This is a genomic window from Phocaeicola plebeius DSM 17135 (assembly GCF_000187895.1).
Classification (GTDB): Bacteria; Bacteroidota; Bacteroidia; order Bacteroidales; family Bacteroidaceae; genus Phocaeicola; species Phocaeicola plebeius.
Genome location: NZ_DS990129.1, coordinates 1 through 57,671, shown reverse-complemented (window position 1 = coordinate 57,671; position 57,671 = coordinate 1). Strand labels below are relative to the sequence as shown.

Annotated in this window: 45 protein-coding genes, 2 tRNA genes and 2 pseudogenes (1 of these 49 running past the window's edge); 23 read left to right on the top strand and 26 right to left on the bottom strand. The window is 44.2% G+C overall.

The annotated features are described in order from the left end of the window. The 3 genes in view from BACPLE_RS08110 to BACPLE_RS08100 are tightly spaced (at most 12 nt apart) and all read left to right on the top strand, a layout consistent with a single transcriptional unit that may run on beyond the window. Positions 1–594 carry the 3' portion of a glycosyltransferase family protein gene (locus tag BACPLE_RS08110; RefSeq protein ID WP_007560719.1) on the top strand. It extends 123 nt beyond the left edge of the window, so the window shows 594 of its 717 coding nt (coding positions 124–717); its start codon lies off the left edge, out of view; the stop codon is at positions 592–594. Between the two features lie 12 nt (positions 595–606). Beyond that, positions 607–1,347, top strand: a complete 741-nt coding sequence (locus tag BACPLE_RS08105) for a lipopolysaccharide kinase InaA family protein (protein WP_007560716.1) — start codon at positions 607–609, stop codon at positions 1,345–1,347. A 9-nt stretch (positions 1,348–1,356) separates the two neighbouring features. After that, positions 1,357–2,253 (top strand): glycosyltransferase family 2 protein, encoded by an 897-nt coding sequence (locus BACPLE_RS08100; protein WP_007560714.1) that lies wholly within the window; start codon positions 1,357–1,359, stop codon positions 2,251–2,253. Between the two features lie 69 nt (positions 2,254–2,322). On the opposite strand, the gene BACPLE_RS08095 is transcribed toward BACPLE_RS08100, so the two are convergent. Together BACPLE_RS08095 and BACPLE_RS19435 are read right to left on the bottom strand one after the other, a co-directional pair. Next, positions 2,323–4,164, bottom strand: a complete 1,842-nt coding sequence (locus BACPLE_RS08095) for an ABC transporter ATP-binding protein (RefSeq protein ID WP_007560713.1) — start codon at positions 4,162–4,164, stop codon at positions 2,323–2,325. A 14-nt stretch (positions 4,165–4,178) separates the two neighbouring features. Next, the gene (locus BACPLE_RS19435) at positions 4,179–4,409 is read right to left on the bottom strand and encodes a hypothetical protein (protein WP_007560711.1); all 231 of its coding nucleotides are present in this window, start codon (positions 4,407–4,409) and stop codon (positions 4,179–4,181) included. On the opposite strand from BACPLE_RS19435, the gene BACPLE_RS08090 reads away from it, so the two are divergent. Both BACPLE_RS08090 and BACPLE_RS08085 read left to right on the top strand, forming a co-directional pair. Beyond that, positions 4,310–5,218, top strand: a complete 909-nt coding sequence (locus BACPLE_RS08090) for a lysophospholipid acyltransferase family protein (RefSeq protein ID WP_040312705.1) — start codon at positions 4,310–4,312, stop codon at positions 5,216–5,218. The genes BACPLE_RS19435 and BACPLE_RS08090 overlap by 100 nt on opposite strands. A 54-nt stretch (positions 5,219–5,272) precedes the next feature. Further along, entirely contained in the window at positions 5,273–6,253 is a 981-nt protein-coding gene (locus BACPLE_RS08085) for a glycosyltransferase family 2 protein (protein WP_007560706.1), read from the top strand. A 128-nt stretch (positions 6,254–6,381) separates the two neighbouring features. Here BACPLE_RS08085 and BACPLE_RS08080 read toward each other — a convergent pair. From BACPLE_RS08080 to BACPLE_RS08075, 3 genes and pseudogenes are all read right to left on the bottom strand, one after another. Beyond that, positions 6,382–7,080: pseudogene (locus BACPLE_RS08080) on the bottom strand (capsular polysaccharide synthesis protein); the annotation flags it as partial. A gap of 12 nt (positions 7,081–7,092) precedes the next feature. Then, entirely contained in the window at positions 7,093–7,284 is a 192-nt protein-coding gene (locus BACPLE_RS19695; protein WP_007560700.1) for a hypothetical protein, read from the bottom strand. A 3-nt stretch (positions 7,285–7,287) separates the two neighbouring features. Continuing rightward, the gene (locus BACPLE_RS08075; protein ID WP_007560698.1) at positions 7,288–8,214 is read right to left on the bottom strand and encodes a glycosyltransferase family 8 protein; all 927 of its coding nucleotides are present in this window, start codon (positions 8,212–8,214) and stop codon (positions 7,288–7,290) included. 107 nt (positions 8,215–8,321) lie between these two features. On the opposite strand from BACPLE_RS08075, the gene BACPLE_RS08070 reads away from it, so the two are divergent. After that, positions 8,322–9,332, top strand: coding sequence for a glycosyl transferase family 90 (locus BACPLE_RS08070; RefSeq protein ID WP_007560696.1), 1,011 nt, complete (start codon positions 8,322–8,324; stop codon positions 9,330–9,332). A gap of 18 nt (positions 9,333–9,350) precedes the next feature. Here the strand turns inward: BACPLE_RS08070 and BACPLE_RS08065 are convergent, their stop codons facing one another. Next, the gene (locus BACPLE_RS08065) at positions 9,351–10,709 is read right to left on the bottom strand and encodes a purple acid phosphatase family protein (RefSeq protein WP_007560694.1); all 1,359 of its coding nucleotides are present in this window, start codon (positions 10,707–10,709) and stop codon (positions 9,351–9,353) included. A gap of 100 nt (positions 10,710–10,809) precedes the next feature. Between BACPLE_RS08065 and BACPLE_RS08060 the strand changes: the two genes are divergently transcribed. Further along, positions 10,810–12,783 (top strand): LTA synthase family protein, encoded by a 1,974-nt coding sequence (locus BACPLE_RS08060; RefSeq protein WP_007560692.1) that lies wholly within the window; start codon positions 10,810–10,812, stop codon positions 12,781–12,783. Between the two features lie 85 nt (positions 12,784–12,868). On the opposite strand, the gene typA is transcribed toward BACPLE_RS08060, so the two are convergent. Then, on the bottom strand, positions 12,869–14,671 hold the full coding sequence (gene typA, locus BACPLE_RS08055; protein WP_007560689.1) for a translational GTPase TypA: 1,803 nt from the start codon (positions 14,669–14,671) through the stop codon (positions 12,869–12,871). A 258-nt stretch (positions 14,672–14,929) separates the two neighbouring features. Between typA and rpsO the strand changes: the two genes are divergently transcribed. Continuing rightward, on the top strand, positions 14,930–15,199 hold the full coding sequence (gene rpsO, locus BACPLE_RS08050; RefSeq protein WP_007560687.1) for a 30S ribosomal protein S15: 270 nt from the start codon (positions 14,930–14,932) through the stop codon (positions 15,197–15,199). A 66-nt stretch (positions 15,200–15,265) separates the two neighbouring features. Here the strand turns inward: rpsO and BACPLE_RS08045 are convergent. After that, positions 15,266–15,337, bottom strand: a tRNA-Arg gene (locus BACPLE_RS08045). Between the two features lie 366 nt (positions 15,338–15,703). Between BACPLE_RS08045 and bglX the strand changes: the two genes are divergently transcribed. After that, positions 15,704–17,941, top strand: a complete 2,238-nt coding sequence (gene bglX, locus BACPLE_RS08040) for a beta-glucosidase BglX (protein ID WP_303240317.1) — start codon at positions 15,704–15,706, stop codon at positions 17,939–17,941. A 69-nt stretch (positions 17,942–18,010) separates the two neighbouring features. Here the strand turns inward: bglX and murI are convergent, their stop codons facing one another. From murI to BACPLE_RS08010, 6 genes are all read right to left on the bottom strand, one after another. Continuing rightward, entirely contained in the window at positions 18,011–18,856 is an 846-nt protein-coding gene (gene murI / locus BACPLE_RS08035) for a glutamate racemase (protein WP_007560683.1), read from the bottom strand. 103 nt (positions 18,857–18,959) lie between these two features. Continuing rightward, positions 18,960–19,514 carry an OmpH/Skp family outer membrane protein gene (locus BACPLE_RS08030; protein ID WP_007560681.1) on the bottom strand — a complete coding sequence of 185 codons (555 nt, stop codon included), beginning with the start codon at positions 19,512–19,514 and terminating at the stop codon, positions 18,960–18,962. A gap of 80 nt (positions 19,515–19,594) precedes the next feature. Then, positions 19,595–20,110, bottom strand: coding sequence for an OmpH/Skp family outer membrane protein (locus BACPLE_RS08025; protein WP_040312713.1), 516 nt, complete (start codon positions 20,108–20,110; stop codon positions 19,595–19,597). A 19-nt stretch (positions 20,111–20,129) separates the two neighbouring features. Next, positions 20,130–22,781 carry an outer membrane protein assembly factor BamA gene (gene bamA / locus BACPLE_RS08020; protein ID WP_040312703.1) on the bottom strand — a complete coding sequence of 884 codons (2,652 nt, stop codon included), beginning with the start codon at positions 22,779–22,781 and terminating at the stop codon, positions 20,130–20,132. Positions 22,782–22,790: 9 nt separating this feature from the next. Next, on the bottom strand, positions 22,791–23,540 hold the full coding sequence (locus BACPLE_RS08015) for an isoprenyl transferase (protein WP_081458111.1): 750 nt from the start codon (positions 23,538–23,540) through the stop codon (positions 22,791–22,793). 9 nt (positions 23,541–23,549) lie between these two features. After that, a complete protein-coding gene (locus tag BACPLE_RS08010; protein ID WP_007560672.1) occupies positions 23,550–24,992 on the bottom strand; it encodes a DUF6242 domain-containing protein in 1,443 nt (480 codons plus the stop codon). A gap of 319 nt (positions 24,993–25,311) precedes the next feature. Here BACPLE_RS08010 and BACPLE_RS08000 point away from each other — a divergent pair, with 319 nt between their 5' ends. After that, a complete protein-coding gene (locus BACPLE_RS08000) occupies positions 25,312–27,207 on the top strand; it encodes a glycoside hydrolase family 97 protein (protein ID WP_007560670.1) in 1,896 nt (631 codons plus the stop codon). A 231-nt stretch (positions 27,208–27,438) separates the two neighbouring features. Here the strand turns inward: BACPLE_RS08000 and BACPLE_RS07995 are convergent, their stop codons facing one another. Beyond that, a complete protein-coding gene (locus BACPLE_RS07995; protein ID WP_007560666.1) occupies positions 27,439–28,299 on the bottom strand; it encodes an AraC family transcriptional regulator in 861 nt (286 codons plus the stop codon). Between the two features lie 225 nt (positions 28,300–28,524). Here BACPLE_RS07995 and BACPLE_RS07990 point away from each other — a divergent pair, with 225 nt between their 5' ends. The 7 genes from BACPLE_RS07990 (at position 28,525) to BACPLE_RS07960 (ending at position 37,164) form a co-directional block, all read left to right on the top strand. Beyond that, positions 28,525–30,165, top strand: coding sequence for an alpha-L-fucosidase (locus tag BACPLE_RS07990; RefSeq protein WP_040312696.1), 1,641 nt, complete (start codon positions 28,525–28,527; stop codon positions 30,163–30,165). A 14-nt stretch (positions 30,166–30,179) separates the two neighbouring features. Beyond that, positions 30,180–30,560 carry an L-rhamnose mutarotase gene (locus BACPLE_RS07985; RefSeq protein WP_007560660.1) on the top strand — a complete coding sequence of 127 codons (381 nt, stop codon included), beginning with the start codon at positions 30,180–30,182 and terminating at the stop codon, positions 30,558–30,560. Positions 30,561–30,572: 12 nt separating this feature from the next. Continuing rightward, on the top strand, positions 30,573–31,505 hold the full coding sequence (locus BACPLE_RS07980; protein ID WP_007560657.1) for an aldo/keto reductase: 933 nt from the start codon (positions 30,573–30,575) through the stop codon (positions 31,503–31,505). Positions 31,506–31,520: 15 nt separating this feature from the next. Beyond that, positions 31,521–32,444 (top strand): amidohydrolase family protein, encoded by a 924-nt coding sequence (locus BACPLE_RS07975; RefSeq protein WP_007560655.1) that lies wholly within the window; start codon positions 31,521–31,523, stop codon positions 32,442–32,444. 15 nt (positions 32,445–32,459) lie between these two features. Next, positions 32,460–33,713, top strand: coding sequence for an L-fucose:H+ symporter permease (gene fucP / locus BACPLE_RS07970; protein ID WP_040312711.1), 1,254 nt, complete (start codon positions 32,460–32,462; stop codon positions 33,711–33,713). A gap of 33 nt (positions 33,714–33,746) precedes the next feature. Then, on the top strand, positions 33,747–34,763 hold the full coding sequence (locus BACPLE_RS07965; RefSeq protein WP_007560651.1) for a zinc-binding alcohol dehydrogenase family protein: 1,017 nt from the start codon (positions 33,747–33,749) through the stop codon (positions 34,761–34,763). Between the two features lie 175 nt (positions 34,764–34,938). Continuing rightward, positions 34,939–37,164, top strand: a complete 2,226-nt coding sequence (locus tag BACPLE_RS07960) for a S9 family peptidase (RefSeq protein WP_007560649.1) — start codon at positions 34,939–34,941, stop codon at positions 37,162–37,164. 172 nt (positions 37,165–37,336) lie between these two features. Here the strand turns inward: BACPLE_RS07960 and BACPLE_RS07955 are convergent. The 5 genes from BACPLE_RS07955 to sppA form a co-directional block, all read right to left on the bottom strand. Then, positions 37,337–37,409: transfer RNA gene (locus BACPLE_RS07955), tRNA-Phe, on the bottom strand. Positions 37,410–37,633: 224 nt separating this feature from the next. Then, positions 37,634–38,671 carry a thiamine-phosphate kinase gene (gene thiL, locus BACPLE_RS07950; RefSeq protein ID WP_007560647.1) on the bottom strand — a complete coding sequence of 346 codons (1,038 nt, stop codon included), beginning with the start codon at positions 38,669–38,671 and terminating at the stop codon, positions 37,634–37,636. A 7-nt stretch (positions 38,672–38,678) separates the two neighbouring features. Then, positions 38,679–39,488, bottom strand: coding sequence for a purine-nucleoside phosphorylase (locus BACPLE_RS07945; protein ID WP_007560645.1), 810 nt, complete (start codon positions 39,486–39,488; stop codon positions 38,679–38,681). Beyond that, positions 39,445–40,545: a tetraacyldisaccharide 4'-kinase gene (lpxK, locus tag BACPLE_RS07940; RefSeq protein ID WP_007560643.1), complete on the bottom strand. Its 1,101-nt coding sequence runs from the start codon at positions 40,543–40,545 to the stop codon at positions 39,445–39,447. The genes BACPLE_RS07945 and lpxK overlap by 44 nt, the downstream gene beginning before the upstream one ends. A gap of 15 nt (positions 40,546–40,560) precedes the next feature. After that, on the bottom strand, positions 40,561–42,321 hold the full coding sequence (gene sppA / locus BACPLE_RS07935) for a signal peptide peptidase SppA (protein ID WP_007560641.1): 1,761 nt from the start codon (positions 42,319–42,321) through the stop codon (positions 40,561–40,563). 508 nt (positions 42,322–42,829) lie between these two features. Here sppA and BACPLE_RS07930 point away from each other — a divergent pair. Together BACPLE_RS07930 and BACPLE_RS07925 are read left to right on the top strand one after the other, a co-directional pair. Then, positions 42,830–44,677, top strand: coding sequence for a 2-oxoacid:acceptor oxidoreductase subunit alpha (locus BACPLE_RS07930; protein ID WP_007560639.1), 1,848 nt, complete (start codon positions 42,830–42,832; stop codon positions 44,675–44,677). 33 nt (positions 44,678–44,710) lie between these two features. Continuing rightward, positions 44,711–45,721: a 2-oxoacid:ferredoxin oxidoreductase subunit beta gene (locus tag BACPLE_RS07925; protein WP_007560636.1), complete on the top strand. Its 1,011-nt coding sequence runs from the start codon at positions 44,711–44,713 to the stop codon at positions 45,719–45,721. 60 nt (positions 45,722–45,781) lie between these two features. On the opposite strand, the gene upp is transcribed toward BACPLE_RS07925, so the two are convergent. Next, entirely contained in the window at positions 45,782–46,435 is a 654-nt protein-coding gene (upp, locus tag BACPLE_RS07920) for a uracil phosphoribosyltransferase (RefSeq protein ID WP_040312692.1), read from the bottom strand. A gap of 280 nt (positions 46,436–46,715) precedes the next feature. On the opposite strand from upp, the gene pckA reads away from it, so the two are divergent. From pckA to BACPLE_RS07905, 3 genes are all read left to right on the top strand, one after another. Beyond that, positions 46,716–48,320 carry a phosphoenolpyruvate carboxykinase (ATP) gene (gene pckA / locus BACPLE_RS07915; protein ID WP_007560632.1) on the top strand — a complete coding sequence of 535 codons (1,605 nt, stop codon included), beginning with the start codon at positions 46,716–46,718 and terminating at the stop codon, positions 48,318–48,320. A gap of 99 nt (positions 48,321–48,419) precedes the next feature. Beyond that, entirely contained in the window at positions 48,420–50,303 is a 1,884-nt protein-coding gene (locus tag BACPLE_RS07910; RefSeq protein WP_040312690.1) for an alpha-L-fucosidase, read from the top strand. A 20-nt stretch (positions 50,304–50,323) separates the two neighbouring features. Next, complete coding sequence (locus tag BACPLE_RS07905; RefSeq protein WP_007560628.1) at positions 50,324–50,971, top strand: nitroreductase family protein; 648 nt, start codon at positions 50,324–50,326, stop codon at positions 50,969–50,971. Positions 50,972–50,976: 5 nt separating this feature from the next. On the opposite strand, the gene BACPLE_RS07900 is transcribed toward BACPLE_RS07905, so the two are convergent. The 5 genes from BACPLE_RS07900 to BACPLE_RS07880 all read right to left on the bottom strand — a co-directional run bounded on the left by BACPLE_RS07900 (position 50,977) and on the right by BACPLE_RS07880 (position 57,113). Further along, the gene (locus BACPLE_RS07900) at positions 50,977–52,797 is read right to left on the bottom strand and encodes an LTA synthase family protein (protein ID WP_007560627.1); all 1,821 of its coding nucleotides are present in this window, start codon (positions 52,795–52,797) and stop codon (positions 50,977–50,979) included. A gap of 16 nt (positions 52,798–52,813) precedes the next feature. Further along, a complete protein-coding gene (locus BACPLE_RS07895; RefSeq protein ID WP_007560625.1) occupies positions 52,814–53,440 on the bottom strand; it encodes a ribonuclease H1 domain-containing protein in 627 nt (208 codons plus the stop codon). An 83-nt stretch (positions 53,441–53,523) separates the two neighbouring features. Further along, positions 53,524–55,341 carry an arginine--tRNA ligase gene (gene argS, locus BACPLE_RS07890; RefSeq protein WP_007560623.1) on the bottom strand — a complete coding sequence of 606 codons (1,818 nt, stop codon included), beginning with the start codon at positions 55,339–55,341 and terminating at the stop codon, positions 53,524–53,526. 85 nt (positions 55,342–55,426) lie between these two features. Continuing rightward, positions 55,427–55,762 (bottom strand): helix-turn-helix domain-containing protein, encoded by a 336-nt coding sequence (locus tag BACPLE_RS07885; protein ID WP_148374603.1) that lies wholly within the window; start codon positions 55,760–55,762, stop codon positions 55,427–55,429. Between the two features lie 127 nt (positions 55,763–55,889). Then, positions 55,890–57,113, bottom strand: coding sequence for a M16 family metallopeptidase (locus BACPLE_RS07880; protein ID WP_007560618.1), 1,224 nt, complete (start codon positions 57,111–57,113; stop codon positions 55,890–55,892). A 359-nt stretch (positions 57,114–57,472) separates the two neighbouring features. Here BACPLE_RS07880 and BACPLE_RS19570 point away from each other — a divergent pair. Then, positions 57,473–57,671 (top strand): annotated as a pseudogene (locus tag BACPLE_RS19570) (Arm DNA-binding domain-containing protein); the annotation flags it as partial.

Sequence of the window (57,671 nt, the reverse complement as noted above, 5' to 3'; positions counted from 1 at the left end):
AGTACGGAGGAGAATACAAAAATTCTGGAGGAAAGTTCAAAGCAATTGGGCTTTCGATTAGTTAATCTGTCTGATTTGACAGATCATCCTTCACCTAATTATTTATTGGTGTTGCAGATGGCTCAGAAGGAAGCGATTGAGGCAGAAGCTGGTTTGTTGATTGTAGAATCGGATGTGGTGGTGAAAAAGAATACCTTGCAAGATTTGTTTGATGGAGCTTTGGCGCGCCCTGATTGTGCTATTGCAGCAGCTGTGACTACGGATGAATCTGGAGAAATAAATTACCCTTATCTGCATGCCAAGGGAAATGAGAATAAAATCTATGCGGAAAAGAAACATTGTAGTTTTTGTTGCTCTCTGTTGACATTGAGGTTCTTGAAAGAATTTGATTTTCACCAACTGGATGCTACGAAGAATTGGTATGATGTAACGATTTCTCATGAGGCTTTAAGGAAGGGGTTCCAGAATTATTTGTTTACAGTCTTGCCTGTCTGGCATCGTCCTCATGGAAGTCGTCCATGGAAACAGCTGAAATACAAGAATCCTTTGAAATATTATTGGTTGAAGTTTACAAAGGGATTGGATAAGATTTAGTTAATACGATTTATGAGTTTCTTTAATCATCAGACTTTGGTATTAAGTCCCGAATGTGAATCATTTAGGGATTTCATGCTTTCTATTCCGGATCGTTTTGAGAAGGGAGAGGGTACCATCATACATAAAGGTAGAAATGAATTGAGAAAAATTACCTATAATGGAAACGTACTTGTAGTAAAATCTTTTCGTACTCCGAATATAATCAATCGTTGGGTGTATGGGGTGTTTCGTCCTTCAAAAGCCAAACGTTCTTTTGAACATGCCCAGATGTTATTGGATATTGGTGTGGGTACTCCTCGTCCCGTCGGCTATTTGAATATCCGTAAAGGATTGATGTTCGACCGAAGTTATTATGTAACGTATGCATCCGATTGTCCGTATACTTATGAGGAATTGTTCAAACATAAATTTGAGTATGAGGATGATGTGCTTCGTGCAGTAGGTCATGTAACGGCTCAGTTGCATAATCACGGCTATGCTCATAAAGACTATGGTAGAGGAAATATCTTGTTTGCTCAAACAGCAGAAGGCATAAAAATAGAAATTGTTGATTTGAACCGCATGGACATTGGACCGTTGGATATGAAAGCGGGTTGTAAGAATCTGGAGCGCCTTCCTGCCACTCCTCACATGCATAAGGTGTTGGCTGAAGCATACGCTAAAGAACGTGGCTTTGATGCCGACGAGTGTTACAAGCTGATGGTGGCTTATCGGAGTACTCAGCCTGGAAAGATTGATGGTCTTTATTAACTAGAGGGTATGAATATAATAGCTGTAGTAGTAACCTATAACCGGAGAGAGTTGTTGAAGCGTAACATTGCTTGCTTACGCTTGAATACTCCTGTTTCCTCCATAGTTGTTGTGAATAACGGCAGTACGGATGGAACTGGAGCATGGTTGGACGAACAGGAAGACTTGACCGTTATTCATCAGGAAAATGTTGGTGGGTCAGGAGGTTTTTATCGAGGCATTCAGTACGCTTATCAGGCAGGTGCCGACTGGATCTGGTGCATGGACGATGATGTGTTTCCTCGTCCGGACTGTATGGAGCATCTGTTGCCTTATACCCATGAACCAGGGGTAGGAATTCTTGCTCCTCGTCGTTTGATGGAAGGACAGATTTTTACCAATGACTTTCAAAAGGTAAACCTGAGCAATCCGTTTGCTTCCATGTATCAGCAGAAACTGAAGAAGCAGGTGGTTAATGGCCCGGTGGATATTTGTGGCACAGCTTTTGAAGGACTGTGTATAAGCCGTAAGGCCGTTGCAGAAATAGGGTTGCCTAATAAAGAGCTGTTTATTTTCTGTGACGATACTGATTACTGTCTGCGTGCAGTATTGGCAGGCTTCCGGATTCTATATATTCCCTCAGCCTTGATGGATAAGGAGAAGTTCTTTTCAAATGATAACTGGGAGGAGAGAAGCCAGAAGAAAAAATGGAAACGTTTTTATCAGGTACGTAATTCCACTTATTTGAATCATCATTATGGACGTAACTGGTGGGTGAAATATCTGCGTGGTTTCAATGGAATGCTGGGGTATTTGCTGGTAGCTTTATTCACTTGCCCGTTTAAGAACGTGTATACACTGAATGACGTAGCCAAATTCTGGCAAGCTTACCGTGATGGAATCCACGAGAAGTTAGGAAGATATTAGAATTATAAGAATAAAAACTCAAACGGCTTTAAAGGGTGTTTACAATTCCTTTAAAGCCGTTTGTTTTTATTATAGTGCCTGCATGTCATTCAAACGTTTGTAGTATCCGTTCTGTGCAAGCAGTTCTTCATGTTTTCCGTTTTCTACAATCTTTCCTTCATACAACACATAAATCTGGTTGGCATTTTTGATGGTCGACAGACGGTGTGCAATAGCAATAGTCGTTCTGGTTTTCATCAAGCGTTCCAAAGCTTCTTGTACCAAACGTTCACTTTCCGTATCAAGTGCCGAAGTAGCTTCGTCCAATATTAAGATAGCCGGATTCTTTAGAATAGCCCGTGCGATGGATATACGCTGGCGTTGTCCTCCAGAAAGGCGGCATCCCCGGTCACCGATGTTGGTATCGTATCCTTGTTCCGATTCCATAATAAAATCATGGGCATTGGCAATCTTGGCAGCTTCTATCACTTGCTCTTTAGTGGCATTCTCTACACCGAAAGTGATATTGTTGTAGAAACTATCATTAAATAGGATGGCTTCCTGGTTCACATATCCGATAAGTGAACGAAGGTCGCTGATAGATACATCCTTTATATTTACTCCGTCAATTAGAATCTCTCCTCCTTGTACGTCGTGGAATCGAGGCAGTAAGTCTACCAGAGTTGATTTACCGGAGCCGCTTTGTCCCACCAGCGCAATTGTTTCTCCTTTTTTGATACGGAGATTAATGTCATTCAACACCTGTGTCTGGCCGTTGTAGCTGAATGTGATATGGTTGAACTGAATGTCTTTGTTCAATGAAGAAAGATGTTGCGGTTGCTCTTTTTCTACAATGTTGTTAGGCGCTTTTAGAATCTTGTCCACACGTTCCATAGAAGCTAATCCTCTTGGAATCATATAGCTGGCCTTTGAGAAATCCTTCAGCGGGTTGATGATACTATAAAGTATCACCATATAATAGATAAAAGTAGAAGCATCAATGGAAGAATTGTTTCCTAAAATCAATGAACCTCCAAACCATAGCACAAAAACAATAAGCACTGTACCCAGAAATTCGCTCATCGGGTGTGCCATAGCCTGACGGATGGATACCCGACTGGTTGCATCACGATATTCATTACTGCATTTATTGAAGCGATTAATCATCTTCTCTTCAGCGGTAAAGGCTTTGATGACCCGCAGACCGCCCAGGGTTTCCTCCAGTTGCGACATGGTTTCTCCCCATTTTTCCTGTGCATCAAGCGATTGTCTTTTCAGTTTCCTGCCGATTTTTCCCATTAACCATCCCATGGTAGGCAATACGAGGATAGTAAACAAAGTCAGCTGCCAGCTGATAATCATCAGAGTTGTGAAATAAGAAATGATCAGAATGGGGTTTTTCAACAGCATGTCCAGTGAACTGGTGATGGAGTTTTCAATTTCTGCCACATCTCCACTCATTCGGGCAATAATATCTCCTTTTCTTTCTTCTGAAAAGAAGCCTAAAGGAAGATAAGTGACTTTTGTGTATACCATTGTACGTATATCCCGCACAATGCCTGTTCGCAAAGGAACCATTACAGCCGTGGAGCCAAAGTAACAAGCTGTTTTCAGAAAAGTCATGCCTGCCAAAAACAATCCCAAAAGCAACAATGTGGTCGATGGCCCAAAACTGTCTATCAATTGATTTACATAATAGTAAAAATTATTTATAGCAGTTTCCTTCAATGAATCGACCGACCATTCCCAATCCATGTACTGATACACTTTTTCCTGTGCATTCGTTTTGAAGAGAATGTTCAGAATAGGAATTAAAAGAGAAAAAGAAAATACATTGAAAATCGCCGAAAGGATATTCAGAAGAACAGCCCAGCAGACATATTTCTTGTAGGGCGATACAAACCGCCGCATGAGTTGGAAGAATTCTTTCATAATAGAGAATGTAACTACTTGTATTTTGCAAAGATAGTGCAAAATACCATAGGTACGCCATCCTTTCTGTAAAATTTGAACTTTACGTACTGCGGGGATGATATATTTTTTGTAGCTTTGCCTTGAATTATAACTCCATATCCTGATGAAGCTGGTATATCGTATATTATTTTTCTTTTTATCTCTGTTGTCTTTACTTCCGTTGAGGCTTCTTTACTTTTTCTCCGATTGTTTATTTTTCCCATTATTTTATGTGGTAAAATACCGTCGGAAAGTGGTAGAAAAACAGTTGGACGAGTGTTTCCCGGAGAAAAGTATGAAAGAGAAACGTGATATAGAGCGCCGGTTCTATCATTTCTTTTGTGATTATCTGATGGAGGTGATAAAATTATTTTCTATCTCAAAGAAAGAAATGATGCGGCGGATGGAGTTTGTGGGTCTGGATGAAGTTCGTGCAGATTTAGAACGTGAAAACAAGAAATTCTGCTTTCTATATCTAGGGCATTATTGTAATTGGGAATATATTGCATCTTTGGCATACTGGTTGCCCGAGATACATTGTGGGCAGATTTATCATCGGATATACAATCAGTCGTTCGATGACTTGTTTTTGAAGTTACGAGGGCAGTTTGGTGGAGAATCTATTCTGATGAAAGACACACTTCGGCGTATTTTGACTTTGCGCGGACAGGAAAAGAAAGTGATGATTGGTTTTATTTCCGACCAGTTGCCCAAGTGGGAGAATATGAATCACTGGACTACTTTCCTGAATCATGAGACTTCTTTTTTCATCGGAGCAGAACGTATCGCCAAGCAGGTGGATGCAGCGTTATATTATGTGAGAGTAGAACGAGTTCGTCGTGGCTATTATCGTGCTTCTTTTGAGTGTATGGCATTGCATCCGAAAGAATATTCGGATTATGAATTAACCGACCTGTATGCTCGTCGTTTGGAGGAGCAGATTTGCCAGCAGCCGGGATATTGGCTTTGGACACATAAGCGCTGGAAACGGACGAAAGAGGATTGGTTGAAGTGGAAAGAAAGCGTTTCTTAATGTGTGAGAATTTTATCAGATTTTTATATATTGAACAATTAAATCAAACATCATATGTTGGAAAAGAAAATTCCTTTAGTTAGTGTTGTTGTGCCTAATTATAATTATGCTCGTTATCTTCGGGCAAGAATTGATTCTATCCTAAATCAAACGTTTACTGATTTTGAACTAATTTTATTAGATGATTTGTCTACAGATGAAAGTTTGAGTGTGTTTGAGCAATATAAAACAAATGAACATGTTTCTCATATTGTAGTGAATGAGAAAAATAGTGGAACTCCTTTTAAACAATGGATGAAGGGTATTTCTTTAGCTCGAGGAAAATATGTGTGGATTGCTGAAGCGGATGATTTGGCTGAGCCTGATTTTCTGCTGCGGTGTGTAAATCTTGCAGAACAGCATAAAGATTTTTCTTTCTGTTATGTGGGATCCTTATTGATTGATTCTAAAGGAGATATTACTCGTGGAAGAGACGTAAATAAATGGGGAAGACGTGAAAAGAACCGTGAATCTTATTTTGATGGAAAATCATTTGCTATTCATAATTTATATTGGAGAAATTATGTATTAAATGCAAGTGGTGTTTTGTTTCGTCGGGAATATGCCTTGAATTTGGAAGATTCTGGCTTTATGGACATGCGTTATTGTGGGGATTGGTTGTTTTGGTTTTTGATGTCTATGCAGGGAGGGGTTGGTGAAATCTATTGTAATTTGAATTATTTTCGTCAGCATACTGCGAAAGTGACAGTTTCTTCTGCGGTTTCGGGTGGAGGAATAAAAGAAGGCCTATATGTGGTACATAGAATGGAACAAATCTTGGATTCACTAGGCTCCTACAAAAAACATTTACGTCGTGGCCGATTTTATAGAGGAATTAAGCGTTCATCTGTTTCTTTTGAACGTAAACAAGAATTATTTGAAGAACTCTTTAAAATTTTAGGGGGAACCGTTTCTGATTATCGATTAGAGCGTATGAATCAGATATTACGTATATTTAATCCTATGCTATTGACTCCTAAAAGAGATCGGCTATAATTATATTAAGGTGGAGGAGTGTTAATAAAGTGTATTTACCGACTTTTTTATGCAAGATAACATGCGACATGAAGTGATTGCTACATATTCATGCTGCATGTTATCTTTTTTATGAGATTAATCAAACCCTATTTTGTGGCCCTTGGATTTAGAAATTCTTCCAAAATATGTCCATAAAAAGTTTTCTTCCCTTCAGGAGTTACCTTTTGTAATGGAATCTTATAGGTTAATTTGTGGAAATCATAATTCTTACAGAAATTGTTCCATCCTTCTTCTGAGTATTCGTCATTTAGGCATTTCCCAAGAGGACCCATAACCGTGATGGGCACTGACTCAATCATTTGATGTATGGCAGGTATATATTTTCGTGCAATAGCAAATGTATAGTCAATGAGTAAGTAATCAATCAATTTATTGTGTCTTTTCCAATAACTCAAAAAGAAATCATAAATAAAAGAAGGTAATAAATTGTTTTTCCCACAAGCTAAAAAGAAGCCTGTCCATCCTCCTCTAGAAATATTATGATAGATAGGAAGGTGGTGACAACTCCAAAATTCTTTTGTAGGATTGATAATAGAATCTAAATTTTTAAAAGGAAGCAATACAGTACTATCCAACCAGATTCCTCCATACTTGGATAATAGAGCCATTCGTAAGATATCGGAAAAGTGAGTTAGAGTAATCTCTCCTTGATTCACTTTTGTAATAATATAATCTGGTAACTCAACATAGTTTGTATAATTTTCTTTTGTTATGAGTATCACAGGATGATTGCATGCATGTATTTTAATGGAATTAAAACAAGCTTTAGCAATGTCAGGCATAGCTTTCTCTCCTTGTCACCAGCAAACCCAAATAGGAGATTCCGTATTTATTGGCTCACAGGTTTTATTTGTGTGTTGGCGGTATTGAGCAATAATTTCTTGTCCTCCTGTTTTTAATAAATGATGGACAATGTAACGTTGCTTGATTCTTACAAAGAAACCTTCGATGCGTTTAAAAAACTTTTTAATTTTCGTTTGTTTTTTCATTGTCTAAATATTTTCAATGCATATATATTTGGGCTTTCTTATGTGCAAATAGAAAGGCAATAACCGGAAGAAGCGTTTAATTTGTTCTAAGGGGTTATTCAGTATGCGTTCACCTTTCCAGGGAGTCATGTCAAGATATTGGAAATAAATTTCCCTTAAAGGATGCTGACTGTCATACTCCCAGGGTTTTCGGTTGGTATAATGCAGTATGACAGGGTGCTTCAATACCTCAGAGAATTTCTTTTTCCAAGCTTCATCCATCTGTTTAGGACGGCGATAAAAAGCATCTTGTACATTCCATTTCAAGTCCACTAATATTTTATTCTTGTGCAGGATGCTGTTCAATAAATCCTGATCATTAAATAATATACGTTCAGGATACTTGTGGAAGTAATCTACACATGCATGAGCTACATCATTCTTACGCCAGTAATCGAGGTTGATCAAAAGTACGCCGGCATTGAAGTAAGAATCCTCCATGGGATATTTCAGTATTTCATAGCGGGCTGGTTCATTACATCCCATGTCTTCTACGGCGGCCACTCCTGTTTCATCGTCTAATGGAGTATTCCAGTATTCAGAAATATCCCCTACGATGACGATGTCACAGTCCAAATACAACAGACGATCGATGTCGGCAGGCAACAGTTCAGACAGAATGCAGCGATAATAGGTAGCCATGGAAATACGTTTGCTGAACTTGCGGATGGTGAATCCTTCCAGCAACTTGATGTCCGGTTCGTAGAAACAAACCAGATTTCCGTATGAGGCTGCCAGGTCAATTAATATTTTCTTTTCTGCATCCGACAAGTCACGTGCTATAATATGTGCCGTGATTTGTTCTTTCCGATTGTTCTCAAATAAGGAAACAAGGGTTACCGCACAATGGCGTACGTAATTGCTGTCTATGTTGCAGGCTATGTGTATCATGCTTTGATAAAGAGTTTTACATTCCTTCTTGCAAAGATATAAGATATTCACATAAAAGCACTATCTTTGTCTGGAAACATTTTATTAATTGATAACTGTTTAGAGCTATGGCAGATAATATCCTATATAAGCTACGAAGCGGAAAGCCAATCAAGTTTCTTGACTTTGTAAAAAAATTCTCTGGGTTGCTGATACCCGATGTCTGGTATCGCAGCCGGCGCGAGAGAATGTTGGCCGAAGCACGTCGTCGTCCAGATTATGCGTATATGCAGAAGCGCGTAGACTATTATATCCGTATTCATGCTCCTTGGACTATTTCTGCGGAAGATAAACTGACACGCGACCGAAGCTGGATTCATTATACTGGAGCCATTGGTGATTATCGCCGGAAAATGTTTCATACAGCTTATTATTTTGATCAGCATGACGTGACGCGTTGGTTTCCTCGTTCTTTGCGGTGGAATTTTTGTCCCGGTGATGTATATTTCACTCCGGAAGTACCTACGGTAGTAAAAAGTCGCTTGTTAGCCGCTGATAACCAAAATTCAGTGGTGCTGAAGCTGGATAAGCTGCGTCATTTCATGTTTGTGCATGATATGAAATCTTTCCGAGAGAAAAAAGATTGTGTGATTTTCCGCGGTAAGATTCGCCAAAGCCGTTTACGGACGTGTTTCCTGGAAAAATTCTTTGGTCACCCTTTATGTGATTGTGGAGTAGTAGGACGGAATGAGGGGTGTCCGGAAGAGTGGATGACTTCTAAAAAAACGATACGGGAGCATCTGGATTATAAATTTATTATGGCGATTGAAGGAAATGATGTGGCTTCTAATCTGAAATGGGTGATGTCATCGAACTCTTTGGCGGTAATGCCTCGCCCCACTTGCGAAACATGGTTTATGGAAGGCACCTTGATTCCTGATTATCATTATATAGAGGTAAAGGATGATTTCTCTGACTTGGAAGAAAAACTGAATTATTATATTGCACATCCGGAAAAAGCGGAAGAAATCATAGCCCATGCTCATGAATATGTAGCACAGTTCCGCGATAAGAAACGAGAAGAGTTGTTGCAGATGATGGTGATGGAACAGTATTTCAAGACGAGCGGACAATTATAATTATAAACAAAGAAGAGGTTAATAACCTCTTCTTTGTTTATATTCATTGATACGTTCCATGTATTTCATATCTTTTTTATTGCCAGGAGCAGGACTGAAGTTCAGGTTTTCAGGAATATCTTTTCCGCAATCTAAGATTTCTGTCTGGTCATTTTTCTTGACAATCTTGATGCAGTCATACAAGTTGCCATTAGTTGCATCAAAGGAGTTCATGAGTAATGTATCTCCTTTTACTTGTATCTGTTGGTAGTATTTCCCGTCAATACCGAATTTATCAAAATCTTCTCCGAAGTAAATCCGGTAAGTTTTCGGAGAGCAATGGCTCACTGTATATACTGGGACTGTTGGGTTGTTATTCTCATCATGACCTGTCATTCGGCCATACGAATGTTCGTGACCTTGTAACACCAAATCGACATGATGTTCCTGAATCAGTGAGTTGAACATTGATTTCTGAATCAGGTTGTTGTATTTCCCTTTGATGGAATAAAGCGGATGATGAAGTACTACTACCTTCCAGCGTGCACTGCTCTTTTCCAACTGTTCTTTCAACCATTTCCGTTGTGTCCATAAATAGAAAAATTCGCGGTTACTGTCCAGACAGAACAACTGCATGTCATTGTATTTCAGTGTGTATACCTGGTTTTCGCCTATCATGGAGTCCAGATAATAGGAGAATATCAAAGAAAAGCGTCGTTCCAGTTTCCGGATGGGATATTTCAAGTAATCATGATTGCCTGTTACGGTCAAGACAGGCAGGCATTGTGCAATAGAATCCAGACCACGGAAAGTTTCTCCCCAGTAGGCATCAATAGGGCGTTCGGTAAGGTCGCCTCCGCATACGAGAAATTCGGTATCGGGATGTGCTTGCAGTGCCTTTTTCAGGAAATAATTGGTTTTTCCGTTGATAGAATCTTGCACATCACCCACATATAAGAAACTGTAGCTATCCTGAGTCGGCTGATTATGAGTCTGGAAGTGATACCATGGAGAATATTTCCCATTACTGCATACGCGATATCTGTAAGAATGAGATGGCTTTAAGGAGCGTAGTCTGGCGACGTAGTAAGCGGCCTTTCCACTACGGGATTGGAAGACTTCACCTGTTGCATCAATATGCAAGGTATCTTTAGAGAAGGTATCAGTCAGTTCTACATGAGACGGATATACAATGGAATCATACTGCCAGCTGATGTTGCGCGACAAGGCATTCTCGTCTCCAAACGTCAGCAAGATTCTTCCAGGTTCGTTCAGGGGACTGTAAACTGCTTCTGGGGGATTACCGAACCAGGCATTCCATCGGGAGTTTATCCAACAGCCTAAAGCGATGAGAATAACTGCCGTGATACTTAGTTTGATGATGCTTTTTTTCTTCATGTATCTAAAGATTTATGTAGTGAAGTTGCAAAGATATAAATAAACTGGTATTTCTACGGGTTTGCAAAAATATAACTAACTTTACCGCCCTAAAAACTAAATGGATATGAAGAATAAGACACTTTTTTCGAATGTGCTTTCGTTGGCTTGGAACTTATTGCTTGTCTATGTGTGCTATTTTATCTGCCGCTTGACATTCTTGCTAACAAACTGGAGTTTGTTTAGTGAACAGTTTGAATGGGGGTATATGTGCCGTTTGTTCGGTGCCGGTACCATTTTCGATACGACAGCCATTCTTTACAGTAATGCTTTGTTTATTCTTCTGTTCTTGTTTCCTTTCCATTGGAAGGAACGGGAAGGCTTTTACCGGGTGATACGGTGGATATTTGTGATTGTAAATACTTTTTTCCTGCTTTCCAATCTGGTAGATTGCGTGTATTTCCGTTTCTCCGGACGACGTACCACCACGTCTGTGTTTCAGGAGTTCAGTCATGAAGCAGGGGGTAATCTGACATCCATCATTTTAAAAGAATTTGCGGCAAACTGGTATTTAGTGCTGTTAGCGGCGGCTCTTTGTTATTTTCTTTACCGGATGTATCGTGCTCCGCGTCCGCAGTTGCCTGGGAATAAATGGGGATATTATACGGTACAGACGCTGACACTGGTGGCAGCTATTCCGTTTGTCGTGTTTGGTATGCGAGGAGGAATGACAGCGGCCACTCGTCCGATAACCATCAGTAATGCCAACCAGTATGCCGACAGGCCGGTAGATGCCTGTCTGGTATTGAATACTCCTTTTTCTTTGTTCCGCACATTAGGAAAAACGGCATTTGTGATTCCTCAATATCTGACAGATGCGGAAGCGGAAAAGGTTTATACTCCTCTTCATGTTCCGGCTGATTCCGTACAGTTCCGTCCGATGAATGTGGTGGTGCTGATTGTGGAAAGCTTCAGTAAAGAATTTGTAGGTAGTTTTAATCCACATCTCGATAACGGGACATATAAAGGCTATACTCCTTTTCTGGATTCTTTGTTGACTAAAGGACTGACCTTTGAATATTCTTATAGTAATGGCCGGAAGAGTATTGACGGCATGCCGTCTGTATTGTCCTCCATTCCAAGCTTTGTGGAACCGTTTTTCCTGACTCCTGCTTCACTGAATGATGTGTCCAGCCTGGCACGCGAGTTAAAGCATAAGGGGTATTATTCGGCTTTCTTCCATGGGGCCATGAACGGTTCAATGGGTTTTCAAGCTTTTGCCAATTCTGTGGGTTTTGACAGCTACTGGGGACGTACGGAATATAATGAGGATCTGGCGTTTCATGGAGATGATGATTTTGACGGTACATGGGCTATATGGGACGAAGAGTTTTTGCAGTTCTATTGCAAGCGAATGACGGAGTTTAAAGAGCCTTTTATTACTTCAGTTTTTACGGCTACCTCGCATAATCCGTATGCACTGCCCGAACGCTATAAGAATGTATTTCCTAAAGGAACTCATCCGATACATGAATGCATAGGCTATACAGATAACGCTTTGCGCCAGTTCTTTGCAACGGCTTCTCGTCAGCCTTGGTTTAAGAATACGCTTTTTGTATTGACGGCCGACCATGCCAGTATGAACGAACATCCGGAGTATGTGACAGATTTGGGTGCTTACAAGGTTCCAATCTTGTTTTATGCTCCCGGTTTGCCGGAACTGAAAGGGCGGAACACAGAAATGATTGTGGAGCAAATCGATATTATGCCTACGGTGCTGGGCATACTTGGGTATGACCGTCCTTATATAGGCTTCGGGCAGGATGCACTTCATACGCCACTGAGTGAAAAATTTGCCGTGAACTATATTAATGGCAGCGGCATCTACCAGTTCCTGAAAGGTGATTACCTGATTCAGTTCGACGGAGAAAAAGTGATTCATGCCTATCGTTTCCGTACAGATGTACTGATGAAGGACGATGTGAAAGACAGCATGCCGCAGGAAGTGCGGAAAGAAATGGAAACCCAGCTGAAGTCAATCATCCAGCAGTACATGCAGCGGATGAACAACAATGAGTTGGTTTATAGAGAATAACTTAAAACAGCATATAAAAAGTAAACCGGACTTTCACAAGGCTAGAACCTCTGAAAGTCCGGTTTACTTTTATATAAAGAATGAATTAGTTCTTGTTGGCACGTTTACGTTCCGTTTCGTCCAGAATGACTTTACGCATACGCATGCTCTTCGGAGTTACTTCCACGTATTCATCTTCCTTGATGTATTCCAACGCTTCTTCCAATGAGAAGATAACCGGCGGAATGATACGGGCCTTGTCGTCAGAACCAGAAGCACGCATGTTGGTCAGCTTCTTTGATTTGGTTACGTTAATCACCAGGTCGTTTTCATGAACGTGTTCACCTACCACTTGTCCGGCATATACTTCGTCTTGCGGATAGATAAAGAACTTACCGCGATCCTGCAGCTTGTCGATGGCGTAAGCAAAGGCAGTTCCTGATTCCATGGCAATCATTGAACCGTTGGTACGGCGAGGAATGTCGCCCTTGAACGGCTGGTATTCCTTGAAACGGTGAGCCATGATGGCTTCTCCCTGAGAAGCAGTCAGCACGTTGGTACGCAGACCGATGATACCGCGTGACGGCATGTCAAATTCAATGTTTACACGGTCGCCTTGAGTTTCCATGGATACCATTTCACCTTTACGGCGGGTTACCATATCAATCATCTTGCTGGCAAATTCTTCGGGCACGCTGATGGTCAGTTCTTCAATCGGTTCGCATTTCACACCGTCGATTTCCTTGAAGATAACCTGCGGCTGTCCTACCTGAAGTTCGTAGCCTTCACGACGCATGGTTTCAATTAATACAGATAAGTGGAGCACACCACGTCCGGAAACAATCCATTTTCCGTCTTCGTTTTCCGTCTTGCGTACGCGCAGCGCCAGGTTCTTGTCCAATTCTTTCATCAGACGGTCGTGAATGTGACGTGAAGTCACGTATTTTCCTTCCTTGCCGAAGAACGGAGAGTCGTTGATGGTGAACAGCATGCTCATGGTCGGTTCGTCGATGGCGATAGGTGGCAGCGGTTCCGGATTTTCGAAGTCGCAGATGGTATCACCGATTTCGAAGCCTTCCACACCGATGATGGCACAGATGTCGCCAGAAGATACAGATTCTACTTTTTTGCGGCCCAGGCCTTCGAAGGTATGTACTTCCTTGATTTTAGATTTCACCAATGTACCGTCGCGTTTAGCCAGGGTGATGTTCATGCCTTCTTTCAGCGTACCTCTGTGCACGCGGCCTACGGCGATACGTCCGGTGTAAGAAGAATAGTCAAGTGAAGTAATCAGCATCTGCGGAGTTCCTTCCAGCTGTTTCGGAGCCGGAATGTATTTCACGATGGCATCCAGCAGCGGAGTGATGGTGCCGGTTGGAGTTTTCCAGTCTTCACCCATCCAGTTGTTCTTGGCAGAACCGTAGATTACCGGGAAGTCCAGCTGGTCTTCTGTGGCGTTGAGGCTGAACATCAGGTCGAACACCATTTCATATACTTCTTCCGGACGGCAGTTCGGTTTGTCTACCTTGTTTACCACTACGATAGGTTTCAATCCAATTTGCAGGGCTTTCTGAAGCACGAAGCGGGTCTGCGGCATCGGACCTTCAAAAGCGTCTACCAGCAGAATACATCCGTCGGCCATGTTCAAGACACGTTCCACTTCTCCACCGAAGTCGGCGTGTCCCGGAGTATCGATAATGTTGATTTTTGTACCGTTGTAATTGATGGATACGTTTTTAGAAAGAATGGTTATACCTCTTTCACGCTCCAGGTCGTTGTTATCCAAAACCAGTTCACCGTTGGTCTGGTCGTTGCGGAACAGGTGTCCCGCCAGCATCATCTTGTCCACCAGAGTTGTTTTTCCGTGGTCAACGTGAGCAATAATGGCAATGTTTCTAATGTCTTGCATACTATACCTATATATAATTGTGTGCAAAATTACTGTTTTTCAGCGAAAGACAGGTATTTTATGCAGGGTTTTTATATTTTTTGGCGTAAACGCAGGGGAGAAGGCCGGTCTTTCTGAGGGTGAAAGTCGGAGAGGAGCGATGAAGAAGATTCTGTCTTTTCGTGTGAAAAAAAGATGTAAAACGCTTGTAGTCTGAAAGATTATGCTTACCTTTGCATCCGCAAATCAAATTTATACATTTTAATAAATAGTCAAATTATGTATTTAGACGCAGCTAAAAAACAAGAAATCTTTGGAAAGTACGGAAAGTCTAACACTGATACTGGCTCACCTGAAGCGCAGATAGCATTGTTTTCATACCGTATTTCTCACCTGACTGAGCACATGAAGCTCAACAGAAAAGATTATAGCACTGAAAGAGCTTTGACAACTTTGGTAGGTAAGCGTCGTTCTTTGCTGAACTACCTGAAGAGCCGTGATATCGAAAGATACCGTGCTATTGTTAAAGAACTTGGTCTTCGTAAGTAATCCGTTACTTGCTGCAGGCAAAAAAATAAGCCGCTTTTCCTTCAAGGGAGAGCGGCTTATTTTTTGTACCCTCGTCGGGAATCGAACCCGAATCTAAAGTTTAGGAAACTTCTATTCTATCCGTTGAACTACAAGGGCAATCTTCCGCAAAAGTAAGTCTTTTTATTGAATATCCATGATTTTGGTATGAAAAAAGCGGTTCCCTGTTGATTTTTACGCCTTTTTCAGCTGCTATGGAAAACCTTGAAGCGTTTGGAAGAGAATGCCAAAGGGTTTTGTTTGAAACACAAGTTCATTTGAGGTAAGACGCACTTGTGTTTCCTTTCGAATGCACTTGTGTTTTTTTAAAATGTACTTGCGTTCTGGTAAGTGCGAAAATAAACCTCGTATTTCTGGCTCGTTTTGTTTGAAAAATTGATATTTTTGGAAGAACGAATTCTAAAAAATACGATATCTATGGGAAAAATAAGTCAGTTTGTAAAGGCGGGGGCCTTGCTTTTGTCAATGGCAGGATGTTCTTCGCCGAATTCCGGGGGAAAGGATGCGGAGATGGACCGCTTTATCAGTGACCTGATGGGAAGGATGACCTTGCAGGAAAAGTTAGGACAGTTGAATCTGCCGGCTGGGAATGACCTGGTGTCGGGAGCAGTGAAGAACAGCAAGATGGCAGAAGCTATCCGAGCTGGTGAGGTCGGCGGCTTTTTCAATGTGAAGGGAGTGGATAAGATTTACCAGATGCAGCGTATGGCGGTGGAGGAAACTCGTCTGGGAATTCCTTTGATAGTGGGTGCCGATGTGATTCACGGGTACGAAACAATCTTCCCGATTCCGTTGGCCCTGTCTTGTAGCTGGGATACGGCGGCGGTGACACGTATGGCACGTATTTCTGCCACGGAAGCCAGTGCCGATGGAATCAGCTGGACCTTCAGTCCGATGGTAGACATCTGTCGGGATGCCCGCTGGGGACGTATTGCAGAAGGAAGTGGAGAGGACCCGTACCTCGGGGCGTTGATGGCTGGAGCCTATGTGCGCGGTTATCAGGGTGACGGCATGAAGCAGAACAATGAAATCATGGCCTGTGTGAAGCACTTTGCGCTGTATGGAGCTTCGGAATCGGGACGTGACTACAATTCGGTGGATATGAGTCGAAACCTGATGTATAATGTGTACCTGGCTCCTTATAAAGGGGCGGTGGAAGCCGGAGTGGGTTCGGTGATGAGCTCGTTCAATACCATCAACGGGGTACCTGCTACAGCTGACAAATGGCTGCTGACGGATTTGCTCCGCAATGAGTGGGGGTTCACGGGGTTTGTGGTGACCGACTACAATTCGATTGGTGAGATGAAGACTCATGGGGTGGCCGACTTGAAGGAGGCTTCTGCACGGGCGTTGAATGCAGGAACGGACATGGATATGGTGGCACATGGTTTCTTGCATACGCTGGAAGCTTCATTGAAGGAGAAGGCCGTGACGCAGGAGCGGATTGACGAGGCTTGTCGTCGGGTATTGGAAGCCAAGTATAAGTTAGGATTGTTTGAAAATCCTTATAAGTATTGTGATACGCTTCGGGGACGCAAGGAATTGTTTACGGAGGCGAATCGTAAAGCGGCACGTGAGATTGCGGCTGAAACGTTTGTGCTGTTGAAGAACGAGGGTAAGTTGTTGCCTTTGCAGAAAAAAGGACGCATTGCATTGATTGGGCCGATGGCTGATGCGCAGAACAATATGTGCGGCACGTGGAACATGGATTGTCAGACAGACCGTCATGTGACGATGTACGAAGCTTTCCGTCGTGCGGTAGGTGATAAGGCTACGGTTTCTTATGCCAAGGGAAGTAATGTGTATTATAGTGAGCATATTGAGAAAGGGGCGGTCGAACCTCGTCCGCTGACACGTGGCGATGACCGTCAGTTGCGGGCTGAGGCTTTGCGCGTGGCGGCTTCTGCCGATGTGATTGTGGCCGCATTAGGTGAGAGTGCTGAGATGAGCGGAGAGTCTTCTTCTCGTACAGATATTCAGATTCCGGATGCGCAGAAAGATTTGTTGAAGGCATTGATAGCTACCGGAAAGCCGGTGGTACTGGCTTTGTTTACCGGTCGTCCGCTGGATTTATGCTGGGAGTCTGAGCATGTTCCGGCTATCCTGAACGTGTGGTTTGCCGGCAGTGAAGCGGGTGATGCCATTGCCGATGTGATGTTTGGAGAAGTATCTCCTTCGGGTAAGCTGACTACGAGTTTCCCACGTGCGGTGGGACAGTTGCCGCTTTATTATAATCACCTGAATACGGGTCGTCCGGATACGGATGACACTACTTTCAATCGTTATGGCAGCAATTACATCGACCAGAGTAATGAACCGCTTTATCCTTTTGGCTATGGTTTGAGTTATACCACTTTCCGTTACGGTAATTTGCAGTTGAGTGCGGAGCGTATGGCCAAGGGTGGGCAGTTGAAGGTAACCGTGCCTGTAACCAATTCCGGCGAGTGTGACGGAGTAGAGATTGTGCAGTTGTATCTTCACGATGTGTATGCAGAAATCTCCCGTCCGGTGAAGGAGCTGAAAGCTTTCCGCCGTGTGGCCCTTAAAAAGGGAGAGACACAGAATGTAGAGTTTGTACTCGATGAGGATGATTTGAAGTATTATAATTCTCGTCTGGAATATGGATATGAACCGGGAGAGTTTGAAGTGATGGTGGGTCCGGACAGCCGGAATGTGCAGCACGCGACTTTTGTGGCTGAATAGAAGTCAGTTCATATAAAACAAAAATGGTCCGTCTCTGTGAGAAGATTCAGAGGCGGACCATTTTTTATTTTATTCAAGTTGGACGTTGCGTACATGTACGTCTGTGCAGTGTAAGAATACCGAAGCCGATTCCCGGAATTTCTCGACCGATTCTGTGGTGAGAAACTCCCGTCGCTTGTTCTTGGAACAGCGTGCGTCCATGTCCGGATGACGCGACAGATAGTCCTTCAGGCTTTCGCTTACATACTCGCCTTGCGTTACCAGCCGGATGTGCGAGGGGGTGTACTGCCGTATCTTTTGCAGAAGCAGGGGATAGTGCGTACAGCCTAAAATCAGGGTGTCGATGTCCGGATCTTTCTGCAGGATGGTATCAATGTATTTCTTGACGAAATAGTCGGCTCCGTCACCGTCGTATTCCTTGTTCTCTACCAGTGGTACCCACATGGGGCAGGCCATTCCCGTTACCTGAATATCTGGAAAAATCTTTTTAATCTCCAGCGGATAGGATTCGGAACGTACCGTACCGGCTGTGGCCAGCAGGCCTACGTGTCCGTTGCGGGTGATTTCACCGATACATTCTACAGTGGGGCGGATTACTCCTAATACGCGGCGGGTCGGATCCATGTGAGGAAGGTCGTTCTGCTGGATGCTGCGAAGAGCCTTGGCGGAAGCCGTATTACAGGCCAGGATGACCAGCGGGCAGCCCAACTCAAACAATTTCTTGACAGCCTGTAGGGTGAAGTCATAGACCACTTCGAACGAGCGTGTACCGTATGGGGCACGGGCATTATCTCCCAAGTACAGGTAATCGTACTGTGGTAGTCGTTCGATGAATTTTCCTAGAATGGTAAGACCTCCGTATCCGGAGTCGAAAACTCCGATGGGACCGGTGTGAGGGGCAGATAGAGGGTACATGGGAAAACAGTTGAAAGGTTTGAAAAGAAAAATGTCATTCAGAGAAATCTTTTTCGTGTTTCTCTGAATGACATGTAGTCAGAACGACAAAGAGTTCCTTTAATTACTGAGCAGAAGTTGCTGCAGGAGCTGCTGGAGTAGCAGGTACTGCTGTCAGGCTGATGCCCAATTTAGTCTTGATGTCGTTTGTAATATCTTTTGACTGAGTTTCGTCAATGTAAGGAATGTCAGTACGGTTCAAATCGAATACGTAAGTATAAGCACCAGCTTTACCTACAGCCTTAACGGCATCTTCCAGTTTTTTGTAGATAGGTTCCATCATGTCACCGTATGCTTTCTGCAACTGCTGCTGTGCATCCTGCTGGAACTGCATACCTTTTTCCTGCAAATCCTGCAGCTCTTTCTGGCGGCGTTCCTGAATATTTTGTGGCAGGTTCTTCTGTTCCTGCTGGTATTCTGCAAATTTCTTGTTGAATTCGTCAGAAGCACGTTTGATTTCGTCTTCGTATTGTTTCTGCATAGTCTGGATGTCTGTCTGTGCCTTAGCCCATTCCGGCATTACAGGGATAATATCCATTGATTTAAAGTGCGCAAATTTTTGTGCGAATACACTCATCGGTGCGATGAGCAAAAGTAAAAAAGCAATTTTCTTCAACATAATCTCAAGTTTCTATTTGTTATTAATTAATTCAATGTATAAAACAGGGCTTATTATCACCCGGTTGCAAATGTATAAAATTAATTTGAATATCCTAGTTTTGCAAGAACCTCATTGCTTATATCAATGCGTGGAGAAGCAAAAATCATGCTCTGTGCCGAGGCACGGTCTATCACGGCATCGTATCCGCGCTGGGTAGCAATTTCTTTTACTGCATTGTAGATAGCATCCTGAATCGGAGAAATCAGCTCCTGGCGTTTCTTCATCAGTTCACCTTCCGGTCCGAAATATTGCTTGCGGAGTTCTGCCGCTTCTTTTTCTTTGGCTACGATAGCTTCCTCTTTGCTGGTTTTCTGAGTAGCAGAAAGCGTGTTGGCGCTTTTCTGGTAATCTTCATACAGCTTTTTTGCTTCGTTGGCTTTGGCCTCAATCTGGCTTTGCCATTGCTTTGACAGTGACTCCATCTGTTGGTTGGCCTGTTGATAAGAAGGAATCTGCTTGAGGATATACTCCATATCTACCAGTGCGAATTTCTGTGCTGAGGCCATACCCACGGCGGCCACTAACAGCATAACGGATAAAATGAGTCTCTTCATAATCATTGGTTTTTAAGTGTTAGAATTCTTGTCCGATGATAAAGTGGAACTGACTTCCGCTGTATTGCATTGAACCGTCAATCTTGTCGAAACCGTAAGCCCAGTCAATACCCATCATACCAATCATCGGCAGGAAGATACGTACACCGAATCCGGCAGAACGTTTCAACTGGAAGGGGTTAAAGTCGGTCACATTGTTCCATGCGTTACCTGCTTCCACGAAGCCCAGTGCATAGATACTGGTAGAGTTTTCCAGCATCAGCGGGTAGCGGAGCTCGGCACCCAGACGGATGTAAGCATAACCTTCACTTCCGTACGGAGTCAATGAACCGTTTTCATATCCACGGAGGGCGATGGTTTCTGATGCATAGTTGTAGCTGTAACCAGTCATACCGTCACCTCCCACGTAGAAGGTTTCAAACGGTGAACGTTTGTATTTGTTGAAGTGACCGAGGATACCGAATTCTGTACGGGTCATGATAACCGGACATTTCTGGATATCCATCAAGGCTGTATAAGTTTTGGCTTTGAATTTCCACTTGTGGTATTCAATCCACTTGTACATGCTGGCCGCATCGTGGTAGTTGTCTTTACCGTAAGTAGAGTAGTCCTTCTTGCTGAACAGAGAGTACGGCGGAGTAATCTGCAAAGAAGCCGAGAATTCTGAACCGTAACGCGGGAAAATCGGGTTATCCGTAGAGTTACGTGACAAGGTCAGGTTCAGGCTCAGGTTATTACAGTTACCGGTGTTCATGTACTGTCCGTTGTTCAGTTTGATATAGAGGTAACTCCAGTCTTTCAGCATGAATCGCTGGTAAGACAATTCAGCCGATAAGGTAAAGTAGTCATCCGGCCAGCGCAGACGCTTACCCCATCCTACAGATACACCGAACATCTTGATAGACTTGTCGGGGTCGTAGTAAGATTCGTAGTTGTCATAATAGCTTCCGTAGCCTCCGTAATATCCGTATCCGCTTAACATGTTGTAGTAGTTGTTCATGTAGGCAGAGTTATAATATTGGCTGCTTACGTCGGTCTGGATAGAGTAGAAAGCAGAAACAGAGAACGAGTTCGGACGCTTGCCGCCAAACCATGGGTCGAAGAACGATACGCTGTATGACTGATAGTAGCGTCCGTTGGTTTGTCCACTGATGGTCAGTGTTTGTCCGTCACCTTGTGGCAGGATACCGCGGTAGTTGTCGTTCTTGCGGAACAAGTTCGCAAATGAGAAGTTAGTAAACTTCAAGCTCAACTTACCGATGACACCAGTCTGTCCCCAACCTGCGGAGAATTCCACCTGGTCGTTAGCTTTTGATTCCAGTCCCCAGTTGATGTCTACTGTACCGTCCTGGAAGTTCGGCTGTACATCCGGTTTGATATTCTCAGGGTTGAAGTGTCCCATCTGTGCGATTTCACGGTAAGAACGTTCCAGTGCTTCCTTACTGAAGAGGTCGCCCGGACGTGTACGCAACTCACGGCGTACAATATTTTCATACAGACGGTCATTACCGTTGATACGTACGTGGCTGATGCTAGCCTGCGGACCTTCGGTGATACGCATTTCCAAGTCGATAGAGTCACCGTCAATGTTTACTTCCACCGGATCGAGGCGGTAGAACACATATCCGCGGTTATAGTAGTTGTTACCGATTGCGTCTTCATCGTTAGAGATACGGTCGTTCAGCAACTTCTGGTTATATACATCACCGCGTTTCATGCGGAGCTGTTCGTTCAACAGGTCAGAAGGATATACCGTGTTACCTACCCAGGTGATGTCACGAAGGTAATATTTTTGTCCTTCGTAGATCTTCATGTAGACATCTACCGTCTTTTCATCGTATGAAGATACACTGTCTTCTACGATTTGTGCATCACGATAACCTAATTCGTTGTATTTATCGATGATTTTCTGCTTGTCTTCTTCGTAACGTTCATTGATAAACTTCTTGGCACGGAAAAGGTTGATCAGTTTACCTTTTTCGTTAGTCTTCTTCATGACACGTTTCAGTTTCTTGTCGGCCAAGACCTCATTTCCTTCAATGGTAATTTTGTGGACTTTGACTTTGGCCTTCTTGTCAATGTTCACGTCTACATATACCTGTTCCTTATTTTCCGGGTCTTCACGCTCCACGATGTTAACTTCTGCATTCTTGAAACCTTTTTCATCAAAATGTTTCTTGATCAGAATTTTAGCACGGTCAATCAAGTTCGGTGTAACCTGTGTACCTTTTGCCATACCTAGTTTAGCCTGCAAGTCTTCGCGCTCACTCTTTTTCACACCATGGATTACGATGTCGGTAATACGCGGACGTTGTGTTAGCTGGATAGACAGGTAAATTTTATTGTCTACAATTTTGTCTGCTACGATTTTCACGTCAGAGAACAAACCATGACGCCAGTATCTTTTTACTGCCGAGGTGATGTCATCTCCTGGTACGGTGATAGTCTGTCCGACAGCCAAGCCGGAAATACCTATCAGGACATAATCCTCATAGTTCTTTACTCCGCTGACCTTGATGTCGGCGATTTCATATTTTTTAGGTGTTCCGTTGTAAAGGATAATTGGTTTATCGCTTTGTTCAGTTGTATTATTGTCCTGTGCATATCCCCCCATTGGAGCAGACGAAAGACATGCAGCAATCAATAGGATAAGTGAAAAACGGTTTTGCATTGTTCTTTGTTAAATTTGTTCACTGGTTTTGCCGAATCGGCGTTCTCTTTTTTGAAAGTCACAAATAGCCTTACACAATTCTTCGGCCTTGAAGTCCGGCCAGAAAGTATCACAGAAGTACAGTTCCGCGTAAGCGCACTGCCAGAGCAGATAGTTGCTTAATCGGATTTCACCGCCTGTTCTGATCAACAAGTCCGGGTCGGGCATATAATGAGTGGCCAGACATCGGTTGATGGTCTGGTCTGTAATTTCCTCGGGAGTGAGTATTCCTTCTTTCACTTCACGGGCAATTTTTTTGACAGCCTCCGTGATTTCCCATTTAGAAGAATAGCTTAATGCTAAAGTCAGACACATTCCCGTGTTCTTTGACGTACGTTCGATGCACTTGTTCAGTCGTGCAAGTACGTTTTCCGGCAATTTTTCTGTTTCACCGATGATGCGGAAACTGATGTTGTTCTTCATGAAGGTTTCTTCTTCAATAGAGTCCATAAGCAAACTCATCAGTGCGGCAACCTCGTCTACCGGACGATTCCAGTTTTCGGTAGAGAATGTATAAAGAGTCAGATACTTCACGCCCAGCTGTGCGGCTTCTTCCGCAATGACATGTACGGTTTCGGCGCCAGCCTGGTGTCCGAAAGTGCGGGCATGTCCCTGCTGTTTGGCCCAGCGTCCGTTGCCATCCATGATGATAGCAATATGTGCCGGTATCCGGTTCTTGTCAATTTGGTCTTTATATAGCATAGCTTTGTTGTTTTTCAGTTTTTTAGATTACCATTTAGGGGTGAATCCCAGTCGGTTGATACGTCCTCGGCTGATGCTTCCATCTTCCCACACAATCCAGATAAAGTTACCTCTGGACGTTCCGTTTTCCAGTTTGGGAGTTACGGCGCATGAATAATTGCCGTGGTGTGTAGTATAAAGTGTGCCGAATTCTGCTGGGAAAGCCATACATTCAGTGACAGGTCTCCAGCAAAGTCCGTTATCGGTAGAACAATAGAACTGGCTGAAAGGTTTCACTTCCGGTTTTACACTTTCCCCACCGAAAGCATACAGCTTTCCGTCGTAGTAAATCATGGTGACGTTTTTCAGGTTCGGCAGTGGAAGATTCTGCATTCTTGTTTCCCATTTGCTATCACTTGACATGCGGTTGAATACCAACGCTGTTGTGTCATTGGCTGTAGTGCCCTGATTATAGCAAAGAGCTACAGTAGTAGTGACGTTGCTGTTGTAAGATGCAGTAGTTGTATTGGAGAAGAAAGGCTTACCTGCTGTAAATTGTGTGAACGGGTTTGTATCTTCTGTCCATACATTTTCTTTATATGTACCACTTTTTCCGCCTTTAACAGCGTAAAGTTCCTTTGTGACATCATTTCCACCAATCAGAATTTCGAATACATCTGTACCTGCGGAGGTAATTTCATTGGTGGTTACATCCAGTTTATAGAGCTTCTTATTGTTAACTGTGCCTGCCAGGAAATAAATATTTTCTGTCCATACAGTAGCAGAGTAAGTATCTATATTTGCGGGTACACTTGCAACGGGAGTCCATGAAGTAGGATTGTCATTTGCTACATCCGAGTATTCAATTTGGGTATTGTTGCCATTTTTCCCGAATACATATACTTTCCCGTTAGCATATACAGCTTTCTGTTCACTTAAAATTCCGGCACTGAATGAATTGTCAAACTTCTTCCATGAGATAGTGTCTGGAACCTGCTGGTGTACGTTGATTTTCACTTTATAAGCCTGTCCGATTGCACCGCTGTAAGCATATACCTTAAATTCAATAGGGGTAACAGTAGACATGGTACGAGTGTCTCCTGAAAAATCGATAGAGTCTGTAGAAGTCCACAACGTGTCTTTATCTGTTCCTTTGGGTCTGTAGGCCAGTGCACCGGCGTCGTAAGTCACGCTGGTTATCACTTTGTCAATGTGAGTTCCATAAGGAAGTGAATCTTTATTCTCGATTTCTCTTGTCATTTGATTGATGGTGAATGGATATTCTGAGCAATCTAGTGTATCCACATACGCACTATCTTTCCCATCCTTATCTTTCCCTATTCGGTCAATGTTCAATGTACCCAATGAAAATCCTGTAATACTGGTTTCTGAGGTATAAGTGACCTGTTCCACATCATTATCCAAACACGATGTCATTATAGATGTTGCAGCAAAGAGTACTGCAATCAATGGCAAAAACTTTATTTTCATCTGCAAATGAGTTCTTTTAATTACAAGTTGCAAAAGTAGAAAGTTTTTCCTCGATTCCTCGCTTTTAGGGGAAGTTTTATATAAAATTATATTGTTATCTCCTCTTTATCAAGCTCTGTTGCATATTGTCCTGTTTTGTTAAAGGGCACAATACTGTGCAAAAAGTCACTTTTTTTGTACATCGTAAGAACTTTTTGTGGATAAAATTTGTTTATGTGCTCTTTATATATCGATATTGTCCTGTATAAAACGGTTTTATGCAATTTGTTTCCTGAAAGAACGGATAATTTTGTAATCCAATAAAAACGAATAAACAACTATGTACAGACAATTAATTTCTAATTCATGGAAAGCGTGCCTTCTTTTCGTATGTGTATTCTTTTCCGGTATAACAGTGAAAGCAGATAATAGTTTATACTCTCCTAATAAGAAAATAGGAGTGAGCTGGGATAATCCTGCGAAAGGATTGCGTGTGATTTATAAGAAAGGTGATGCTTCGATTTCGGTAGTTCAGTTAAAGAATCTGGGGATTCAACTTCAGCGTACATTCGGAGACGAATTTAATTATGTGTCTTCTTCCGCCGTGACTCCTGTACGTGAGGATTATACCATGATAACTGGTAAACGCCGTCATTGCACGAACGAGGGAAACCAGCAGATATTTCATTTCAAGAACGCTCAGAATGTATCGCTGGATTTGGAACTTCGGGTATATGATGACGGTATAGCTTTTCGTTATGTATTTCCCCGCCTGACTAAAGAAATGTGTGTGACTGATGAAACTACAGCTTTTGCTTTTCAGAAAGGAATTACCCGATGGACACAGAAGTTGAATCAGGCCTATGAAGACTTCTATTTGAAAAATAAAGGTCGTGTGCAAGGATATACTGCAGGACAATGGGGATTCCCGGCATTGTTTGAAGTGGCAGATTCTGTTTTTACCCTTATCTCAGAAGCGAATGTTGCGAAAGGTAACTGTGGTTCCTGGCTGAACAATGCTGCCAATGAGTCGACCTATAAAGTGGAGATGGCAGAACCGACCAAAGCTTCCGGTAGATGGTGCTCGCCTTGGCGCGTGGCCATTATCGGTTCTCTGGCCGATGTGGTAGAGTCCACTTTAGTGACAGACGTCAGTGAGCCTTGTCGGCTGAGCGATGTTTCCTGGATTAAGCCGGGAGTCGTTTCCTGGATTTACTGGGCTTATAATCACGGTTCAAGAGATTATCAGCTGATAAAGAAGTATATTGATTTTGCGGCAGATTTTCATCTTCCTTACATGTTGATTGATGCGGAATGGGACGAAATGGGGAACGGCGGCGATGTGGAAGATGCCTTGGCTTATGCAAAACAGAAGAAAGTTGCTCCTTTGTTGTGGTATAACTCCTCCACCGCGTGGTGTGCGTTTGGTCCTTTGTATCGTCTGAACAAACCGGAGACACGTCAGAAAGAATTTGCCTGGCTTGAGTCCATGGGTGTGAAAGGAATAAAAGTAGATTTCTTCAGCCAGGACAGTATATCTACGATGAATTATTTTGTGGACATTCTGGAGGATGCGGCTAAATATCATTTGATGGTAAACTTTCATGGAGCTCCTATTCCGCGAGGCTGGCAGCGCACTTATCCTCACATGATGTCAGTAGAAGGAGTATATGGAGCTGAATGGTATAATAATAAGGAGATATTGACCGACAGTGCGGCATGGCATAACTGTACATTGCCTTTTACGCGTAATGTAGTGGGCCCGATGGACTATACTCCTTGTACTTTTACAGATTCTCAGCATCCGCATATCACTTCGAACGGGCATGAACTGGCTCTGCTGGTTGCGTTTGAATCTGCCTTGCAGCATTTGGCCGACCGCCCCGAAGGATACCATGCCCAACCAGCTGAAGTACGCTCATTTATCTCTTCACTTCCCACCGTTTGGGACGATACGAAATTGCTAAGCGGTTATCCTTCCAGCTATGTAGTGCTTGCCCGGAAAAGTGGGGATTGCTGGTATATTGCCGGCCTGAACGGAACAAACGAGAAGAAATCGCTTGCTGTAGATTTAAGTTTTATTCAGAAGCCCGTCAAAGAAATCACTTTGTATGCCGATGGAAAAGAACGTAATCAGTTTGATATACAGATGCTCTCTGGCTTGAAGAAAGCTATACATGAGGTAGACTGTCTGCCACGCGGAGGATTTGTGATGAAGGTTCAAATGAAAAACTAGTCTATTATTAGATGATTTATTGTGAAGAATGCCTGTACGCTATGGAAATAACGTCAGGCATTCTTTTATGTTTTCTTGCCGGGGACTATATGTTTTAAGTTCCGGAAATGTAGGTTTCCCGGATGTGAACCGTATGGCTTATGGGAGAGAAACGTAGAAAGTTCTTTGAAAGTATGGGTTTATCATCTGGCAGTTATATAAAAGTCTTTTCGGAAAACGTGATTATAATGACTAGCGTGAGTATAACCGGCGATATTCTTGGGGAGTCATACTGGTAATTTTTTTGAAGAGTCGGTTGAAGTATGAATAATCCTCAAATGCCAGTCGAAATGCAATTTCTTTTACAGCGAGTTCTTCTGTAAGTAAAAGCAACTGAGCTTTTTCTATCTTTTTTTGATTGACATATTGTAACGGAGTAGTACCCATTCCTTTTTTGAAAAGCCGGATAAAGTGGTCTTTGGAAAGGCAAGATAATTCCGCAAGTTTTTCTAATTCAATTTCTTCTGAGATGTGTTTGTGAATATACCGTACTGCTTTAGCAATGCGGTTGTCTTCCATTTCATTTCTGGGTTGGGCATATTTAAAGAAATGTGATAATAGCTGTAATACAATCCCTCGTGATTCTACTTTGTCGCAAAAGGCTCTCTGTCTGTTTTTAAGTAAATTTCTCATCAATGTGGGATTGTTATCATAGGTTGTCGGATCTGATTTTTGCAGACTCATGTGTGGATTGATTTCACATAAGCGTTGGAATAGAGATAAATCAAGTGGGCTAGCCTTTATTTCTAACGGGAATTCCCATTGTTCCAGCCAGTCATCTTCTGAGTAGTGATCTTCATAAATATGTAGGTAGTAGTGCTCAAAATGTGAATTGCAGATATTGGTGTGTACTGTAAATGAAGGGATAAAATACATATGGTGGGGATATAAAGTGTGTATTCCATCGGGTAATTCTATTTGGGCTGTCCCTTCTGTGATGTAATATAAACGTGTAAATGGGCTGTTTACATTTTTCCAGTTCCAGTCGGCATTATGGATGGCAAGTCCTACATTCAGGACGAGTGGATGCATTTGTTCTACTTGCAGGTTCATAGGTAATTCTTTTTCGCTTTAAAATTACATGATTATTTTTTTTCTTTTTCGATAATCCCTTCCAATAATCGATATTTGTCAATAAAAATCGATATTATCATATTGAGTATTGTTAAGTTCCCTTGTTTTGTCGATATCTGCATATAACCTCCCAGTTTAATCCTATTCCTCATTTGAACTTCTCCGTACATTTGTTTTCGTAAAAACATTATCTGAATAATACTTATGAAAGCAAAATTAATATTAGCCTCTTTATTTTTATCCATGGCCGGATTGTCGGCACAGACTTATCAGGTACCGGTATCGGAACAGGATGAACCGATGATGAAAGGAAAGTTCGAACCCACATGGAGTTCGTTGGAAAACTATCAGGTGCCGGAATGGTTCCGTAACGTGAAATTTGGTATATGGGCTCACTGGGGGCCACAGTGTGTGGAAGGTTCAGGCGACTGGATGGCTCGTTCCATGTACATGGAGGGTACTCGTGAATATGAATATCATGTAAAACACTACGGACACCCGTCGGAAGTGGGCTTTAAGGATATTATTCCCTTGTGGAAGGCGGAAAACTGGGACCCGGACAGGCTGGTAGCCTTTTATAAGAAAATAGGTGCCCAGTACTTTTTTGCTTTGGGTAATCATCATGACAACATGGACTTGTGGGACAGCAAGTATCAGCCGTGGAATTCAGTGAATATGGGGCCGAAGAAAGATATTTTGGCCGGATGGGAAAAAGCTGCAAGGAAATACGGATTGTATTTTGGAGTCAGCCTGCATGCCGACCATGCGTGGAGCTGGTATGAGCCTTCTCAGCGTCATGATACGAAAGGTCCGAAGAAAGGAATTCCATACGATGGGAAACTGACCAAAGCAGATGGAAAAGGAAAATGGTGGGAAGGATACGATCCGCAAGACTTGTATGCCCAGAACCATCCATTGAGTGAGAACAGCTGGGATAACGGAATGATTCATCGCCAGTGGGCTTGGGGCAATGGAGTTTGTGTGCCGAGCCAAGAATTCTGTACGAACTTTTATAACCGTACACTTGATGTAATCAATCGCTATAACCCTGATTTGCTATATTTTGATGTGACAGTAGCTCCTTTCTATCCGGTAAGCGATGCGGGGCTGAAGATCGCTGCTCATTTTTATAACCACAATATGGCTACCCACAAGGGGAAACTGGAAGCGGTGATGTTTGGTAAGATTCTCGATGAGAACCAGCGAAAAGCACTGGTGTGGGACGTAGAGCGCGGTGCTCCTAATAAAATTATCGATCAGCCGTGGCAGTCATGCTCCTGCATTGGCGGCTGGCATTACAATACGTCTATTTATGAGAAAAACGAATATAAATCAGCGGCATACGTGGCTAAACTGTTGGTAGACATTGTGAGCAAGAATGGAAATCTGTTGCTGAGCGTACCTCTGCGTGCAGATGGAACTTTCGATGAAAAAGAAGAGAAAATTCTGAATGAATTTGGGGCGTGGATGAATATTAACAAGGAAGCTATTTATGATACTCGTCCGTGGGTAGTGTTCGGGGAAGGTCCGATTGCGGAAGAAGATATTCCACTCAATGCCCAGGGATTCAATGAAGGTTCTTACAGTCAGGCCGGAGCAAAGGAAATCCGTTTCACACAGACTCCGAAGTATTTGTACGCTACTGTGCTAGCATGGCCGGCAGATGGAAAGGTGAACATCAAGTCACTGGCTGCAGACAGTAAACTTTATGAAGGAAAGATTCGTAAGGTAGAATTATTGGGATACGGAAAGGTGGACTTTGTCCGTACTGCCGGAGGCTTGTCGGTTACACTTCCTGCGCAGCCGTTGAATCAGATTGCTCCCGTATTGCGAATCGCGAAATAATAAAATGTAGTAAGATGAAAGGATATAGAGTAAAAGAGTATGGTATGCCCGTCAAGCGGTATTGCCAGGCATTGGATTTGAAAAACAACCCGGAACTGATAGCGGAATACCGGAAAATACATAGTCGCGAAGAAGCTTGGCCGGAAATTCGGGCAGGAATCCGTTCAGTGGGGATACTGGAAATGGAAATCTATATCGTAGGCTGCAAGCTGTTCATGATTGTGGAAACACCGCTTGATTTTGACTGGAATAGCGCGATGAAACGCCTGGCACAGTTGCCCAGACAGGCAGAGTGGGAAGATTATGTGGCACGTTTTCAGGAATGCGTGCCGGGAAGCAGTTCTGCCGAGAAATGGCAGTTGATGGAGCGTATGTTTTATTTGTATGAATCTTAAAAAGTTATCACTATGGAATACCATGAAATAGGAAAAACGGGGATGAAGGTATCCTCTTTGAGTTTCGGAGCTTCTTCTTTGGGGGGAGTCTTCCATGACATTAAAGAAAAAGAAGGATTGGAAGCGGTGTTTACCGCCATTGATTTGGGGATGAATTTTATCGATGTGTCTCCTTATTACGGACATTATAAGGCTGAAACGGTATTAGGAAAGGCCCTGAAGGAGATTCCTCGCGACAAGTATTATCTCTCTACGAAGGTAGGACGTTATGGAAAAGACGGGGTAAATACCTGGGATTATTCCGGAAAGCGGGCTACGGAGAGCGTGTACGAAAGTATGGATCGCTTGCATGTGGACTATATCGACCTGATTAATGTGCATGACATTGAGTTTGCCGATTTGAATCAGGTGGTTAATGAGACTTTACCGGCTTTGGTGGAGTTAAGAGAGAAAGGGGTAGTAGGTCATGTGGGTATCACTGACTTGCAACTGGAGAATTTGAAATGGGTGATTGACCATTCGCCGGCAGGAACGGTAGAGTCGGTGCTGAACTTCTGTCATTATTGCTTGTGCGATGACAAGCTGGTCGATTTTCTGGACTATTTTGAATCGAAAGGTATTGGGGTGATCAGTGCCTCTCCATTGTCTATGGGATTGCTGACCGAAAGAGGTGTACCGTCATGGCATCCGGCTCCTCAGCCGTTGGTAGAGGCTTGCCGAAAAGCTATGGAGCATTGCAAGAGTAAGAATTATCCGATAGAAAAACTGGCCATGCAGTATGCCGTGAGCAATCCGCGCATTGCTACGACATTGTTCAGTACGGCCAATCCGCAGAATGTGAAGAAGAATGTGGCTTACATAGAGGAACCGATGGATGAAACACTGGTACGTGAGGTGCGTGAAATTATCGGCGACCAGTTTCGTGTAAGTTGGGCTAATTCTTAAAGGAGGAATTTGTATATGGGGTTTATAATAATCGATGCACATTCTCATTTGTGGTTAAAGCAGGATGCGGTGGTTGAAGGACTGCCTATCCGCACTTTGGAGAATGGAAGGTCATTGTTCATGGGGGAAGTGAGACAGATGCTTCCCCCGTTCATGACCGATGGAGTAAACAGTGCCGAAGTGTTCTTATCTAACATGGACTATGCGCAGGTGTCTGCGGCCGTGGTGACGCAAGAGTTTATCGACGGGTTTCAAAATGACTATTTAGCCGAGGTTACAGCCCGTTATCCCGATCGTTTCTTTGTATGCGGAATGTGTGAGTTCCGTAAGCCGGGCTATCTGGATCAGGCGCGTCAGCTTATTGCACAGGGATTCAAGGGGATTAAGATTCCTGCACAGCGTTTGTTGCTCAAAGAGGGGCGTGTAAGATTAAACTGTGAGGAAATGATGCAGATGTTCCACCTGATGGAGCAGAACAGGGTGCTGCTTTCCATTGATATGGCTGACGGAGATACACAGGTGGGTGAACTGGAGGAGGTAATTCAGGAGTGCCCGAAATTGAAGGTGGCCATCGGACATTTCGGTATGGTAACCCGTCCTCAGTGGAAGGAACAGATCAGGTTGGCTCGTCATCCTCATGTACGTATTGAATCGGGAGGGATTACCTGGTTGTTCAATGACGAGTTTTATCCGTTTAAGGGGGCGGTAAGAGCTATCCGTGAGGCTGCTGAGCTGGTCGGCTTTGAGAAACTGATGTGGGGGTCGGATTATCCGCGTACCATTACGGCCATTACTTATCGTATGTCGTACGACTTTGTGAGCAAATCCGATGAATTGACAGAAAGAGAGAAAGCACTCTTCTTGGGAGAAAATGCCCGCAGTTTCTATGGTTTCCATAATCTGCCGGAGCTTCCTTACATTAAGAATATGTCGGAATAAACAAATGGGGAAATGATGAAAAACAATAATAGCTATAAACTGCCGCTTGCACTGGTTTTCAGCCTGTTCTTTTTGTGGGCTATTAGCAGTAACCTGTTGCCTACCATGATTCGGCAGTTGATGAAGACCTGCGAGCTGAATACCTTTGAAGCGTCTTTTACGGAAACTGCTTACTGGCTGGCGTATTTTATTTTCCCGATTCCGATAGCCATGTTCATGAAGCGGTATAGCTATAAAGCTGGTATCATCTTTGGCTTGGTGTTGGCGGCAGCAGGTGGTCTGTTATTCTTTCCGGCTGCCATGCTGAAAGAATATTGGGCTTATCTGTGCATCTTCTTTGTTATCGCTACCGGGATGTGTTTCTTGGAAACAGCAGCCAATCCGTACGTAACGGCTTTAGGTGATGCAGCTACAGCTCCTCAACGTTTGAATCTGGCGCAGTCATTTAATGGGTTGGGAGCTTTTATTGCAGCCATGTTTCTGAGTAAACTGATATTGAGTGGCACACACTATACGCGTGAAACGCTTCCGGCGGATTATCCGGGCGGATGGGAAGCCTATATCCAGTTTGAGACGGATGCTATGAAAACTCCTTATATGGCATTGGCGGTATTGCTGCTGGTCATTGCGGGAATCTTTATTTTCTCCAGGTTGCCTAAGATTGGGGATGAAGGGCAGCGGGGCACTTCTAAGGAGAAACTGATTGATTTCAGTGTATGGAAGCGGTCGCATCTGCGGTGGGGCGTCATTGCACAGTTTTTTTATAATGGCGGACAGACAGCTATCAACAGTCTGTTTTTAGTCTATTGCTGTTCGTATGCCGGTATTTCGGAGTCGGAAGCTACTACCTATTTCGGCCTGTATATGCTGGCCTTCCTGCTTGGACGATGGATTGGTACCGGACTGATGATTCGTTTCCGTCCGCAAGATATGTTGCTGGTCTATGCATTGGTGAATATCCTGCTTTGTGCCATAGTTGCTGTGTGTGGGGGCTGGATTGGTCTGTATGCCATGTTGGGCATCTCGTTCTTCATGTCCATCATGTATCCTACCCAGTTCTCGTTGGCATTGAAAGATTTGGGCAGTCAGACGAAAAGTGGCTCTGCTTTTCTGGTGATGTCAATAGTGGGTAATGCTTGCCTGCCCCAGTTTACGGCTTATCTGATGCACGTTAATGAACAAATGTATCATCTGGCGTATGTGGTTCCGATGGTTTGTTTCTTGTTCTGTGCTTATTACGGGTGGAGAGGATACAAAGTATTGGATTGAGATTGTATATCTGAAAATAAAAATAATAAGAAAATGAAAGCGGTTCAAATTGCAGCTCCCCAGAAAATGGCAGTCGTAGAGATTGAGAAGCCTGAACTGAAAGCTGGGGAAATATTGGTAAAGATTGAATATGTAGGTTTCTGTGGTTCTGACCTGAATACTTATCTGGGGCGGAACCCGATGGTGAAAATGCCGGTTATTCCGGGGCATGAGGTTGGGGCGGTGATAGAAGCCGTAGGACCGGGCGTACCGGAGAGTTTTAAGAAGGGCATGAATGTGACGTTGAATCCTTATACGAATTGCGGGAAATGTGCTTCGTGCCGGAATGGACGGGTCAATGCCTGTGAACACAATGAGACGTTGGGCGTACAGCGTAATGGGGTAATGTGTGAATATGCGGTACTTCCTTGGTCGAAAGTTATTCCGGCTGAAGGCATTTCTTCCCGTGACTGCGCCTTGATTGAACCAATGAGTGTGGGTTTTCATGCGGTATCACGTGCGCAGGTGATTGACAATGAAGTGGTGATGGTGATAGGTTGCGGTATGGTCGGTATGGGAGCCATTGTACGTGCGGCTTTGCGCGGGGCTACCGTAATTGCCGTAGATTTGGATGATGAAAAGCTGGCACTGGCACGTAAGGTAGGAGCTGCGTATGTCATCAATTCGCGTACGGAGAATGTGCACGAGCGTATGCTGGAATATTCCAATGGAATAGGAGCCGATGTGGTTATCGAGGCGGTAGGTAGTCCGGCTACTTATGTAATGGCGGTCGATGAGGTCAGCTTTACAGGGCGTGTGGTTTGTATCGGTTATGCCAAAAGTGGAGTAGAGTTTCAGACAAAATACTTTGTGCAGAAGGAATTGGATATACGTGGTTCCCGAAATGCATTGCCAGCTGATTTCCACGCCGTAATACACTACATGAAAACAGGAAATTGTCCGGTGGAACAGTTGATATCGAGCGTTGTATCTCCTGAAAATGCATCGGAAGCAATGGAAGGTTGGGCGGCGAATCCGGGTAAAGTATTCCGTATTTTAGTGAAATTCTAAAAAACCTCAGAAAAGAAAGAATTGAGGTTCATGTGTTTAATAATAGCGTACTTGCGTCTCTCGAAGAAGTGCAAGTACGTTTTTTTATGTCAGATTGTTCCGTTTGTGTATTGAAAAGTTGTACTTTTGGCATATCTTACAAGTTTATTTTAATCAACCATAAATTAATGCGTAGATGAACACAAAAAGCATCTTTTTAGTTCTGTGCTGTCTGACCGCCTTTCCATCCTATGCACAGCATGTGCCAACCTTGGAGGAAGTGGTGAACGGAGGTCTGATTGTCACGAAGGGCGAAAGCCGGGTAAACTGGCTTTCAGAGGGGAACAATTATTCAAAGAAAGAGAAAAATCCGGCTGGGGGATACGATATCGTTTCGTATACGCCCGGTAAGAACAAGCGTGAGGTACTTATTCCTGCTTCCATGTTCGTAAAGCCGGGTACTTCCGACACGTTGTCTGTCCGTAGTTTTAGTTTTGACACCTCACATAAGCAGGTTCTGGTGTATACCAATACACGGCGTGTCTGGAGGTATGATACGCGCGGAGACTATTGGGTATTGAACATGGAAACAGGCAAGTTGAGGCAATTAGGAGTACTGTTGCCAGAGAGCAGTCTGATGTTTGCCAAGTTTTCACCCGATGGTACACGTGTGGCTTATGTCAGTGGGAATAATATCTATGTAGAGTATGTTTCCGACGGGAAGGTTGTACAATTAACACATGATGGAAGCAGTACAATTGTGAACGGTACATTCGATTGGGTATATGAAGAAGAATTTTCCTGCCGTGACGGATTTCGCTGGAGTCCCGATGGCAAGTACATAGCCTACTGGCAGAGCGATACGGAAGGTACCGGATGGTTTGACATCATCAACAATGTCGATTCACTTTATCCGAAAATCCTTCGTTTTCCTTATCCGAAAGCCGGAACAACGAACTCGGCAGTTAAGGTGGGATACGTAGCAGCTTCTGGTGGAGAAACCACATGGATTGATTTGCCCGGTGACCCTCGTCAGAATTATATCATGCGAATGGATTTTATACCGGAAAGCAATGATTTGTTTATCCAGCAGATGAACCGTCCACAGAATACGAACAAAGTGTGGCTTGCTACCATCGGAGGCGGTGCTCCGAAGAATATCCTGACAGAAACAGATGCCGCATGGGTGGAAACGAACGACCAGGTGACCTGGCTGAAGAATAATACTTACTTTACATGGCAGAGTGAACGAAGCGGCTGGCGTCATCTTTACCGCGTAAGTCGTGATGGAAAGGACATTCAGCCCATTACCAAAGGGGAGTTCGACTTTATCGAACAGGTGGGCATGGACGTGAAGAAAGGTCTCGTCTATTTCATTGCTTCACCCGATAATTATACTCAACGGTATCTTTATTCTGCCGAGTTATTGGGAAAAGGTGAGGTGAAACGTCTCAGTCCGATGGATGAGCAGGGACAGCATCGGTACGATTTGTCTCCCGACGGGAAATATGCCGTGCATACGTTTAGCAATTCTGTGACTCCTCCCCGGATAGAGATGGTGGCTTTGCCTTCTCATAAAACGGTGTCAGTCATTGAAGATAACCAGAAAGCTGCGTCGCAGTACCGGCAACTTCAGTTAAGTCCGAAGGAGTTTGTCAAGACTCGTTCCGGCGAACTGCAACTGGATGCATGGATAATCAAGCCCGTTAATTTTGATCCGTCGAAGAAATATCCGGTAATCATCGATGTATATGGCGAACCTGCAGGTTCTACGGTGCAGGATGTATGGCAGGGAGGCGATCTGTGGCATCAGTACCTGGCTAATCAGGGATATATTGTAGTCAGCATCGAGAACCGTGGGGCTGCGGCTCCCCGCGGACGGGAATGGAGAAAGTGTATCTATGGAGAAGTTGGAACGTTTGCTTCGCAAGATCAGGCACAGGGGATTCTTGATTTGGCCCGTCAGTATTCTTTTATTGATACTTCCCGTATTGGTATTACGGGCTGGAGTGGGGGAGGCAGCCAGACGTTGAACTGCATGTTCCGCTATCCGGATGTGTTTTGCACGGGTATTGCTATTGCTTTCGTGTCCGACCAGCGGCTATATGATACGATTTATCAGGAACGTTACATGAATACACCTCAGGCTAATCCGGAGGGTTATCGTAAGGGTTCTCCTATTACTTATGTAGAGGGACTGAAGGGTAACCTGCTGCTTATTCATGGTACGGGTGACGACAATGTGCATTACCAGAGTTGTGAGATGCTGGTGAATGAACTGGTGAAGCACGGTAAGGTCTTTTATCAGTTATCCTATCCCATGCGTTCACATTCCATCAGTGAGAGGGAAGGTACCACATATCACCTTCGCAAGTCTATGACAGATTATTTCTTGAAAAATCTTCCGGCGGGAGGACGATAAACGATAAGAAAGGCTGACTTCAATTCTGAGGTTGGCCTTTCTTAGTATGTATCATCATTTGTGGAGTCTTTCGGGTTAACCGCAAAATTTTTACGTTGACCCAAATTTGCGGCTTATTATCCGCAAGAATAAAACAAAAAATCCTGACTCTTTTGAGAATCAGGCTTTTAAGTGGTGCCACCAGGAATCGAACCGGGGACACAAGGATTTTCAGTCCTTTGCTCTACCAACTGAGCTATGGCACCAGCATTTTTATGTTCGCAATCAATGTTTCTCGATTGCGGTTGCAAAGGTACGCAAACTTTTGGAACTTGCAAACATTTCAGTGAAAAAAATGCGATTTTTGTGTAAAAAACGGCATTTTTTTCGGAAAATACCGATAATAACTCTAAAAAACCTTCCTTTTTCACTCCGAAATAAGGTCGGATACTGAAAAAGGAAGGTTTCAAATCTAGACTATAAAAGAGCATTATCCTTTCAGGGGATTCCAGCCTTGTGCTTTCAGTTCAAGTTCATTTCCATCACGGGTGACAAGGGCGCATCCCAGTTCGGGTTTGGTGATGTGACCGATAACTTTCACATCTTTCATCTGAGATACGACTTCGTGCGCAGTCAATGGTACTGTGAAGAGCAGTTCGTAGTCTTCGCCACCGTTCAGGGCACAGGTGCTCAGGTTCATGTTGAACTCTTCGGCCATTACGGCTGTCTGATAGTCAATTGGAATCCGTTCTTCGTACACGCGGCAACCGGCATGGCTTTGTGAACAGATGTGCATCAGCTCGGATGACAGTCCGTCGGAGATATCCATCATGGCAGTGGGCTTGATACCGGCTTTAGCCAGGCTTTCTACAATATCCTTGCGGGCTTCCGGTTTCAGGAAGCGTTCCAGTAAGTATTCTTTGCCGGCAAAGTCGGGCTGTACATCTTTTTCGCCCTGGAATACGGCTTTCTCCCGCTCCATCAGCTGAAGTCCCATGTAAGCAGCTCCTAAATCGCCTGATACGCAGATCAGGTCGGTTTCTTTGGCACCGTTGCGGTAAACTACCTTGTCTTTATCGGCTTCTCCAATGCAGGTGATGGAAATGGCCAGCCCTGTAACAGAAGATGTGGTGTCACCTCCTACAAGGTCTACCTGATGCTGTGCGCAAGCCAGTTTCAGGCCGTCGTAGAAATCTTCCAGGTCTTCGATGCAGAAACGTTTGGATACAGCCAGTGATACGGTAATCTGCTTCGGAGTACCGTTCATGGCGTAAATATCAGAGAAGTTCACCATGGCCGATTTGTATCCTAGGTGCTTCAGCGGGGTATATACCAGGTCAAAGTGTACACCTTCCATCAGCAGGTCGGTGGTGACCAACACCTGCTTGCCGGGAAATTCCAATACGGCTGCATCGTCGCCCACACCGTATTTCGTTTCCGGGTTCTGTAATTTAATATCTTGGGTGAGGTGCTTGATAAGTCCAAACTCACCCAGCGTTGAAATTTCTGTTCTGTTTCCTTCGTGCATAGTATTTTTACGCTCTGTTGATAAGTTCTCTCATAATGGTCGTCATGCGGGGCTGTGCTTCGTCGGCAGCCTTCTGTACTTCTTCGTGTGATACTTCCACAATCTTGCCTTCCACGCCCAGGTCGGTGATGACTGATACACCGAATACCTTAATGCCGCAATGGTTGGCTACAATTACTTCCGGTACGGTTGACATACCTACGGCATCAGCACCCAGAATGTGGAACATTTTATATTCCGACGGAGTCTCGAATGTTGGGCCTTGGGTACCGAGGTATACGCCTTGCTGCACTTTGATTCCTTTTTCCTGAGCGATTTCCAGGGCTTTTGCAATCAGTTCCTTAGAATAAGCCTCGCTCATATCCGGGAAGCGTGGTCCGTATTCGATGTTCTTTCCACGAAGCGGATGTTCCGGGAAGAGATTGATGTGGTCGGTAATAATCATCAGGTCACCGATTTCAAAGTCGGGATTAGTACCTCCTGCAGCATTCGATACGAAGAGGGTTTTGATGCCCAGTTCACGCATCACGCGTACGGGGAAAGTCACTTCCTTCATGGAATAGCCTTCATAAAAATGAAAACGTCCCTGCATGGCCATGATGTCCTTGTTGCCCAGTTTCCCGAAAATCAGTTTCCCGCTGTGTCCTTCGACGGTTGAAACCGGGAAATTCGGGATTTCCGAATAGTTGATTTCATACTTGTCGGTGATTTCGTGCACCAGACTGCCCAGTCCTGTACCCAGGATGATGGCTGTTTCGGGGTGAGTGTGCATTTTAGCCTTCAGAAAGGCAGCTGTTTCTTGAATTTTTTCTAACATACTCAATGATTTTAGGGTTAAATACTAGTTCTCCTTTGTGCAGAAACTCCACTTCTATAGGGAGCACGTAAATATAGGGTTTCAGTTCTTCGCTGAGCTGGGGATGACCGATAAGCCGTGAGGCATCCTTCTCGGTAGTCAGGATGAGACGGCGGGTTTCCGGTAGCTGGCGGAACTGCTGTGCAATCTGTTGCATGTCGGCACCGTCAAAATTGTGATGGTCGCCAAAGAACAGTGGAGTGACACGGGCGGCATGTCGGCCGGCTTTCTCCATCAATGGTGCCGGTGAGGCAATGCCGGTGACTAGCAGCACTTCTTTATCTTTTAACGTGTCCAGCGGTTGGGCAGGAGCATCCATAAATAAGGGATACAACTTTCCGTAGGCCAGGGTAGTGAAAAACACTTCCTGATGCGGGAGAGGATGTATACGTTGGCGGATACGTTCGCATTCCTCCAGACTGAGGGTAGGCGGGCATTTCGTGACGATGAGCAAATCGGCCCGTTTCTTTCCGCTGGCAGGCTCCCGAAGGCGTCCGGCAGGAAGAAGCTGGTCACATTCCACAGGGCGATGGTAATCCATCAGCAGGATGCGTAGTCCTGGTCGCACGTAACGGTGTTGAAAGGCATCATCCAGCAGGATGACTTCCGTATCAGGCGCTCCTTGCGGAGAGGTAAGCTGGCGAATACCCCGGCAGCGGTCACCATCTACGGCCACGTGAATGCTGGGAAACTTGTGGGCCATCTGGTAAGGCTCGTCACCGATGTCTTCCATCCGGGAGGTAGAAGAGGCCAGCACGAAACCTTTGGATTTCCGCTTGTAGCCCCGGCTTAGCACGGCCAGCCGGAACGAGTCCTGTAACAGCCGGATGAGGTATTCCGTGTGAGGAGTTTTCCCAGTACCGCCTACGGTCAGGTTGCCGATGCAGATGACGGGTAACGGAAAGCGTTCTTCGCGGAGCCAGCCCACGTCGAACAAGAGATTTCGTACCTTCACACCGATACCGTAGAGGGCACTGAAGGGCCATAGCCCCCAATATATCTTGCATTTTCCGCTCATGAACGCGCCTCCTGCTTATTGGATACGCATATTGAACGGCAAACGGGCTTGCAGGCGGTCAGACTGTTCCACGTGGCGCAACCATTCAAAGCCTTGATAATATTCACCGAAGGTTTCCTGCAACTGGCCGTGAATGTAACGGTCAGCGCGGGTGTTCAGCAGTTCTGTCAGGAAATCCTGCTTAGCCGGGTAGCTTTTCAGTTTATAGTCCTTTACTTTCCCTAGTTCGGCAGCCAGTTGGATGGCAGTATCCAGTCCCCCCAGTTCGTCTACTAGTTTCAGCTCTTTGGCCATACTTCCGGTCCATACACGGCCTTCCGCAATCTTGCAGAGCTCCTCTAACGGGATATTTCGTCCTTCGGCACAGCGTTTGGTAAACAAGGCATATCCCTGGTTCACCATCTGTTGCATCAGGGCCGATTCTTCTGCATTGAACGGACGGCTCATGCTGCCCATGTCGGCCATTTTATGTGTCTTGACTCCGTCAAAATGAAGTCCCAGTTTATTGGTCAGTAATTCTGAAGCGTCAGGCATCATACCGAAGATGCCGATGGAACCGGTCAGGGTAGTCGGTTCAGCCACGATTTTGTTGGCTGCGCAAGAAATGTAATAACCGCCGGAAGCCGCATAGTCACCCATCGATACTACGACCGGTTTTTCAGCTTTCAGCAAGGTCACTTCACGCCAAATCTGTTCCGAACCATAGGCACTTCCTCCCGGAGAGTTCACGCGGAGCACGACCGCTTTCACGTTTTTGTCTTTTCGCAAATCGCGCAAGTCTTTCGTCACCTTCTCAGAGTTAATACCTTCATCGTAAGAGGAACCGTTGTCAATTTCTCCGTAAGCATAATAAACGGCTACCACATCTCTGGTCTTGCTTTTCGGGGTGGCCGATTTTACACGAGTCATTTCATCCAGACTCAGGGTGTGGAGATCGTCTTCCTCGGTCAGTCCGGCGAGCGATTTTAAGTAGCTAAGTACTTCATCCTTGTACATCAGTGTGTCGGCTAGTCCGCAATGTACGTAGTCTTCAGCTGGGCGCAAGTCCATATTCTTGTCAGCTAATAAATTCAAGGAATCGACTGAAATATTTCTGGAAGCTGCTACATCGTCCACAATGCTCTTCCAGGTAGATTCCAGAAAGGCTTGAGTCTGTTCGCGGTTGGCCGGACTCATTTCGGTATTGGTCATCGGTTCAACGGCTGATTTGTAGGTGCCTACACGGAATATCTGCATCTTGACTCCAATTTTGACCAGAAAATCTTTCAGGAACATGGTCTCGCTGGCCAGTCCGTGCCAGGAGAGACTTCCTACAGGGTTCACAATTACCTTGTCGGCTACACTGGCTAGGTAATAACCGCCTTGTGTATACATGTCGGCATAGGCAATCAGAAACTTACCGCTTTGCTTGAAATCAGTCAGTGCGCGGTGAATGGCCTGTAAAGAGGCAGTAGAACATGCCAATGCTCCGGTATGCAGGTAGATACCCTTAATCTGTTCGTTTTCTTTGGCTTTTTGGATAGAGTTCAGAATATCTTCCAGTCCGTATGTAGAAATCTGGTCTTCAAAGAACTGGTCTACGGGGCTGGGCTGATAGCGTTCCTGAACGGTGCCTTTCAGTTCGAGCGTAAAAACAGAATTGGGCATGACTAAGGTTTCGCTTTCAGAAGAAGCCACAATTCCTGCCAGCATGGTGACACCCAGGATGATAAAGATAAACCCGCAAATCAGTACACCTGTAATGGTGGCCAGGGTACTTCGAAGAAATTCTTTCATTGTCAGTCGTTTTTAGATTAGTAAACAAAGTTATTCTTTTTGGGTGAAAAAACAAAAATGCGGCCCTCTAAATTTCTCGGTGTATCTTTGTATCTTTCGTCTGTAAACAAATTTTAATATTATGTCCTTCGCCTATTAAGGGGGGATTTAATTATTATAATAAAGGTGGGGCGCGGACCCTGGTTCAGAACCCTGAATGAAAAAATGTTAATTTTCGCGCAACTGTCTGTTTGTTAGGTGGTTGTTATGCGTTTACCCAGGTGATAACCCTGTGGCGTTTTGGGAGGAGGTGAAATAGGAGTGAAAACGCCTTTGTATTTCAACTAAAACTCTTTGGTGTTTGCTTTGAAACACCTTTGCGTTTTCCTTTAAATGTGCTTACGTTTTAGATGAAATGTACTTGCGTTTTTGAGAGGCTGCAGAAAATATCTCCCGATTTATTTTGTTTTTTTACGGAACTTCCCCATTTTTGCCAAAATTGATTTTGTGAACTTTAAATAAATACGATATGGCAGAAGAAATGATTGTCAAGGAACTGGACGAGGTAGTAGTCCGTTTCTCGGGGGATTCCGGTGACGGAATGCAACTGGCCGGTAATATGTTTTCCAATATTTCGGCAACCGAAGGAAACGATATCAGTACATTTCCGGATTATCCGGCAGATATTCGCGCCCCGCAAGGTTCATTGACTGGTGTGTCTGGCTTCCAGGTACATATTGGTGCCGGAAAGGTCTATACTCCTGGCGATAAGTGCGATGTGCTGGTAGCCATGAATCCGGCAGCCTTGAAAACACAATATAAATTTTGTAAACCGCAGGCGGTAATTATCATCGATTCCGATTCATTTACCAAACGTGATTTGGAAAAGGCCAAGTTTACGTTGGAAAATCCCTTTTCGGAATTGGGGATTAAGAATGAAGTCGTGTCGGCAGCTATCACTACTATGTGTAAGGAAAGCCTGAAGGATAGCGGGCTGGACAACAAGTCTATCTTGCGAACAAAGAACATGTTTGCTTTGGGGCTGGTATGCTGGTTGTTCCATCGTGATGTGAAGGTGGGCGAAAAAATCCTGCGCGAAAAGTTTGCCAAGAAACCGGAAATTGCTGAAGCTAATGTGAAGGTGCTTTACGACGGTTATCATTTTGGTGAGAATACTCATGCTTCTGTATCGATGAGTTATACCGTGCCAAGCAAGGCACAGAAAGAGCCGGGAAAATACATGGACATCAACGGCAACAAAGCTACTGCATACGGCCTGATGGCAGCTGCCGAGAAAGCAGGCTTACAATTGTATCTGGGTTCTTATCCTATTACACCGGCTACGGATATCTTGCACGAGCTGGCCAAGCATAAATCGTTGGGGGTAAAGACGGTACAGTGTGAAGACGAAATTGCCGGATGTGCTTCTGCTGTAGGAGCTTCGTTTGCCGGGGCACTGGCTGTAACGACCACTTCCGGACCGGGTATCTGTTTGAAGAGTGAGGCCATGAACTTGGCTGTGATTACGGAACTTCCGCTGGTGATTGTAGATGTACAGCGTGGAGGTCCTTCTACCGGACTGCCGACTAAGTCAGAACAGACCGACTTGCTTCAGGTACTTTTCGGACGTAATGGAGAAAGCCCGATGCCTGTGGTAGCCGCTTCTTCACCGACCGACTGTTTTGATGCGGCTTATCTGGCCTGCAAGATTGCTCTGGAACACATGACTCCGGTCGTTCTGTTGACCGATGCCTATATTGCCAATGGTTCTGCCGCATGGCGTCTGCCCGATTTGAATACTTATCCTTCTATCTGTCCGCCTTACGTGAAGCCGGAAATGGCTGATTCATGGACACCGTTCCAGCGTGACCCGCAGACGGGTGTGCGTTACTGGGCTACACCGGGTACTCCGGGATTTATGCACCGTATCGGAGGATTGGAAAAGAGTAACGAAACCGGAGCCATTTCTACGGAACCGGAAAACCATTTCCTGATGACGAAATTGCGTGCCGAAAAGGTAGAAAAAATTGCCGATTCATTGCCGCCGCTTACGGTGGAAGGCAATCCGGATGCCGATTTGCTGATTGTAGGCTTTGGAGGTACTTACGGGCACTTGCATTCTGCCATGGATCAGTTGAACGCCATGGGAAAGAAAGCGGCACTGGCACATTTCCGTGTTATCAATCCGCTGCCGAAAAATACAGCCGAAGTATTGCGGAAATACAAGACCATCGTGGTGGCCGAACAAAATATGGGACAGCTGGCAGGTTATCTCCGCATGAAAGTGGAAGGTATTCACCTGCATCAGTTCAATCAGGTAAAAGGCCAGCCGTTCGTAGTAAAAGAGCTGGTAGAGGCTTTCAGTCAACTTTTTTAATGATTCATCAATAAATATTCTGGAGGAATAACAATGAGTGAAACAAAATATACGGCAGCAGATTACAAATCCGGACAGCCTCGCTGGTGTCCGGGCTGCGGCGACCACGCTTTCCTGAATTCTTTTCACAAGGCTTTGGCCGAACTGGGAGTACCTCCCCATGAAATTGCGGTGATTTCCGGTATCGGATGTTCTTCGCGTTTGCCTTATTACATGAATACGTATGGCATGCACACCATCCACGGACGTGCGGCAGCTATTGCTACGGGAGCCAAGGTGGCTAATCCGAATCTTACTATCTGGCAGATTTCCGGTGACGGTGACGGCCTGGCCATCGGTGGTAACCATTTTATCCATGCTATCCGTCGTAATGTAGATATTAACATTATCTTGTTGAATAACCGTATTTACGGATTGACCAAGGGACAGTATTCTCCGACTTCAGCCCGTGGGTTTGTAAGTAAATCTTCTCCCTACGGTACGGTGGAAGATCCTTTCCGTCCGGCAGAATTGTGTTTCGGAGCTCGCGGCCGTTTCTTTGCCCGTTGTGCGGCAGTAGATGGCGGTCCCTCTGTGGAAGTGCTGAAAGCAGCTGCCCGTCATAAAGGTACGTCGGTAGTGGAAGTATTGCAGAACTGTGTCATCTTCAATGACGGTACGCACAATGCGGTGGCCAAGAAGGAAGATCGTGAACGCAATGCGATTTATCTGGAGCACGGTAAGCCTATGCTCTTCGGTCCGAACAAGGAATTCGGTCTGATGCAGGAAGGCTTCGGGCTGAAAGTGGTGAAACTGGGTGAGAACGGTATCACGGAAAAAGACATCTTAGTGCACGATGCCCATTGTGAAGACCATACCTTGCAATTGAAACTTGCGCTGATGGAAGGTCCGGATTTCCCGATAGCCTTGGGTGTGATTCGTGATGTGGATGCACCGACATACGATGAGGCAGTAGAAGCCCAGATAGAAGAGGTGTCTGCCAAGAAGAAGTATCACACGTTTGCCGAATTGCTGGAAACGAATGATACGTGGGAGATTAAATAAATCTGACATGATAAAAAGAAAAGGAGCCAGTGATTTTTTCGTCTGGCTCCTTTTTTGTCTTTATTCTTTTTCTCCATAACACAAATCGCCTGCATCTCCCAGTCCTGGCACGATATAGGAATGAGCATTCAGTTCCGGGTCGATGGCGCCGCACCATACGGTGGTTTTTTCAGCCGGGAATACTTTTTTGATATGCTCGATGGCTTGACGGCTGGCAATGACCGAAGCAATGTGTATATGCGCTGGCTCTCCTTTGGTAAGTAAAGCTTCGTAGGCTAATTCCATGGAACTGCCGGTAGCCAGCATCGGATCGGTCAGAATCAGAATCTTTCCGTCCAGTCGCGGAGAAGCAATGTATTCAATGTGAATATCAAAGTTGTCTTCATTGATGTACTTACGATAAGCAGAAACGAAGGCATTTTCCGCATGGTCGAAATAATTGATAAATCCCTGATGAAGTGGAAGTCCTGCACGAAGGATAGTCGCTACTACGGGCTGTTCGGAAGGTATGTTCTCTACGGCTGTGGCGAGTGGGGTTTGTACGGATACCGGATGGTAGGGAAGGGTCCGGCTGATTTCGTATGCCATGATTTCACCCACACGTTCAATGTTGCGTCGGAAGCGGATGCGGTCACCTTGTACATGTACGTCGCGGATTTCAGAAAGAAACTGGTTGAAAAGGCTGTTGCTTTGGTTAAAGTTGATTATTTTCATAAACATTTTCAGGTTCTTAGGGGTTTTATTATTTAGATTTCAGTCTGCAAAGAAACAAAATAAAATTGATTTGTAATGTGGATTTGACAATTTTGTTACACAAGTATAAATCTTTAAATGATTACGGATTTTTTTCTGTAATAACTTCTTTGAATTAAAAATATCTACTACTTTTGTAGCGCCTAAAACAAGGAGATGTTGAAGAGCAGAAAAAGCAGATTAGGCTTACAGATTTAGACAATAAACATTTGATATAATAACCAAATTAATCATTTGAACAATGGCAAATTTAGATCTTACTAAGTACGGTATCACTGGAACCGTAGAAATCGTACACAATCCTTCTTACGATGTATTGTTTGCAGAAGAAACAAAAGCAGGTTTGGAAGGCTTCGAAAAAGGTCAGGTAACTGAACTGGGTGCAGTAAACGTAATGACTGGTATCTACACTGGTCGTTCTCCTAAAGATAAATTCTTGGTAAAAGACGCTACAAGTGAAAACACTGTATGGTGGACTTCTGAAGAATATAAAAACGACAACAAGCCTGTAACTACAGAAACTTGGAATGTATTGAAAGAATTGGCTGCTAAAGAATTGTCAAACAAGAAATTGTATGTTGTTGATGGTTTCTGCGGCGCTAACGAAGCTACTTGCTTGAAAGTTCGTTTCATCATGGAAGTTGCATGGCAGGCTCACTTCGTAACTAACATGTTCATCCGTCCGTCTAAAGAACAGTTGGAAAACTTCGAACCTGATTTCGTTGTTTACAACGCTTCTAAGGCTAAAGTTGAAAACTACAAAGAACTGGGTCTGAACTCAGAAACTGCAGTTGTGTTCAACTTGACTACTAAAGAACAGGTTATCCTGAACACTTGGTACGGTGGTGAAATGAAGAAAGGTATGTTCTCTATGATGAACTACTTCAACCCGTTGCGTGGTATCGCTTCTATGCACTGCTCTGCTAACACTAACATGGAAGAAACTGAATCAGCTATCTTCTTCGGTTTGTCTGGTACTGGTAAGACTACTTTGTCTACAGACCCGAAACGTAAGTTGATTGGTGATGACGAACACGGATGGGATAACGAAGGTGTATTCAACTACGAAGGTGGTTGCTACGCTAAGGTTATCAACCTGGATAAAGAATCTGAACCAGATATCTACAACGCAATCAAACGTGACGCTCTGTTGGAAAACGTAACAGTAGACGCTAACGGTAAGATTGACTTCGCAGATAAGAGCGTAACTGAAAACACTCGTGTTTCTTATCCTATCCACCACATCGAAAACATCGTGAAACCTATTTCTAAGGGTCCTCACGCTAAACAAGTTATCTTCTTGTCTGCTGATGCATTCGGTGTATTGCCTCCAGTATCTATCTTGAATCCTGCACAGGCTCAGTACTACTTCTTGTCTGGATTTACTGCTAAGTTGGCTGGTACAGAACGTGGTATCACTGAACCGACTCCGACATTCTCTGCTTGCTTCGGTGCTGCTTTCTTGAGCTTGCATCCTACTAAATATGCAGAAGAACTGGTTAAGAAGATGGAAATGACTGGTGCAAAAGCATACTTGGTTAACACTGGTTGGAACGGAACTGGCAAACGTATTTCTATCCGTGATACTCGTGGTATCATCGACGCTATCCTGGATGGTTCTATCGAAAAAGCTCCTACTAAGACTATTCCTTACTTCGATTTCGTTGTTCCGACAGAATTGCCGGGTGTTGATCCGAAGATCTTGGATCCGCGTGACACTTACGCTGATGCTGCTGAATGGACTAAGAAAGCTGAAGACTTGGCTGGACGTTTCATCAAGAACTTCGCTAAGTTTACAGGTAACGAAGCTGGTAAGGCTTTGGTTGCTGCTGGTCCGAAATTGTAATTCAGACTTACAAAATCTTAAATATGAAAGCGGTTTCCTTCGGGAAGCCGCTTTTTTTGTATCTTTGGTCGTAGTTTTAATTCGTAAATCTAATTTATTATGAGAAAGTCTATTCATCTTCTATCCATTCCAGTTGTGGCTTGTTGCTTGTCGTGTACTTCCGGAAAGGTGCTTCCACCTGAACCGATTCTTCCTGTGCCTGAACCCAAGCAGGTGGAATGGCAGCAGATGGAAACGTATGCTTTTATCCATTTTGGCCTGAATACTTTTAATGACCGGGAATGGGGATATGGAGATACGGATCCGAAAACGTTTAATCCGACGAATCTGGATTGTGAGCAATGGGCGCAGACACTGGTAAAAGCTGGTATGAAAGGAGTGATTCTTACTGCCAAACATCACGACGGATTCTGCTTGTGGCCGTTTGAAGGTACAGACTATAGTGTAAAGAACTCTCCGTGGAAGAACGGACAGGGAAATGTGGTGAAAGAATTGTCGGAGGCTTGTAAGAAATATGGACTTAAGTTTGCTGTTTATCTTTCGCCATGGGATCGCCATCAGGCTAATTATGGTACGCCTGAGTATTTGCCTTACTTTTATGCGCAGTTACATGACTTGCTGACGAACTACGGACCTGTATTTGAAGTATGGTTTGACGGTGCTAATGGTGGTGACGGATGGTATGGTGGTGCCAAGGATATACGTACCATTGATCGCAAGAACTATTATAATTATCCTCGTATCTATGAAATGCTGGACAGTATTCAGCCTCAGGCCATCATTTTCTCGGATGGAGGACCTGGTTGCCGTTGGGTAGGTAATGAGAAAGGTTTTGCTGGGGCTACCAACTGGTCATTCCTGCGAAAGGGAGAGGTGCATCCGGGATATGATAAGAGCTATGAATTGCAGTATGGACATCCGGATGGAAATCAGTGGGTGCCTGCAGAGTGTGATGTGTCTATCCGTCCGGGATGGTTCTATCATCCGGAGGAAGATGACAGAGTAAAAAGTCCGGATCAGCTGGTGGATTTGTATTACCGCAGTGTGGGGCATAATGCCACTTTGTTGTTGAACTTCCCAGTAGACCGGAGAGGACTGATTCATCCGGTAGATTCTGCCAATGCGGTTCGTTTCCATGAGATGATTCAGCAGCAGTTGAAGACGAATCTGGTGGCAGGAATGACTCCCAAGGTTTCAAATGAACGTGGAGGAGATTTTGTGGCATCTGCCTTGACCGATGATAATTTTGATACTTATTGGGCTACGGAAGACGGGGTAACTACAGCTGATATCGAGTTCTCGTTTGATACGCCTACTCGGATGAACCGTATGATGCTTCAGGAATATATTCCGTTGGGACAGCGTGTAAAGGCATTTGTGGTGGAATATCTTGATAAAGATACATGGCTTCCGGTGAAACTGAATGAAGAAACGACTACCATTGGATACAAACGTCTGTTACGTTTTGAAACGGTGGAAACAAAGGGTATACGTATCCGGATTACAGATGCGCGTGGTCCGCTTTGTTTGAGCAGTGTGGGAGTGTATGATGCAGGCAATGTGTCTGATTCATTTGTAGAGAAGGTTGAAGACATTGAATCTTTGCCTTATCTTTTGCCGGATGTTAAAACCGATGAGGCGGCAAAGGCTTCTGACAAGCAGGCGCAGACGACTTGTTTTGTAGAAGGTGACCGTTTGTTGATTGAACTTCAAGAGGAGCGACTGGTTTCTTCTCTTCATTTCTTGCCTGATCAGGGTGAACCTAACAAGGGTCTGATTGCCAATTATGAAATACGTGTCGGCGTGAGCAAGGATGCAGTGAATCAACTGGTCAAATCGGGTGAGTTCTCAAATATACAGAACAATCCGGTGATGCAGTCGGTATTCTTTACTCCGGTAAAAGCCCGTTATATAGAGTTGAAGGCTACGCGTATGATTCGTGCGGGCGAACCGATGGGATTTGCCGAATTAGGGGTGAAATAACTAGGTGAAAATAAGAGTTTATGAAAAAAGTAATTTATTCAATGTTAGGAGCAGGGTTATTGTGCCTCTCCAGCTGTGGTGGACAGACGCAGACGGAACAGACCCCTGCGGTTGATGAGTCTTCGGCTAAAAATCAGGTGATTGAAACTATCATGACACGACGGAGTGTGCGAAAATATCTGCCGCAGCCGGTAAACCGTGATACAATGCAGATGATTCTGGACTGTGGTATTCATGCACCCAACGGACAGAATAAGCAGTCGTGGGCAGTACGCGTGGTAGACAATCCGGAGTTTATCAATGGTATTACGGAGGTGTATAAGAAGTTGAATCCCAAAATGGCAGAAGATCCGGGATTCAAGAATATGTTCCGCAATGCACCTACGGTAGTATTTATAGCCAACGATACTTCGTATGACATGTCGCAGATAGACTGTGGACTGTTGGGAGAAAATATGATTCTTTCGGCTTGGTCAATGGGTATCGGTTCCTGCTGTTTGGGAAGCCCCATACGCTTTATGAAGACAGAGCCTCAGGCAGCAGACTATCTGAAGCGCCTGAATATACCTGAAGGCTATGAATTGTTGTATTGCATAGCCTTCGGATATCCAGATGAGTCACCGGCAGCCAAGCCGCGTGATGCATCGAAAGTGATGTTTGTGGAGTAATCTATTTATCGCGCTCCTAAATCGTCATAAGAAGATTGTAGAATCGCTTTCCCCAGTTCTGTGCGTCGTTCGTTCGGAGCTGGGGATTCTATTAATGTCTTGCCGGAATTGTTATCAATCAGTGTGGTACCGGTACTGTCGCGGAAGGCAAATCCGTTGTTATAGGTATAGTAAGCAAACGGGTACTTGTAGTTTTTACCTAACACGTTACGGCTGAAGTTGAATTCCTTATGGCTGATTCCCAATTGTGCCAGCAGGGTAGCGGCCATATCACTTTGGTTCATCAGTTTGTCAATGACCATAGGCTGCTTAATGGCGCCTCCTAACCATAGCATCGGAATGTGGTGGATACGTGGGTCATGCACCAGTCCTTCTTCCGGATAATAGTAGCCATGGTCTGGCAGACACACGATGAGTAAGTTCTTCCATTGAGGAAGCGTCTTGAGTTTGTCGATAAATTTCCCCAGACAATCGTCAGTGAAAGCAAAAGCATTAGGAATTTTCTCTTTCAGGCGATGGTAGGGTACCTCAAACGGCTCATGGCTGCTCAGGGTGAGGAAGGCCGTATGCCAGGGCTGGTCAGTATCCCGTTCTTTTATCTGGCGGTAGAGGTACTCGAAAGTAATGTCATCGTTTACTCCCCATGGGTTTTTCCGTTCTTCCATGCTGAAATCTACATCTGCTGTCAGCCGTTGGTATCCGCTGCCCAGCAAATAACTCTTCATGTTGGTGAAGTTGATATCGCCTCCATACAGAAAATCTGTGGCATAGCCTTGTTCCCGCAGTTTCCCGGCAATAGAAGGCAAGGTGCGGCTTTTGGCGGGAGATTTCATGACGGAAACCGTCGGGAAGCTTTGGTATCCGCTGAAGGTACAGACCGTACCTCGGTCGGTTCGGAAACTGTTGGCATAACAATTAGTAAAGAAGACTCCTTCCTTGCTCAGGCGCTCCAGATTCGGGCTGACACCGGGTATTCCTCCTAATGATTCTACGAATACTCCTCCAAAACTTTCCATGAGGATAATCAATACATTAGGACGGTTGGTGGTAAGTAATGAAACCGCATTCTCTCCTGTATCAGCATACAATCCTTCAAATAAACTTGCCCGTTTTTTTTCATCGAAGAAATTGAACTGCTGGGAAAAGTCGGTGGTTTTGCTGATGGAAGACAACAGACTGAAGTCCGGATTGATGGCGGAATGATTCAGAAATTCGTCATTGCAGAAATAGGCTTGTCCTACGTTGCTGGTTGATTCGGTTACACCTCCTCGTATGACGATAAAGATAACTCCTCCCAAAAGCAGAGTTATCAAACTGCCTGTGATACGCTTCTGGACTTGTGGCAGACAGTCTGGTGTGATCTTATATAATCCCCATGTCACCAAGGCTGATAAGATGAGGATACACAGCAGTCGTATCAGAATAAATCCAAAGGATACACTGGCCATGGCATTCTTCGGAGAATCTAGGTAGAGGAAGATGGAAGCATCTAATTTGAATCCCCAAAATGGATACAAGGCCATATCGCCGATGAAGATAAGTGTGGTAGCCAGACTGATTAAAACGTAGTAGCCGATAAGTACCTTTTTCAACGGGAAACGGCGGAACCATATACTGCAAAGAATGGCCAGCCAGGGGATGGCCGTCAGGTATCCGGTAGTTGCTGCGTCAAGCGTAAAGCCATGGAACAATACCCGAAGGTAGTCTATGAAAGCTGTTCCCTTCTCGCATGCACCGTTATAGAGCATAAAGACAGGTTTCTGAAGCAGGAAGTAACCCAGTATGCTGGCGAAAAAACATCCCAGATATGTAAGTCTCTTTTTCATCTGTTTAAGTTTTTGATTATTTACGTCCGAAGTCAGCAGGGACTTCTCCCCATACGTCAGTCTCCCACTTGAGCAGGGGAGTGGTATAAGTGTTTTCCTTCAGCCATTTTTCTGCCCGTTCAATTAACTGGAAAAGTGCTTCTGTTTTCTCGGTTCGTTCCAGTTTGGTCTTGCATTTTCTTTGCTTCACCCAAGAGAGGGCATTACGACTGTCGGAGTAGATAGGCATGTTCAGGTTCTTTTGTTTAAGAAGTGCCAGTCCATGGACTATGGCCAGAAATTCTCCGATATTGTTGGTACCGTAAACTGGTCCGAAATGGAAGATTTCCTGTCCTGTCAGCAGGTATACTCCGCGATATTCCATGGGGCCAGGGTTACCGCTACAAGCAGCATCTACTGCCAGACAGTTTAAATTGAAGTTTTCGGGGAGTTGTGCCTCAGGCTTTTCTAAAGCTGATGCACGGTGGCGGTTCATGTATTGATGTGCAGGAGTCGCGAAAGCATGTTCAGCTTCCTCTTGTGAATCGAATGACTTATATATGGCTCCTTTATAGCCTTGTATTTGCAGTTGGCAATCGGTCCACGAAGAATAGATGCCCGGATTCACTCCTTTCCAGACTACGTAGAATTTTTTTTTAGCCATAAGATGGTCTTTAAAAAGAAAGTGGCTGTGCAAAAAGAGTGTGGTTTACCCTTTTGCCAGCCACTTGATATACAAGATTGTGATTACATGCGTTCAGGTACTTCGATACCCAGCAAGCCCATAGCCAGCTTGACTACTTTGCCTACATTCTGGCTCAAGGCGAGACGGAATATTTTCAGGGCTTCATTTTCTTCACGCAGAATGCTGAAGTCATGATAGAACTGGTTGTATTCTTTTACCAGGTCGTAAGCATAGTTTGCCAGAATAGATGGATTGTAATCTGTTCCGGCTTGTTTCACTATGTTGGTAAAGTCTGCCAGCATTTGAATCAGACCTTCTTCTTTTGTACTCAGTTCAATACCGCTTGGGATGACAGCCGGGATGCTGAGTCCAGCTTCTGTTGCCTTGCGCAGAATAGACTGGATACGTGCGTATGTGTATTGGATGAACGGACCAGTGTTTCCGTTGAAGTCAATAGATTCTTTCGGGTTGAAAGTCATGTTTTTGCGTGCATCCACTTTCAAGATGAAATATTTCAAGGCGCCCAAACCTACGATGCGTGCGATGTCGTCTGCCTCTTCCTGAGTCAGTCCGTCCAGTTTGCCCAGTTCGTTGCTGGTTTCCTTGGCAGTTTCAATCATGGCCTCCATCAGGTCGTCGGCATCTACTACCGTACCTTCACGGCTCTTCATCTTTCCTTCCGGCAGTTCCACCATACCGTAAGAGAAGTGTACGAGGTCTTTACCCCATTCGAAGCCCAATTTGTCGAGCAGAATAGACAATACCTGGAAGTGATAGTTCTGTTCGTTACCTACCACATAAATCATCTTGTTGATAGGATAATCCTGGAAGCGCAGTTTGGCGGTACCGATGTCCTGTGTCATGTATACAGAAGTACCGTCACCACGGAGCAGCAATTTGTGGTCCAAACCTTCCGGAGTCAGGTCGGCCCATACAGAACCGTCTTCCTTACGATAGAAAAGTCCTTTTTCCAGCCCTTCCATTACCTTTTCTTTTCCTTCAAGGTAAGTCTGTGATTCGTAGTATATCTTGTCGAAGCTTACTCCCATCATCTTGTAGGTTTCATCGAAACCTGCATATACCCAGTCGTTCATCTTCTTCCAGAGGGCACGTACTTCCGGGTCGTTTGCCTCCCATTTGCGAAGCATTTCGCGTGCTTCCAGCATTAACGGAGAATTAGCTTCGGCTTTTGCCTTTGCTTCTTCTTCGTTCATTCCTTCAGCCTGATATTGAGCCATCAGCTCTTTCACTTCAGCCTTGTAGTGCTTGTCGAAAGCTACATAGTAATCACCAATCAGGTGGTCGCCTTTCTTGCCTGATGATTCAGGAGTTTCACCGTTACCATATTTCAACCAGGCCAGCATGGACTTACAGATGTGGATACCACGGTCGTTTACGATGTTTGTTTTTACCACCTTGTTACCGTTGGCAGCCATGATGTTAGCCAGCGCACTTCCCAGCAGGTTGTTACGCACGTGACCCAGGTGAAGCGGTTTATTGGTATTAGGAGAAGAATATTCAATCATGACAAGTGGCGCATTGTTGTCTGCTTTCTGTATACCCCACTGATTATCGGTGTGGATACGGTTCAGCAGTTCAATCCATACGTCAGATGCAATGGTCAGGTTCAAGAAACCTTTAATTACGTTATAGTTTGCGATGGCCGGTTCATTCTGTTTCAAGTATTCCCCAATTTCTTGTGCAGTTTGTTCCGGGCCCTTTTTAGACATCTTCAGGAAAGGAAAGACAACCAGTGTCAGGTGGCCTTCAAACTCTTTCTTTGTTTTCTGAAGTTGAACCATTTTGGCAGGAACTTCCTGATTGTATAAGGTCTTTATACCGTTCAGGATAGATTCGGTCAGTTTATCTTCTATTTTCATGTGTATATAGTTTATGTAATTATCCTATCTTAACCGTACAAAGATAGTGATTTTTACGCTTCTCCTGCCGCTCCGTTGCGTATTATTACATATTCTTTCTCCATTCCGACGGAGAGACCCCTTCCTGAAGTTTGAATTGTTTGCTGAAGTGAGCTAAATCAGTGAAGCCTATTCGTTCGGCTATTTCTGACAAATTGCGCTTCGGAGGTTGTGTCATTAATAGTTTGGCTTCTTCTATGCGTAAGTGATTAAGCCATAAATTAAAGTTTAGTCCATAGGTATGATTGATGTAGTTTGACAGGTAGGTCCTGTTAATACCTATGGTTTTGCATAGTTCAATGATGGTAAGCCTGGAGTTTAAGAACCCTTTCTGTTTAATCCATTCTTCCAATCTACCTTTGATCATTTCATTCTTTTTCATAGTTTCCTTATTTTTCCCGAATGTAGGAAGTTTTAGAAATTTATGAAAAGACAAAAAACAACTTTACGGAGTATGTGTTTATATTCAGTGACTAAATGGTAAAAAAAATGGATTATCCGGCCTGAATTTACTTATAAATAAGTGTGGAAAGATAGTTCTCGGAGAGGACCTCGTTGGCAATGTCGAGTAGTTGTGTTGAGGTCAGTGCTTCAATCCTTTTGAATACTTCTTCTTTTTCTTCGTAAGTATGATAATGCAGAAAGCATTTGCCCATGTTGAGTGCATTATTTTCAAAATTGTCTCCAGCAACTCCTATCTGTCCGATGATTTGTTTTTTAGCAGCTGCGAGTTGTAGAGAGGTCAGTGCATTTTCCCTAATTTTTTTAAGTTCCTTATGTACTAATGAAATACAATGATCTGTATCATGCAGGTCACAACCAAAATAGATACAGAATGTACCTGTATCTGTATACGATGTGAGATTGGATTCTACATTATAAACCAATCCTCTTTTTTCGCGTAAAGAGATGTTGAGCCGGCTGTTCATGCCAGGGCCTCCGAGAATATTATTAAGCAGGTACAAACCTGTACGCCGTTCATCATAAGCGTGGTAGCCTCTTCCTCCAATCATGACATGTGCCTGGTGAGTGTCCTTGTGAATGGTTAGTTGGTTAGGTTTGTAGGCAGGAGGAAGCATGCGCGCTTCTTTTATTCTTTCAAAGCGGGGAATATCTGCAGTCACTTTCTCAAGCGTACGGATTACTTTCTGGAAAGGAATATCTCCTTGAACGAAAAATATCATGTTTTCCAGTTGGTAGTGGGAATGAACGAAATGTTGCGCGTCTTCGCTCGTGAACTGGCGTAAAAGTTCTGGATTACCAAGTATGTTTCTGCCTAGCGGATGGTTCGGGAAAATCAGTTCTTCAAAATCGTCAAAAATAAGTTCCGCAGGACTATCTTCATAACTTTGGATTTCGTCGATAATGACTTCTACCTCTTTTTCGATTTCATTAGCTGGAAACACACTGTGGAAAACAATATCGGTCAGTAATTCCGCAGCCCGGTTGAAATGTTCTTTTAAAAAAGCACTGTAAATGACAGTTTCCTCCTTATTGGTATAGGCATTCAGGTCACCTCCCACATTCTCCATGCGATTAAGAATGTGCCAGGCTTTTCGCTTTTCTGTACCTTTAAAAATCAGGTGCTCTACAAAATGGGCCATACCTTGCTCTTGCGGAAGTTCATCGCGTGTGCCGGTGTCGATGGCAAAGCCACAATAAGCCACATTTGTAGGACTGGTAGTATGAATAAGTCGTAAGCCATTTGAGAGAGTAAAAGTTGAATATGCCATATTTCAAGAAGTGTAATTTCTTTTTCGCTGCAAAGTTACTACAAAAAAGTGAAATGCGGAAAGATATAGTGATAGAATTGAGTTACAAGGGTTTTGGTTGAAGTGGCGATAATCCGTGAAGCCATTACAATCCCTGCCGAAGCCAAATCCTGACGCCGCTACGTTACTTGTTCGTAACCATGCCCGAAAATGCGACAAACGGGTACGAATAGCGAAACAAGGCTCTAAGGAATAGTGAGTTATCCATAACTCATGCGAAAAATCAGGTTACGGAAAAAGATTGCGCCGTTCCTCCCCGTTTTGCGTACCAACACCGGACTCTTCACCAACTAATTTTGAAACCCAAAAATTAAAGGACAATGAAGAGTACATTTTCAGTAATCTACTACCTCAAGCGTCAGGTAGTGAAAAAGGACGGGACAGTTCCCGTCATGGACGCATCACGGTGGACGGCAGCCAGACACAGTTCAGCTGCAAACTGACTGTCGATCCGAAACTGTGGGACACCAAAAGGTGGACGTGTCACGGGCAGAAGCACGGCGGCACTCGAAACGAACC

Excerpts from the sequence above, each read along its gene's own strand:
- upp (WP_040312692.1), bottom strand. The coding sequence starts at position 46,435 with ATGAAAATAATCAACTTTAACCAAAGCAACAGCCTTTTCAACCAGTTT.
- bamA (WP_040312703.1), bottom strand. The coding sequence starts at position 22,781 with ATGCAAAACCGTTTTTCACTTATCCTATTGATTGCTGCATGTCTTTCG.
- BACPLE_RS08060 (WP_007560692.1), top strand. The coding sequence starts at position 10,810 with ATGGATATGAAGAATAAGACACTTTTTTCGAATGTGCTTTCGTTGGCT.
- BACPLE_RS07905 (WP_007560628.1), top strand. The coding sequence starts at position 50,324 with ATGAAAAAAGTAATTTATTCAATGTTAGGAGCAGGGTTATTGTGCCTC.
- typA (WP_007560689.1), bottom strand. The coding sequence starts at position 14,671 with ATGCAAGACATTAGAAACATTGCCATTATTGCTCACGTTGACCACGGA.
- BACPLE_RS08090 (WP_040312705.1), top strand. The coding sequence starts at position 4,310 with ATGAAGCTGGTATATCGTATATTATTTTTCTTTTTATCTCTGTTGTCT.
- BACPLE_RS07985 (WP_007560660.1), top strand. The coding sequence starts at position 30,180 with ATGAAAGGATATAGAGTAAAAGAGTATGGTATGCCCGTCAAGCGGTAT.
- bglX (WP_303240317.1), top strand. The coding sequence starts at position 15,704 with ATGGCAGGATGTTCTTCGCCGAATTCCGGGGGAAAGGATGCGGAGATG.
- thiL (WP_007560647.1), bottom strand. The coding sequence starts at position 38,671 with ATGCACGAAGGAAACAGAACAGAAATTTCAACGCTGGGTGAGTTTGGA.
- BACPLE_RS19435 (WP_007560711.1), bottom strand. The coding sequence starts at position 4,409 with ATGGGAAAAATAAACAATCGGAGAAAAAGTAAAGAAGCCTCAACGGAA.
- BACPLE_RS07930 (WP_007560639.1), top strand. The coding sequence starts at position 42,830 with ATGGCAGAAGAAATGATTGTCAAGGAACTGGACGAGGTAGTAGTCCGT.
- pckA (WP_007560632.1), top strand. The coding sequence starts at position 46,716 with ATGGCAAATTTAGATCTTACTAAGTACGGTATCACTGGAACCGTAGAA.
- rpsO (WP_007560687.1), top strand. The coding sequence starts at position 14,930 with ATGTATTTAGACGCAGCTAAAAAACAAGAAATCTTTGGAAAGTACGGA.
- BACPLE_RS08100 (WP_007560714.1), top strand. The coding sequence starts at position 1,357 with ATGAATATAATAGCTGTAGTAGTAACCTATAACCGGAGAGAGTTGTTG.
- BACPLE_RS07885 (WP_148374603.1), bottom strand. The coding sequence starts at position 55,762 with ATGAAAAAGAATGAAATGATCAAAGGTAGATTGGAAGAATGGATTAAA.
- BACPLE_RS07995 (WP_007560666.1), bottom strand. The coding sequence starts at position 28,299 with ATGAACCTGCAAGTAGAACAAATGCATCCACTCGTCCTGAATGTAGGA.
- BACPLE_RS07975 (WP_007560655.1), top strand. The coding sequence starts at position 31,521 with ATGGGGTTTATAATAATCGATGCACATTCTCATTTGTGGTTAAAGCAG.
- BACPLE_RS07965 (WP_007560651.1), top strand. The coding sequence starts at position 33,747 with ATGAAAGCGGTTCAAATTGCAGCTCCCCAGAAAATGGCAGTCGTAGAG.
- murI (WP_007560683.1), bottom strand. The coding sequence starts at position 18,856 with ATGTACCCTCTATCTGCCCCTCACACCGGTCCCATCGGAGTTTTCGAC.
- argS (WP_007560623.1), bottom strand. The coding sequence starts at position 55,341 with ATGAAAATAGAAGATAAACTGACCGAATCTATCCTGAACGGTATAAAG.
- BACPLE_RS08030 (WP_007560681.1), bottom strand. The coding sequence starts at position 19,514 with ATGTTGAAGAAAATTGCTTTTTTACTTTTGCTCATCGCACCGATGAGT.
- BACPLE_RS07900 (WP_007560627.1), bottom strand. The coding sequence starts at position 52,797 with ATGAAAAAGAGACTTACATATCTGGGATGTTTTTTCGCCAGCATACTG.
- BACPLE_RS07925 (WP_007560636.1), top strand. The coding sequence starts at position 44,711 with ATGAGTGAAACAAAATATACGGCAGCAGATTACAAATCCGGACAGCCT.
- BACPLE_RS08010 (WP_007560672.1), bottom strand. The coding sequence starts at position 24,992 with ATGAAAATAAAGTTTTTGCCATTGATTGCAGTACTCTTTGCTGCAACA.
- BACPLE_RS08105 (WP_007560716.1), top strand. The coding sequence starts at position 607 with ATGAGTTTCTTTAATCATCAGACTTTGGTATTAAGTCCCGAATGTGAA.
- BACPLE_RS08085 (WP_007560706.1), top strand. The coding sequence starts at position 5,273 with ATGTTGGAAAAGAAAATTCCTTTAGTTAGTGTTGTTGTGCCTAATTAT.
- lpxK (WP_007560643.1), bottom strand. The coding sequence starts at position 40,545 with ATGAGCGGAAAATGCAAGATATATTGGGGGCTATGGCCCTTCAGTGCC.
- BACPLE_RS07990 (WP_040312696.1), top strand. The coding sequence starts at position 28,525 with ATGAAAGCAAAATTAATATTAGCCTCTTTATTTTTATCCATGGCCGGA.
- BACPLE_RS19695 (WP_007560700.1), bottom strand. The coding sequence starts at position 7,284 with ATGAAAAAACAAACGAAAATTAAAAAGTTTTTTAAACGCATCGAAGGT.
- BACPLE_RS08095 (WP_007560713.1), bottom strand. The coding sequence starts at position 4,164 with ATGAAAGAATTCTTCCAACTCATGCGGCGGTTTGTATCGCCCTACAAG.
- BACPLE_RS08070 (WP_007560696.1), top strand. The coding sequence starts at position 8,322 with ATGGCAGATAATATCCTATATAAGCTACGAAGCGGAAAGCCAATCAAG.
- BACPLE_RS07980 (WP_007560657.1), top strand. The coding sequence starts at position 30,573 with ATGGAATACCATGAAATAGGAAAAACGGGGATGAAGGTATCCTCTTTG.
- BACPLE_RS07895 (WP_007560625.1), bottom strand. The coding sequence starts at position 53,440 with ATGGCTAAAAAAAAATTCTACGTAGTCTGGAAAGGAGTGAATCCGGGC.
- BACPLE_RS07960 (WP_007560649.1), top strand. The coding sequence starts at position 34,939 with ATGAACACAAAAAGCATCTTTTTAGTTCTGTGCTGTCTGACCGCCTTT.
- sppA (WP_007560641.1), bottom strand. The coding sequence starts at position 42,321 with ATGAAAGAATTTCTTCGAAGTACCCTGGCCACCATTACAGGTGTACTG.
- BACPLE_RS07910 (WP_040312690.1), top strand. The coding sequence starts at position 48,420 with ATGAGAAAGTCTATTCATCTTCTATCCATTCCAGTTGTGGCTTGTTGC.
- BACPLE_RS07945 (WP_007560645.1), bottom strand. The coding sequence starts at position 39,488 with ATGTTAGAAAAAATTCAAGAAACAGCTGCCTTTCTGAAGGCTAAAATG.
- BACPLE_RS07880 (WP_007560618.1), bottom strand. The coding sequence starts at position 57,113 with ATGGCATATTCAACTTTTACTCTCTCAAATGGCTTACGACTTATTCAT.
- BACPLE_RS08025 (WP_040312713.1), bottom strand. The coding sequence starts at position 20,110 with ATGAAGAGACTCATTTTATCCGTTATGCTGTTAGTGGCCGCCGTGGGT.
- BACPLE_RS08075 (WP_007560698.1), bottom strand. The coding sequence starts at position 8,214 with ATGATACACATAGCCTGCAACATAGACAGCAATTACGTACGCCATTGT.
- fucP (WP_040312711.1), top strand. The coding sequence starts at position 32,460 with ATGAAAAACAATAATAGCTATAAACTGCCGCTTGCACTGGTTTTCAGC.
- BACPLE_RS08065 (WP_007560694.1), bottom strand. The coding sequence starts at position 10,709 with ATGAAGAAAAAAAGCATCATCAAACTAAGTATCACGGCAGTTATTCTC.
- BACPLE_RS08000 (WP_007560670.1), top strand. The coding sequence starts at position 25,312 with ATGTACAGACAATTAATTTCTAATTCATGGAAAGCGTGCCTTCTTTTC.